This is a genomic window from Curtobacterium sp. UNCCL20, assembly GCF_900101675.1.
Taxonomy (GTDB): domain Bacteria; phylum Actinomycetota; class Actinomycetes; order Actinomycetales; family Microbacteriaceae; genus Curtobacterium.
Genome location: NZ_FNKG01000001.1, coordinates 623,556 through 665,367, shown reverse-complemented (window position 1 = coordinate 665,367; position 41,812 = coordinate 623,556). Strand labels below are relative to the sequence as shown.

33 protein-coding genes and 1 pseudogene (1 of these 34 running past the window's edge) are annotated in these 41,812 nt (G+C 71.9%); 13 read left to right on the top strand and 21 right to left on the bottom strand.

What is annotated here, in order from left to right; all coding sequences use genetic code 11:
* The 8 genes from BLT36_RS03285 to BLT36_RS03250 all read right to left on the bottom strand — a co-directional run.
* Positions 1-384 (bottom strand): triose-phosphate isomerase (locus BLT36_RS03285; RefSeq protein ID WP_139166420.1); only part of this gene is annotated, 384 nt, incomplete at its 3' end.
* The gene (locus tag BLT36_RS03280; protein WP_092091896.1) at positions 381-2,087 is read right to left on the bottom strand and encodes a dihydroxyacetone kinase family protein; all 1,707 of its coding nucleotides are present in this window, start codon (positions 2,085-2,087) and stop codon (positions 381-383) included. The genes BLT36_RS03280 and BLT36_RS03285, both read right to left, overlap by 4 nt.
* A complete protein-coding gene (locus tag BLT36_RS03275) occupies positions 2,084-3,466 on the bottom strand; it encodes an MFS transporter (protein ID WP_092091894.1) in 1,383 nt (460 codons plus the stop codon). Before BLT36_RS03275 ends, BLT36_RS03280 begins: the two co-directional genes overlap by 4 nt.
* 155 nt (positions 3,467-3,621) lie before the next feature.
* On the bottom strand, positions 3,622-4,383 hold the full coding sequence (locus BLT36_RS03270; protein WP_092091892.1) for an SDR family NAD(P)-dependent oxidoreductase: 762 nt from the start codon (positions 4,381-4,383) through the stop codon (positions 3,622-3,624).
* 34 nt (positions 4,384-4,417) lie between these two features.
* On the bottom strand, positions 4,418-5,371 hold the full coding sequence (locus BLT36_RS03265) for a 3-hydroxyacyl-CoA dehydrogenase family protein (protein ID WP_092091890.1): 954 nt from the start codon (positions 5,369-5,371) through the stop codon (positions 4,418-4,420).
* Positions 5,368-6,366 carry a sugar phosphate isomerase/epimerase family protein gene (locus tag BLT36_RS03260; protein WP_092091889.1) on the bottom strand — a complete coding sequence of 333 codons (999 nt, stop codon included), beginning with the start codon at positions 6,364-6,366 and terminating at the stop codon, positions 5,368-5,370. Before BLT36_RS03260 ends, BLT36_RS03265 begins: the two co-directional genes overlap by 4 nt.
* A gap of 91 nt (positions 6,367-6,457) precedes the next feature.
* A complete protein-coding gene (locus BLT36_RS03255) occupies positions 6,458-7,174 on the bottom strand; it encodes a GntR family transcriptional regulator (RefSeq protein ID WP_092091888.1) in 717 nt (238 codons plus the stop codon).
* A gap of 46 nt (positions 7,175-7,220) precedes the next feature.
* Positions 7,221-8,201 carry a matrixin family metalloprotease gene (locus tag BLT36_RS03250; RefSeq protein ID WP_139166340.1) on the bottom strand — a complete coding sequence of 327 codons (981 nt, stop codon included), beginning with the start codon at positions 8,199-8,201 and terminating at the stop codon, positions 7,221-7,223.
* A gap of 124 nt (positions 8,202-8,325) precedes the next feature.
* On the opposite strand from BLT36_RS03250, the gene BLT36_RS03245 reads away from it, so the two are divergent.
* Positions 8,326-9,435 (top strand): NAD(P)/FAD-dependent oxidoreductase, encoded by a 1,110-nt coding sequence (locus tag BLT36_RS03245; protein WP_092091886.1) that lies wholly within the window; start codon positions 8,326-8,328, stop codon positions 9,433-9,435.
* A 292-nt stretch (positions 9,436-9,727) separates the two neighbouring features.
* Here the strand turns inward: BLT36_RS03245 and BLT36_RS03240 are convergent, their stop codons facing one another.
* The 4 genes from BLT36_RS03240 to BLT36_RS03225 form a co-directional block, all read right to left on the bottom strand.
* Entirely contained in the window at positions 9,728-10,651 is a 924-nt protein-coding gene (locus BLT36_RS03240; protein WP_092091885.1) for a GNAT family N-acetyltransferase, read from the bottom strand.
* A 104-nt stretch (positions 10,652-10,755) separates the two neighbouring features.
* Positions 10,756-12,648, bottom strand: coding sequence for a S9 family peptidase (locus tag BLT36_RS03235; RefSeq protein WP_092091883.1), 1,893 nt, complete (start codon positions 12,646-12,648; stop codon positions 10,756-10,758).
* A gap of 23 nt (positions 12,649-12,671) precedes the next feature.
* Positions 12,672-14,504, bottom strand: a complete 1,833-nt coding sequence (locus tag BLT36_RS03230) for an N-acetylglutaminylglutamine amidotransferase (protein ID WP_092091881.1) — start codon at positions 14,502-14,504, stop codon at positions 12,672-12,674.
* Positions 14,504-17,053, bottom strand: a complete 2,550-nt coding sequence (locus tag BLT36_RS03225) for a carboxylate--amine ligase/circularly permuted type 2 ATP-grasp protein (RefSeq protein WP_092091879.1) — start codon at positions 17,051-17,053, stop codon at positions 14,504-14,506. Before BLT36_RS03225 ends, BLT36_RS03230 begins: the two co-directional genes overlap by 1 nt.
* 88 nt (positions 17,054-17,141) lie before the next feature.
* Between BLT36_RS03225 and BLT36_RS03220 the strand changes: the two genes are divergently transcribed.
* Positions 17,142-18,491 carry an alpha/beta fold hydrolase gene (locus tag BLT36_RS03220; RefSeq protein ID WP_092091878.1) on the top strand — a complete coding sequence of 450 codons (1,350 nt, stop codon included), beginning with the start codon at positions 17,142-17,144 and terminating at the stop codon, positions 18,489-18,491.
* Complete coding sequence (locus BLT36_RS03215; protein ID WP_092091876.1) at positions 18,488-20,074, top strand: GMC family oxidoreductase; 1,587 nt, start codon at positions 18,488-18,490, stop codon at positions 20,072-20,074. Before BLT36_RS03220 ends, BLT36_RS03215 begins: the two co-directional genes overlap by 4 nt.
* Before the next feature lie 425 nt (positions 20,075-20,499).
* Here the strand turns inward: BLT36_RS03215 and BLT36_RS03210 are convergent, their stop codons facing one another.
* The 5 genes from BLT36_RS03210 to BLT36_RS03190 are packed head-to-tail and all read right to left on the bottom strand — an operon-like array spanning position 20,500 to position 26,181.
* Positions 20,500-21,378 carry an ABC transporter permease gene (locus BLT36_RS03210; protein ID WP_092091871.1) on the bottom strand — a complete coding sequence of 293 codons (879 nt, stop codon included), beginning with the start codon at positions 21,376-21,378 and terminating at the stop codon, positions 20,500-20,502.
* Complete coding sequence (locus BLT36_RS03205; RefSeq protein WP_092091869.1) at positions 21,375-22,313, bottom strand: ABC transporter permease; 939 nt, start codon at positions 22,311-22,313, stop codon at positions 21,375-21,377. The genes BLT36_RS03210 and BLT36_RS03205 overlap by 4 nt, the downstream gene beginning before the upstream one ends.
* On the bottom strand, positions 22,310-23,530 hold the full coding sequence (locus tag BLT36_RS03200) for an ABC transporter substrate-binding protein (protein WP_092091867.1): 1,221 nt from the start codon (positions 23,528-23,530) through the stop codon (positions 22,310-22,312). The genes BLT36_RS03205 and BLT36_RS03200 overlap by 4 nt, the downstream gene beginning before the upstream one ends.
* A complete protein-coding gene (locus BLT36_RS03195; protein WP_092091864.1) occupies positions 23,527-24,714 on the bottom strand; it encodes an ABC transporter ATP-binding protein in 1,188 nt (395 codons plus the stop codon). Before BLT36_RS03195 ends, BLT36_RS03200 begins: the two co-directional genes overlap by 4 nt.
* 24 nt (positions 24,715-24,738) lie before the next feature.
* The gene (locus BLT36_RS03190; RefSeq protein ID WP_092091862.1) at positions 24,739-26,181 is read right to left on the bottom strand and encodes an aminobutyraldehyde dehydrogenase; all 1,443 of its coding nucleotides are present in this window, start codon (positions 26,179-26,181) and stop codon (positions 24,739-24,741) included.
* Between the two features lie 125 nt (positions 26,182-26,306).
* On the opposite strand from BLT36_RS03190, the gene BLT36_RS03185 reads away from it, so the two are divergent.
* The 7 genes from BLT36_RS03185 to BLT36_RS03155 all read left to right on the top strand — a co-directional run bounded on the left by BLT36_RS03185 (position 26,307) and on the right by BLT36_RS03155 (position 33,829).
* Positions 26,307-26,777: an Lrp/AsnC family transcriptional regulator gene (locus BLT36_RS03185; RefSeq protein ID WP_175529460.1), complete on the top strand. Its 471-nt coding sequence runs from the start codon at positions 26,307-26,309 to the stop codon at positions 26,775-26,777.
* 107 nt (positions 26,778-26,884) lie between these two features.
* Positions 26,885-28,216, top strand: a complete 1,332-nt coding sequence (locus tag BLT36_RS03180; protein WP_254787498.1) for an aspartate aminotransferase family protein — start codon at positions 26,885-26,887, stop codon at positions 28,214-28,216.
* A 2-nt stretch (positions 28,217-28,218) separates the two neighbouring features.
* A complete protein-coding gene (locus BLT36_RS03175; protein ID WP_092091856.1) occupies positions 28,219-29,583 on the top strand; it encodes an NAD(P)/FAD-dependent oxidoreductase in 1,365 nt (454 codons plus the stop codon).
* Positions 29,583-30,926, top strand: coding sequence for a flavin monoamine oxidase family protein (locus tag BLT36_RS03170; protein WP_092091854.1), 1,344 nt, complete (start codon positions 29,583-29,585; stop codon positions 30,924-30,926). The genes BLT36_RS03175 and BLT36_RS03170 overlap by 1 nt, the downstream gene beginning before the upstream one ends.
* Complete coding sequence (locus BLT36_RS03165) at positions 30,923-31,576, top strand: DUF1345 domain-containing protein (RefSeq protein WP_092091852.1); 654 nt, start codon at positions 30,923-30,925, stop codon at positions 31,574-31,576. The genes BLT36_RS03170 and BLT36_RS03165 overlap by 4 nt, the downstream gene beginning before the upstream one ends.
* Before the next feature lie 184 nt (positions 31,577-31,760).
* Positions 31,761-32,819 (top strand): nitrilase-related carbon-nitrogen hydrolase, encoded by a 1,059-nt coding sequence (locus BLT36_RS03160; protein ID WP_092091850.1) that lies wholly within the window; start codon positions 31,761-31,763, stop codon positions 32,817-32,819.
* Positions 32,816-33,829: an agmatine deiminase family protein gene (locus BLT36_RS03155; protein ID WP_092091849.1), complete on the top strand. Its 1,014-nt coding sequence runs from the start codon at positions 32,816-32,818 to the stop codon at positions 33,827-33,829. The genes BLT36_RS03160 and BLT36_RS03155 overlap by 4 nt, the downstream gene beginning before the upstream one ends.
* A gap of 6 nt (positions 33,830-33,835) precedes the next feature.
* Here the strand turns inward: BLT36_RS03155 and BLT36_RS18270 are convergent, their stop codons facing one another.
* Positions 33,836-34,972: an alpha/beta hydrolase gene (locus tag BLT36_RS18270; RefSeq protein WP_175529459.1), complete on the bottom strand. Its 1,137-nt coding sequence runs from the start codon at positions 34,970-34,972 to the stop codon at positions 33,836-33,838.
* Between the two features lie 298 nt (positions 34,973-35,270).
* Between BLT36_RS18270 and BLT36_RS03145 the strand changes: the two genes are divergently transcribed.
* The 3 genes from BLT36_RS03145 to BLT36_RS03135 are packed head-to-tail and all read left to right on the top strand — an operon-like array spanning position 35,271 to position 38,567.
* The gene (locus BLT36_RS03145) at positions 35,271-36,686 is read left to right on the top strand and encodes an APC family permease (RefSeq protein ID WP_092091847.1); all 1,416 of its coding nucleotides are present in this window, start codon (positions 35,271-35,273) and stop codon (positions 36,684-36,686) included.
* Positions 36,687-36,693: 7 nt separating this feature from the next.
* Positions 36,694-38,082, top strand: a complete 1,389-nt coding sequence (locus BLT36_RS03140; protein WP_092091845.1) for an NAD-dependent succinate-semialdehyde dehydrogenase — start codon at positions 36,694-36,696, stop codon at positions 38,080-38,082.
* Between the two features lie 29 nt (positions 38,083-38,111).
* On the top strand, positions 38,112-38,567 hold the full coding sequence (locus BLT36_RS03135; protein WP_092091843.1) for a hypothetical protein: 456 nt from the start codon (positions 38,112-38,114) through the stop codon (positions 38,565-38,567).
* Between the two features lie 24 nt (positions 38,568-38,591).
* Here the strand turns inward: BLT36_RS03135 and BLT36_RS18570 are convergent, their stop codons facing one another.
* From BLT36_RS18570 to BLT36_RS03125, 3 genes and pseudogenes are all read right to left on the bottom strand, one after another.
* Positions 38,592-38,750 (bottom strand): hypothetical protein, encoded by a 159-nt coding sequence (locus BLT36_RS18570; RefSeq protein ID WP_175529458.1) that lies wholly within the window; start codon positions 38,748-38,750, stop codon positions 38,592-38,594.
* A gap of 134 nt (positions 38,751-38,884) precedes the next feature.
* A pseudogene (locus tag BLT36_RS03130) lies at positions 38,885-40,261 on the bottom strand (flavin monoamine oxidase family protein); the annotation flags it as partial.
* Positions 40,249-41,812, bottom strand: partial view of an NAD-dependent succinate-semialdehyde dehydrogenase gene (locus BLT36_RS03125; protein ID WP_139166338.1) — the 3' portion only. 110 nt of this gene lie beyond the right edge of the window; only the last 1,564 of its 1,674 coding nucleotides appear in the window; its start codon lies off the right edge, out of view; it ends in the stop codon at positions 40,249-40,251. The gene BLT36_RS03125 and the pseudogene BLT36_RS03130, both read right to left, overlap by 13 nt.

Sequence of the window (41,812 nt, the reverse complement as noted above, 5' to 3'; positions counted from 1 at the left end):
CGGCCGCAGGTGGTTGCGGAACGCGGCGTGCACCTTCCCCGCGATCTCGTCGTCGGTCTCGTGGAACAGGGACCGCCGTTCGGCGTGGCCGATCTCGACGAGGTCGACCCCGATCTCACGGAGCTCACGCCCGGAGACCTCCCCGGTGAACGCGCCCTCGTCCGCCCACGCCAGGTCCTGCGCACCGAGGAGCACCGGGGCACCGCGCTCGTCGATGACCTGCCGCACCGGCACGAGCGCCGGGAAGGTCGGGACGACGAACAGCTCGGCGGCGCCGGACTGCACCGCGGGGTGCCGCCGAGCGATGTCCGCCACGTCCGCCGCCCACGAGAGCGTGCGCGCGTGCGAGAAGTACATCTTCAGCGACACCCCGACGGTGATCACGGTGCGACCGCCTCCACGATGAGCGCGAACGACACCGCTCCCGGGTCGGGCGTCCCGACCGCCTGCTCGGCGTGGGTCCTGGCGCGGCCCATCTTCGGCAGCAGCTCCGCGGTGCCGTCCGCGGCCTCCTTCGCCGCGGACACGGCGGCAGCCCACGCCTCGGCGAGCGGAGCGCCGGCGTCGACTCGGGTGCGGAGCACCGCACCGAACGGCACGAGCGCGTCGACCATCGTCTTGTCGCCGACCGTCGCGCCGAAGGCGAGCACCGCCTCGCTGGCCGCACCGACGGCGTCCGCGACGGTGGCACCCGTCGGAGCCTCGTCGTCCCCGAGGACGCGACCCAGTGCCTCCAGGGCGGCTCCCCAGATCGCACCGGACGTACCGCCGGCCTTGTCGGACCACGCGTCGGCCGCGATCCGCAGGACCGAGCCAGCGCCGGCTCCGCGCGACACAGCGTCCGACGCCGCGGCGTCGGCGGCGTGTGCTCCGCGCTGCATGCCGATGCCGTGGTCGCCGTCACCGGCGACCGAGTCGATGTGCCCGAGTTCGTCGGCGTGCTCGTCGATCACCGCGCGGACGGCCGCGAACCCCCGGGCGATCCGGGCCGCGACGTCACGCGACTCGTCGCTGGCCTCGCCGATCGCGTCCGGGGACGCTTCGGCCTCGACGACCGAGGGGTCCACCCGCTCCTGCGCGACCGCGCCGCCCTTGCGGTACGCGGGGGTGTCGGCGGGTGCTGCCCACAGTTCCTCGAGCTCGTCGTCGAGCCACAGCAGGGTGAGCGAGACGCCGGCCATGTCGAAGCTCGTGACGAGTTCCCCGACCTCCGGCTCGACGATGACGACGCCCGCGTCCGCGAGCAGCCGCTGCACCGAGCGGTAGACGACGAAGAGCTCCTCGTACTTGACCGAGCCGAGCCCGTTGAGGATGGGCACGACCCGCGCGCCGTCGGCCGTGACACCGGACGGCACCTCGTCGAGCAGCCGCGAGACGAGCAGCGTCGCGAGTCCGTCGGCGGTCGGCACGTCGGTCTCGTCGATGCCGCGCTCCCCGTGGATGCCCATGCCGACCGCCATGCGGCCCTCGGGCACCTCGAACAGCGGCTCCTCGGCGCCGGGCAGCGAGCACCCGGAGAACGCGACGCCGAACGACCGGGTCCGGTCGTTCGCGCGGTCCGCGACGGCGGTGACCGCCTCGAGGTCGTCGCCCCGTTCGGCGGCGGCGCCGGCGACCTTGAAGACGCAGAGGTCGCCCGCGATGCCGCGGCGCTTGGCTGCCTCGTCCGCCGGGGCCGACGTGACGTCGTCGGTGACCCGGACGGTGCGGACCGGGATGCCCTCGGCTTCGAGCGTGCGCGACGCGGCGTCGAAGTTGAGCACGTCACCCGCGTAGTTGCCGTAGCTGAGGAGCACCCCACCGCCGTGCGCGGCGGCGCGGGCGACCCCGGCCACCTGCTGGGCGGACGGGCTCGCGAACAGGTTGCCCATCGCCGCACCGGCCGCCAGACCGTGCCCGACGAGTCCACCGAACGCCGGGTAGTGCCCGGACCCGCCGCCGATCACGACGGCGACCGTGCCGTCGGGCGACGTCGTCGAGCGCGCCACCCCGCCGTGCACCTTGCGCACCCAGCGCTCGTTCGCCGCGACGAACCCGTCGGTGGCCTCGTCCGCGAAGTCCGCGGGGTCGTTGAACAGTCTGGTCATCGTTCGTCTCCCTGTGCCCGGACGTGCGTGGTGTCGAGGAGTTCGTCCGCCTTCGCGCCGCGGAAGAGCTTCGTGCAGAAGATCATCACCGCGGCCACGAACGCGAGCACCCCGAGCGACACGATGCCGAACGCTCCGCTCTCCGTCGGCACCACCTCGTTGATCGCGGTGCGCATGATCGGGGCCACGAACCCGCCGAGGTTGCCGAGCGAGTTGATGAGGCCGATGCCCGCGGCGGCCGCAGCACCGGTGAGGAACGCCGTCGGGTAGGCCCAGGTGATCGGCCCGACCGCCAGGAAGCTCGCGACGGCCAGCGTGATGAACAGGATGCCGAGGATCGGCTGCCCGTTCGCGCCCGCCCACGCCGAGCCGAGGATCGACAGGCCGGTCGTGATGTAGAACCAGGTGCCCCAGCGTCGACGACGACCGACGGTGTCCGCCCGCGAACCGACGAGGTAGCAGGCGACCAGGCCGACGAGCCACGGGATCGCGGCGACGAGGCCGACCTGCCAGCCGACGTCCTGGCCGAGGAGCGCCGACACCTGCTGCGGCAGGTAGAAGGTCGTGCCGTACACGGCGACCTGCAGGCAGAAGTAGATGATCGTGAAGTACCAGACGCGGCCGCTCGCCATCGCCTTCCAGATGCCCGTCGGACCGTCCTCGCTGCGGGCGGTGTCCTCGCGGGCCATCGCCGCCGTCAGCGAGTCCTTCTCACCGGGCTCGAGCCACTTCGCCTGCTGCGGGCTGTTCGTCAGGAACACGAGCGCCGCGATGCCGGCCAGCACGGCCAGGGCGCCCTCGCCGGCGAACATGACCTGCCAGCCGTGGAACGGGGTGGCCTTGTCGCCGAAGCTGATGAGCCCACCGGACAGCGGAGCGCCGATCATCTGCGAGAACGGCTGCGCCAGGTAGAAGATCGCGAACATCCGCACACGGACCTTGTTCGGGAACCACTCGGACAGGTACATGATCACGCCCGGGAACAGGCCCGCCTCGGTCACACCGAGGATGAACCGCAGGACGATGAACATGGTGTCGTTCGTCGTGAACGAGAACAGCGCGGCGACGATGCCCCACGTGATCGCGATGCGCGCGAGCCAGAACCGGGCACCGAACCGCTTGAGCAGCAGGTTCGACGGGATCTCGAAGATGGCGTAGCCGATGAAGAAGATGCCGGCGCCGAGGGCGAAGGCTGCGTCGGAGATGTTCCGGTCGACGCTGAGGGCTTCCTCGGCGAACCCGACGTTCGTGCGGTCGAGGAACGCGACGAAGTACAGGATGACGAGCATCGGCATGAGGTGCTTGGTCGCCTTGCCGATGGCGGACTTCAGGCCGGGGTCGTGGGTCGACCCGAGCGCGGGGGCGTTGGGGAGGGACACGGTTCGCTCCTTTGCGAGCACGGTGCGGTGCAGGTTTCGTGGTCCGTTCCGGATAGTGCGTTCCGGACTGGAGGCGCGGATCACGTGGCGAGGTCGTCGCGCGGTCCGCGGGCGGCGGGGCTGGTGCACGGGCGGGCCGCCGCGGCGGCTCGCCGTCAGTGCATGTACAGGCCGCCGTCGACGTTGAGCGTCTGGCCGGTGACGAACCCGGCGTCCTCGCCGACGAGGTAGGCGATCGCCGCGGCGATGTCCCGGGGCGTGCCGATCCGGGGCAGGACCCCGTCGGCGGCCATCTCGGCCTTGCGCTCCTCGGACAGCGTGCCGCCCATGATGTCGGTGTCGATGGGACCCGGCGCGATGGCGTTCACGGTGACGCCGAGCGGGCCGAGCTCACGGGCGAGCCCCCGGGTCAGTCCGATCACGCCCGCCTTGGCGACCGTGTACGGCGTCTTGCTGAAGGTGCCGCCGCCGCGCTGGGCGGAGACGGACGACAGGTTGACGATGCGGCCGTACCCGTTCCGCACCATCGACTCCGCCGCCCGGAGGCTCGCGAAGTGCACGCCGTCGAGGTTGATCGACAGCACGCGGTGCCACTCCCCCTCGGGCAGGTCGAGGTAGGCGTGCGCCGACGACACCCCGGCGAGGTTCACGAGGGCGGCGACGGGCGGCAGCTGCGACTCGAGCGTGTCGAACGCCGCGCGGACGGCGGCCTCGTCGGCGACGTTCGCCCCGGCGCCGGCGGCCTGCACGCCGTGCTGCTCGCGCACCTCGGCGGCGACGGCCTCGCTGGCCGCCTGGTCGAGGTCGATGATGCCGACGTTCCAGCCCGCCTCGGCGAGGTGGTGGGCGGTCGCCCGGCCGATGCCGCGCGGTGAGGCGGCACCGGTGAGGACGACGGTGTGGTCCTGGTTGCTCATGGTCGGGCTCCCCTGGTCCTTCTTCTCGTTCGTCTCAGTGGATCGGCGCGGGGCCGAGGTCGTCGAGGAGCTTCTGCATCGCGACGTAGGCCTTGTTCCGGTAGGCGACGAGCTCCGGCGTGCGGTCGGCCGGTACCTGGAGGTACCCGGCGCCGGACTTCGTGCCGAGCTCACCGGCGTCGACGTGCTGCTGCAGGGAGGCCGGGGTGGCGAAGCGCTCGGGCCAGCGGGTCTGGAGCGACTCGAAGCAGAACGCGTAGACGTCGAGCCCCGCCATGTCGGCGATGGCGAACGGACCGAAGAACGGCAGGCGGAAGCCGAACGTGGTGCGGACGATCGTGTCGATGTCGTCGGGGCTGGCGATGCCCTCGTCGGCGATCTTGGTGGCTTCCTCGAACAGCGCGTACTGCAGGCGATTGAGGACGAACCCGGTCGAGTCCTGCACGCGCGCCGACTGCTTGCCGGTGGCCGCGACGACCGTCTCGGCGACCGAGACGGCGTGGTCGTTCGTGGTGGGGTGCGGGATGAGTTCGACGCCGGGGATGAACGGCGCCGGGTTCGAGAAGTGCACCCCGAGGAACCGCTCCGGTCCGGTGACGGCTTCGGCGAGGGACTCGATGAGGATCGTCGACGTGTTCGACCCGATCACGGCGTCCGGACGCGCGGCCTCGCTGATGCGGCGGAGGGTCGCGTGCTTGATCTCGAGCTTCTCGGGGACGGCCTCCTCGATGAAGTCGGCGGTCGCGACGGCGGCCTCGATCGACTCGGCGGCGCTGAGGTGGGCACGGACCCGCTCGACGGCGTCCTGCGGGAACAGCCCGTCGGCGACGAACTGCTCGGTCTCCCCGATCAGCCGCTCGAGGTTCTGGTGCGCGATCTCCGCCGAGACGTCGGCGATGCGGACGGTGTGGCCGGCGAGGGCGAGGACCTGGGCGATCCCGCCGCCCATGTACCCGGACCCGACGACGGCGATGTCGAGGGTGCTCATCGAGTTGCTCCTTGCTTCGTCGCCCCGACCACCGAGGTGGCGAGGACGGAACGGATGTACTGCTGGTTGGTGGCGCAGACGCCGAGGCTGTCCCCGCCGTACTGCTCGGTCATGACGATGCCGCGGAACCCGTCGGCGACCGCGTCGCGGAGGACCTGGCGGTAGTTGATGAGGCCGGTCTCCATGGTGCTCGGCACGCTCGTCGCCCAGCTGCCGTCGCCGGCCTCGTCCCGCGTGTAGTTCTTCACGTGGAGGTAGTTCGTGTACGGGAGGGTCTTCGCGAAGAGCTCCTTCCAGTCCTCCACCGGGCGGTGCAGGCGGATGAGGTTCGCGACGTCGGCGTTCAGGCCGACGTTGTCGAGACCGATCTCCTCGACGAGGCGGACGGCACTGTCGGCAGTGCCGAGGTAGGTGTCCTCGTACAGCTCGAGGGCCATCGGCAGGCCGACGCTCGCGGCGTGCTCGCCGAGTTCACGGAGCCGCGAGACCGCCGCCTTCCAGACCTCCGGGTCGTCCGGGTCCTTCGGCCCCTGGGCCGTCCAGAACCAGAGGGCGCGCTTCTGGTCGTCGGTGAAGGGCTGGTGGAGGCCGGTCGAGAAGACCTGCATGCCCCACTCGGCGGCCGCGTCGATCGTGCGGTGCGCGTACGCGAGGTTGTCCTCCTCGTGCCCGGGCTGGATGACGCTCCGGCGCTGCAGGTGCACGGAGGGGATGCCGACGCCGTGGGCCTTCGCGATCGCGAACAGCTCGTCGCGGCGGGACCGCTCGAGGTCGGCGGGGCGGATGTGGCTGTCGGCGAGTTCGGCGAGCGAGAACCCGACGGCCTCGATCTGCGCGAAGACCTCGTCCCAGACCTCCGGGTCGGCGTCGTGCAGCGGGACGCCGTCGCGGGTGACCGGCGGGAACCCGTGCAGGCACGTGGCGATCGGCCACGTCTCGGCCGTCCACGTCTCGGGGTTCCAGTCCTGGCCGACCCAGTCCTGTGGTGTGCTCACGGAATGCTCCCTTGCATGTCTCGGTTCGGCGATGAACCTCTTTCCTATAGGAAAGATACTCGCACGGCGACCTAGCGCAACCCCGCCCGCGCTATCCGGTGTGGGAAGCGTCGGCCCGCGACCGCAGCCGGACCGCGTCGATGTGCACGCGCATCGCCGAGACCGCCGACGCCGGGTCCGCGGCCAGCGCCTCGAGGATCGCCCGGTGCTCGTGCACGGCACGGTCGGTGTCGTCCCCGCCGCCCTCGACGATCTGGCGCATCCGGTGCACGCGGGTCGTGATGATCTCGGACATCTCCTCGAGGAACGGGTTCCGCGTCGCGTCGAAGATGAGCTGGTGGAACTGCCAGTCGCTCCGGAAGAACCGGGCCATCAGTTCCTCCGACGCCGCCTCGACACCCACGGCCGCGACCTCCCGCGCGACCGCGGCCTGCTCGTCGAGTGCCACCTCCAGCCGAGCACGCAGTCCCTCCACGTCGCCGCGGGCCGCGAGCTCGACGGCTCCGCTCTCCACGATCAGCCGGGCGTCGAACAGCGCCTCGAGCTGGTCCCCGGCGAGCGGTGGCGAGACGCGGTACCCCTTGTTCGCCTCACGGGTGACGAGCCCGGTCCGCTCGAGCTGCACGAGCGCCTCGCGCACCGGCGTCGGGGACACCCCGAGGGTCCGGGCGAGGCCGTCGATCGAGAGCCGCATGCCCGGTTCGACGTCGTGCCCCATCAGGACCTCGAGCACCCGGTCGTAGACACGGTCCCGCAGTCCGAGCTGGGTGATCCGCTCCGTCCCGAAGCCCGGCATGGTCATCGACATGTGTCGATCCTAGAGAATCGACGATCGAGCCCGCTGGACTCCCGCTCTAGTACAGCGAGTCGATGCCGAGCACGTCACCGAGGCCGAGCGTGCGCTGCCCGGTGTCACACGTGGTCGACGCCGGCCGCATCACGAGTCCGCTGCTCTGCGCCGTGTGCCCGAGGCCGAACGCGTGGCCCCACTCGTGCGTCGCGACCCCGCGCAGGTCGAACCGGGGCCCCGAGCAGGTCGATGCGGTCGACCACTGCTGCGCCGTCGTGTAGCGCTGGTCCACCTCGACGGCGGCGCCGGACCGGGACCACACGCACGTCACCGCGAGCGTGTTCTTCGGCAGTGCACCCCAGCCGACGACGCTCGTCCCGCTCGACGCACCGCACCCACCGGCTGCGGTGACGCCGCTCGCCTGGGTGGTGTTCCCGACGAGGCGCTCCGCGGCGGTCGTGGTGATCTTCTTCGAGCAGGCAGCGATCCCGCCGGTCCATGCATCCGCACCCGCACGGATCGTGGACGCGCCGGATACCTTCTGCCCGGCCGGGTTGTAGCTCCAGCTCACCGGGACCCTCCACGTGAAGCCGAGCTTCGCGAAGGACTTGTTCGTGCAGCTCGAGGGCTTCGTGGCGGTCGTGGTCGTCGCGGCCTGCGGCGTGGCGGCCAGGCGGGAGCGCAGGGCGTCCCGTTCCTGGCGGACCGCGGCGGCCGAACCCTTCCAGACGTCGTCGACCCGGACCGCGAGCCCGGCGCGGCCGGCGTTCGTGATCGACACGTCCCCGGCGTCGCTCGTGCCCGCGGCCCCGAGCGGCAGCGCCGAGACGGTCACACCGGCGGCGGGCACGGCGAACCGGCGACCGTCCGGCAGGACGACGGTCCCGGTGGACACCGCGCACCCGCTCGCCAGGTCGGCGACGGTGATCCGATCGCCCCGACAGGTCGGCGCAGCCGCGGCGCTCCCGCTGCCGAGGGAAGTGACGACCGCGAGCAGCGCGATCCCGAGTGCGACCGCCCCGGCGGTCACGGACGACGTCCGCACGATGTGCTCCTCCTGGTCCCGGCACGGCGCTCCCCGGCACCGTCACCCTGACACGACGCCAGTCAGTGTGCGGAGGGGCGCTCGGGTGGGTCAACCCCCCGAAGGGGCAGGGGACAATCGAGGGATGGCATCACGTTCCACGCTCGTCATCGGCTCGGGCATCGCCGGTGCCAGCACGTTCTTCGCCCTCGCGCGACGCGGGGCTCCGGTCACCCTGGTGGACGACGGAGCCGCGGGGCAGGCCACCGCGGCGAGCGCCGGCATCCTGCAGCCGTGGTCGTCCGCGGTCGAGGGGCCCTTCGCCGACCGGTACGTCCGTGGGGCCGCCTTCTGGCCGGAACTGCTCGCGCGACTGGCCGAGGTCGGCGTCACCCGCACGGACCACCGGCGGAGCGGCGCGCTCGTGGTCAACGCGGACCCGGCGCAGGTGGACGCGGCCGAGGAGCGGGTCGAGCGGCGTCGGGCGGCCGAGCCGGAGGTCGTCGGCCGGGTCGAGCGGATCGGCGGGGACCGTGCGCGTGCACTGTTCCCGCCGCTGGCGTCCGGGCTCGATGCGCTCTGGATCGAGGGCGGCGGTCGGGTCGACGGGCGGACGGTCCGGGATGCGCTGCTGGACGCCGGTGAACGGCTCGGCGGTGTCCGACGCCGGGGACACGCGGTGCTGCTGGACGACCGCCGGGTGCGCGTCGACGACGACGTCCTGTCCGCCGACGCGGTGGTCGTGGCGGGCGGCGCCTGGACGAACGACCTGCTCGGCGCCCTGGGTCTGTCCGTGCCGGTGGCTCCGCAGCGCGGGCAGATCACGCACCTCACGCTCCCGGGCGTGGACACGACGCACTGGCCCTCGGTGCACCCGATGTCGCACCACTACCTGGTGGCCTTCGACGGGTCCCGGATCGCGGTGGGTGCCACGCGGGAGACCGGCAGCGGGTTCGATGCCCGCGTGACGGCGGCCGGGCAGCTCCAGGTGCTGCGGGACGCCCTGTCGATCGCACCCGGGCTCGCCGACGCCACGGTCCTCGAGACCCGGGTCGGCCTCCGTCCGCTGCCGGACGACGCGATGCCGATCGTCGGCGCGGTCCCCGGCCACGACGGCCTGTTCGTCGCGACGGGCTACGGCGCCGCCGGGCTCACCATGGGGCCGCTCCTCGGCGATGCGCTCGCCCGCGCGGTCCTCGGCGATCCCGCTCCGGAGCTCGACGGACTGCAGCCGTCGTCGTCCCCACGCGCCTGATCGGGCTCCTCCGGGACGGGTGCCGAACGCCTTCCGGCAGGGGTTCCCCGCCCGGTCCCCGTGAGGTGCCGCAATCGCCGACCAGCTGCACGGTCGTTCCACTCGACCCGCTCGACGTCGTCGCGCGAGACGTGCGGGCCGTCGTGGCCCGCGGGCAGCCCACACCCCCAGCGGTCGAACGTGCTGTCGCACCGGCGGTCTCCGGTGGCCGTGTCGGCGGTGTCGTGCTGGTGGTCCATGCATCCCTCGGTCGTCTGCCTTCACTGGACAGACGTACCGGGGACGCCGATCGTCACGGAATCCGCACGAACCGCGGCGCTCCACGGTCCCGCAGCCGGAACCCGAGGTGCCGGTACAGGCCGATCGCCCCGGTGTTGCCGGCCGCGGCGTGCATGAGCGGGACCTCGCCGCGCTCCCGGATGCCGTGCGCGACCGCGAGCACCAGACGCCGACCGAGTCCCTGCCCGCGGAATGCCTCGTCGGTGCACACGGCGCTGATCTCGGTCCATCCCGGCGGGTGCAGGCGCTCCCCGGCCATCGCGATGAGCCGCCCCTCGCGCCGGACGCCGATGTACCGCCCGAGTTCGATCGTGCGGGGTAGGAACGGTCCGGGCTTCGTCCGGGCGATGAGCTCGAGGATCTCGGGGACGTCGTCCGGGGTGAGCTCGATCGCCTCCGGGTCGGGAGCGCCCTCGATGGCCTCGCCGGTGAGCTGCACGCCGCCGGCTCCCGGGGCGGTGTTCCAGCCCGCGGGCACCACCGCCGAGGCGCCGACGCCGAAGACCGCCCCGGAGCCGAGCAACGCGCGGACGTCATCCCAGTCCTGGTCGGTCGGCCGCTCCGGGATCCCGGTCCACACCGACACGTCCGGCTGGTACCGCGCGATCTCGCCCCGGCGCTCGGCGAACCGGGCGTGCTCCCCGTTGAGCGAGGCGAGCGAGGGGTTGTCGAGCAGGCGAGTCGGCGTCCCGTCGTCGGCGATCGTGAGGTCGAGCGTCCGGACCGCCTCGCCGCGCGGGTCACCGCCGCGGAACCCGAGGTCCTCCAACCGGCGCCGTTCGCCGTCCGCCCAGCTCGTGGTGTCGGCGACGACGGCCGCAAGGTACCGGTTCCGTGCCCGGTCGACGACCTCGCGCACGTCGTCGACGTCCGTGGCTGACGTGAGGGCGACCTCGCCGGGTCGGACGAGGTCGGGAACCGGGGCACTGGTGGTCATGGTCCCATCCTGCGACCGCGGATCGACAGGACCCGCATCGTTGCCCTGCGTGACGCGACGTGGTGCGGTTCCGCCGCGACCTCGCACCGGACGGACCCGCCCGCTCAGCGCAGCCGGTCCGCCACGAACTCCACCATGCGCCGCACGAGCAGCGCGCGCGACGACGCCCGCCGGTACTCGTGCCCCTCGCCCGCGAGCTCGAGGTACTCGACGTCGTGCGATCGTTCCCGGAGCGCCGCCACCACCTGGTGCGCCTCACCGACCGGCACGTTCGTGTCGAGTTCCCCGTGCACGACGAGCAGCGGCGCCGTGACGTCGTCGACGGCGCGCATCGGCGACAGGGACGCGAGGAGCGCCGCGTCGTCGACGGGGTGGCCGTACTTCGTCGCGGCGGCCACGGCGATCCACGGCTCGGTGTCCCGGTAGAACGTCGCGAAGTCGCTCATCCCGCACACCGCGACACCCGCGGCGAACACGTCGGGCGTGAAGGCCAGCGATGCGAGGGTCGCGTACCCGCCGTACGAACGGCCCTCGACCGCGACCCGGGAGCGGTCCGCGTACCCGTTCGACACCAGGAACCGTGCGCTGTCGACGACGTCGGCGAGGGCGTTCCAGCGGAGCGCGAGGTCGTCGGCGTGCACGAACTCGCGTCCGTACCCGGAGGACCCGCGGATGTTCGGCGCGAACACCGTCACGCCGGCCGCGGCGAGCGCCTGGTGCTGCGGCGAGAAGGTCGGTCGTTCCTGCGACTCCGGTCCGCCGTGCAGGTGGACGAGTGCGCTGCGCGGGCCGGGAGGAACGGTGCCGGCCGCATCGTCGGCCGCCGGCTCGGGGGTGGCCCGGTCCACGGCCCGGTAGAGCCACCCGGTGATCTCCAGTCCGTCCCGTGCGGTGAACCGCTCGAGGGTCGGCTCGACGAGGGGCTCGTCCGGCAGCACCGGCACGTCCGTCACCCGGGTCCAGGTGAGCGCGTTCGTGTCGAGCCGCCAGAGCTCCCGCGGGCGGGTCGGTCCCTCGACGGCGAGGATGACGCTGCGCCCGTCGCGGCTGAGCACCGGGTCCGTGACGACGTCCCCGGGCAGGTCCGGCACCGCGGTGCGTGAGGCGTCGTGCGTGTTGATGAGGTCGAGTTCGCTCCGGCCGTCGACGTTCCAGCCGAGCAGCAGGGTCCGTCCAGCGTCGTCGGCGTCGAGCGACTCGAGCTCCGCGTCCGGGCGTTCGATGATCGAGCGGGGCTTGCCGCGCCAGCCGTGCGGTCCGACCGGCTGGGCGATGAGCCCGCGCCGGGGCATACCGGACTCGGTGGCGACGTAGGCGACGAGCGGGCTGGTCTCGCTCGCCGGTGCGGGCCGCAGGAAGGCGATCTCCGCCGAGCCGTCGGGCTGGTCGGACAGCAGGGCGTGGCTCTCGTCGGTGAGCCGGTCGACGGCGACGACGAACTCCTGGCCGCGCTGTCCGTCGCGGAGCACCACGAGCCGTTCCTCGACGGAGAGGTCGAGGATGTGGATGAGCTCCCCGACCGCCAGGTCGTCGCGGTCGCCGGTGACCGGGTCGACCAGGTACGCGCGGGCCGGCTGGTCGGGCTCGGTCGACGGCAGCGTGATGACGACGCGGTGTCCGCTGCGGCTCCACGGGCCGAGCTCGGCGTGCTGGTACCGGGACCCGGCGATCTGCGCGGCGTCCGTGCCGTCGGGTCGGACCACCCACACCTGCTGCTTGACGCCGCCGTCGGTGGCGATCGCCACGGCGAGCCACTCGCCGTCGGACGACCACGTCACCCGGATCACCGGGTCCTCGGACAGCCGGATCCGCACCGGCTCCGGCAGCGCCCCCTCCACGACGACGTCCTGCACGAACACCTCGGGGGTGCCGTGCCGGTCGCTGACGAACGCCACCCGCCGGGCGTTCCGGGTCATCGTCGGGCCCCACGATCCCCAGGCGGCGCTGAGCCGCTCGCCCAGGCCGGCCGCGCGCTCGACGCCGGCCGACGACGTCACGCGATCCGTTCCTCCAGGCCGTGTCACCGGATCCCCTGGTGCTGCAGCCACATCTCGATCAGGCCGAGCTGCCAGAGCGCGTTCGCACCGATCTCGGTGCGGGTGCTGTTGGGGTCCTGCAGCATCCGCTCGACGGTGGCCGGGTCGAAGAGCCCGCGCTCCCGCGCCTCGGGTGCGTGCAGCGCGTCCCGCACCCGCTCGAGGTACGGCCCCTCGAGCTGCCGGATCGCCGGCACCGGGAACGATCCCTTGGACCGGTCGATGACGGAGTCCGGCACGATCCCGCGGGACGCGCGCTTCATGACGCCCTTGCCGCCGTCGGTGAGCTTCAGCCCGGGCGGGATCGCCGCGGCGAGCTCGACGAACTCGTGGTCGAGGAACGGCACCCGCGCCTCGAGGCCCCACGCCATCGTCATGTTGTCGACCCGCTTCACCGGGTCGTCGACGAGCATGATCGTGGTGTCGCTCCGCAGCGCGGCGTCGACGCTCGTCTCCGCTCCCGGCATCGCGAACAGCCGGTCCACGAACGCCGACGGGGTGTCGTCGTCGCTCCGCCACCGCTCCCCGAGGATGCCCTGCAGTGCCGGCCAGCGCCGGTCCATGAACACCGATCGGTACGCCTCGGCGGCCCCGTCGCGCGGGACGTCCGCGAGCGGCGGGTACCAGTCGTACCCGGCGAGCACCTCGTCCGCGCCCTGCCCGGACTGCACCACCTTGACGTGCTGCGAGACCTCCTGCGAGAGGAGGTAGAACGCGACGCAGTCGTGACTGACCATCGGTTCGCTCATCGCGGCGACCGCACCGTCGATGCCGTCGAGCAGCCGCGACGACGGGATGTGGATCCGGTGGTGGTCGGTCCCGAAGTGCCGGGCGACCTCGTCCGAGTACTCGAACTCGTCGCCGGACTCCCCACCGGCCGCGTCGAAGCCGATGCTGAACGTCGCCAGGTCCCGCTGCCCGGCCTCGGCGAGCAGCCCGACGACGAGGGACGAGTCGATGCCGCCGGAGAGCAGCACGCCGACCGGGACGTCGGCGACCATGCGGCGCTGGACAGCGGTGCGGAGGGAGGCGATGAAGGCCTGCTGCCAGTCCTCGTCGCTCCAGACGGCCTTGTCCGGGTCGCGCTCGAACCGGGGCTGCCAGTAGACGGTGTCGTGCTCGCGGCCGTCCGGTTCGATGACCCGGACGGTGGCGGGCGGGAGCTTGCCGACACCGGAGAGGATCGTGCGGGGTGCCGGGACGATCGAGTGGAAGGTCATGTAGGACGCGAAGGCGACCGGGTCGATGGAGGTGTCGACGGTGCCGCCGGGGTTGGTCCCGGTGCCTGTGCCGCCGTTGCCGGTGCCGCCGTTCCCGGCGAGGATCGCGGGCAGGGAACTCGCGAACCGGACCCCGCCCGGCACGTGCGCGACGTACAGCGGCTTGATGCCGAGCCGGTCGCGGGCGAGCACGAGCCGACCGCTGGCGTGCTCCCAGATCGCGATCGCGAACATGCCGATCAGGTGCTCGACGAACGCGGTGCCCCACTCGGCGTAGGCGGCCACGATCACCTCGGTGTCCGAGGTCGAGAAGAACTCGTGGCCCTTGCCGCGCAGCTCGTCGCGGAGCTGCACGTAGTTGTAGACCATGCCGTTGTAGGCGATCGTCAGACCCTGACGGGGCAGCACCATCGGCTGCGCACCCGCCGTCGACAGGTCGACGATCGACAGCCGGCGGTGCCCCAGCGCCACCGGACCGCGCGCCCACAGCCCGTCGCCGTCCGGCCCGCGGTGCACCATGCACCCGGTCATCCGCGCGACCGCGCCCACGTCCGGTGCCCTGCCGTCGAACCGGATCTCGCCCGCGAGTCCACACATCAGCGTTCCCCTGCCGTTCCGATGATCCAGGTGTCCTTGGCGCCGCCGCCCCGCGAGGAGTTCACGACCATGCTGCCCTCCGGAGCGACGCGGGTGAGCGCGACGTCCGCCAGGTGCGTGTCCTCCGGTCCGGTGCCCGTGACGTACACGAACGCCCGCAGGTCGACGTGCCGCGGGTCGAGTCCGGCGGGGCCGATCGTGGGGTGCGAGGAGAGCATGACGACCTCTTGTCCGACCCACCGTGCCGGGTCGCGGGCGATGTCCCGCCGGCGCTCGGCGACCTCGGGGGCGCTGGCGCTCGGGCCGATGAGGACGTCCCGCCCGCCCTCGCCGTCCACGGGCTTCGTCACGAGTTCTCCGACGCGGTCGAGCACGGAGAGCCGCTCCCCCTCGATGCTCGTCCGGTAGGTCGGCACCGACTCGAGCAGGGGCTTCTCGTCGAGGTAGTACCAGATGAGGTCGGGCACGTTGACGTACATCGCCTTGTCGTCGACGAGCGCGTTGCCGGGGGCGTTCGCCAGGGACACCCGCCCCGCCTCGGCCACGTCGAGGACGCGGGCGCCCAGGTCCGGCAGGTCGGCTCCGCCCAGGTCGCGGACGTCGCGGTCGATCCGCAGGTACAGCCCGTCGAGGACCTCGCCGGTCGCGGCGACGACGACACGGCCGTCGCGGACGTCCAGGTCCGATCCGGCCAGGAGGCGCAGCCCGGCCCCGTCGGCCAGCCGGCGGTGCTCGAACCACGCGCCGGCGGCGGGGCCGTCGCTGATCAGCGCGACCACCGGGTCCGGGTTGCCCGTGACCGCGGTCGCGTTGGTGCGGAGCGTCTCACGCAGTCGTGCGGTGACGGTGCGCGGGTCTCGCAGGTGCTCCGGACGCGGAGCATCCGGCACCACCTCGTCCATCAGGTCTCGGAGCGCCATGCCGTAGGCGACGCCCGAGGGCGACCGCACGTTGTCCTCGAGCACGCGCCAGCCGCCGAACTCGTTCCGGACCAGGTCGAAGCCCATCACCGGGGCACGGACCGCGTGCGCCGGCAGCCGTGCGGCGTCCGGGTCCCACCCGTTCGCACCGACGAACTCGTGCTCGTCCATGGCGCCGTCGCTGACGATCCGCCGCTCGCCGTACGCGTCGCGGAGGAACAGCTCGATGGCCCGGGCGCGCTGCCCCAGGCCCGCCGCGAGCTGGCTCCACTCGTAGGCGCTGACGGTGCGGGGCACGAGGTCGCAGCCGAACTCCTGCACGCCCCCGTCCACCACGAACCCCACCTCGTGCTCACGGGTCCAGACGTCACGGGCGGCGCAGCGCTCGATCGTCGTGTCGGCGTCCCAGCCGCGGAAGAACGCCGCCAGGTCACGGAAGGCCGGACGCGGACGGGCACCGGGGCCGACGGCTTCGTCCCCGGCGCGGACGCGGTACGAGGGGATCGCGACGACCGGGTCCGGGTCGCGGCCGGAGGGTGTCCCCGCGGTGTCCTCGACCACGAGCGCCACGACGTCGTCGAGCTCACCGCGCTCGGCGTACGCGGTGCGCTGCCGGTCGGCCGAGTTGCCGCGCGCCAGGGTGTCCTCGACGAGGTCCGCGACGGTGCTCCAGTCGCCGAGCTCCTCGAGCTCCGGACGCAGACGGTCGAGGAGCTGGCGCACCGCGATCTCCGCCGGCAGCCGCTCCGGGTGGCGGCCGAGCCCGAGCAGGTCTCCGTTCAGTCCGCTGCGCGCCGCCTGCCACATCGCGGCGCGGTGCAGCGGTTCGCTGCGGGGCTGCCACTCGGCGCCCGACTCGACCGACTTCTCGGCCTTCCGCACCGCGGCGCGGAACAGGCCCGCGATGAGCACGGCATCGTCCACCACGGGCGTGGCGTCGCAGACCCGGAGCTCGAGCGTGGGGGCGTGCGAGGACGGCCGGACGTCGAAGTACGCCATCTTCTTGTCGGCGATGACCCCGGAGGCGATGAGGTCCTCGAGCATCGCGTCGTACTCGGCAGCGCTCTGCACGCGGCCGAAGCTGCCGGCGGACGGCCAGCGCTGCCAGATGATGCTCCGGAACGACGAGTAGCCGGTGTCCTGCCCGTTCCAGAACGGGCTCGACGCGCTGAGTGCCAGCAGCACCGGCAGCGCGGTCGCGACCCGCTGGGCGATCTGCACCGCCAGGTCGCGGTCGCTCACACCGACGTGCACCTGCAGGCCGCAGATGAGCTGTTCGTCGACGAGCATCCGGTACTGCTCCTGCATGCGGCCGTAGCGGCCGCCGGAGGTCAGTTCGAAGTCGGCGTACTCCGACCGCGGTGCGGTGCCGGCCGCGGCGATGCCGACGCCGACGGGGGCGATCGCCGTGCTCAGCTCGCTGCGCAGGTCGACGATCACCCGCCGGAGGTCGTCGAGGGTCCGGACGACGGGGGTGTTCGTCTCGATGGTCGTGCGCTGGAGTTCAGCGCCGAACCGGTGGGCGGGCAGTTTGGGCAGAAGGCGCGGGGCCTTCGCGGAAAGTCGGCCGGACTCGAGGTCGATGAGGTGCAGCTCTTCCTCGGCGCCGAGCGTCAGCTCTGCACTCATGGGTGGAACCTACCCGTGTGGTCTGTCCAGCGCCCGACGGGGTACACCCCGCTGTGAGCCAGATCGCGCGGGCACGTAGGAACGAGGGGTGTCGACCACCGTGTTCTGCCTCCACGCCCTCGGGTCGAGCTCCGAGGAGTTCGCCGGGCTGCGCGCACGGCTCGCCGGCACCCTCGACCTGATCGGCATCGACCTACCCGGCCACGGCCGCTCGTCGTCGGTCACCGGCACCACGGTCGAGGAGATGACCCAGCTCGTCGAACGGGCCATCGGCCGGAGCGGCGCCACCGAGTGGGCCCTCGTCGGGCACTCGATGGGTGGGAAGGTCGCCTCGGTCGTGGCCGCCCGGACCGTCGACGGCTCGAACGGACTGTTCGGCCTCCGCGCCGTCGTCCTGCTCGCCGCGTCCCCGCTGTCACCCGAGCCGATGGACGACGAGCGACGCCGGTCCATGCTGGCCTGGGCGGCCGACGGCGAGATCGGTCCGGACGAGGCCGACGAGTTCGTGGACGCGAACACCGACGCCCGGCTCCCACCCGAACAGCACCTGCAGGCCGTCCACGACGTCGAGCGGACCGCACCGCAGGCGTGGACGGACTGGCTCGTCCGCGGCAGCCGCGAGGACTGGTCGTCCGAGTTCCCGCCGAACCCCGTGCCCGCGCTCGTCCTCGCCGGGGCCGCCGACGGCGACCTCGGCCCCGATGCGCAGCGTGCGCTGAACCTGCCGCACTGGTCGGCCGGCGAGTTCGCCGTCGTCACCGGTGCCGCACACCTGCTGCCGTGGGAGCGTCCGGACGACGTCGCCGACCGCATCCGCGACTTCTGGCGCCGCCGGGTCGACCACGGCCCCGCCGTCCCCGCGGCCACCGCCCGGGTCATCGCCTCGCCGCGGGTCAGCGCCCGGATGCGGGGGCTCCTCGCCGTGCGGGCGCTCCCGGACGACCCCGACCGGGAACCCCGCGTGCTGCGCCCCGAGCAGCTCGACACGCTCCGCGCCGTCGCCCGGGTCGTCGTGCCGCAGTCCGGCGACCGACCGATCGACCTCGCGCTCCGCGTCGACGCGCAGCTCGCCGACGGCCTCGGCGACGGCTGGCGACCCGACGGCCTCCCCACCGACGTCGACGCCTACCGCGCCGGTCTCGACGCACTCCGTGCCGAGTCCGCGCACGGCGACGAGCACCTCGCCACCGTGCTCGACGCCGTGACCGCCGGCTCGTACACCCCCGCCGTGGGGACGCTCGACGCGGCGCAGCTGCAGGCGTGGGTCGAGGACGCCGCGGTCGACCTCGCCAAGCAGTGGGTCGCACACCCGGCGACGATGGCGGAGCTCGACTACGACGGGTTCGCCAACGGCGGCGACGGCGTCCGGAAACAGGGCTTCCTGCTCCTCGGGGCCGGACAGCGAGAAGCGTGGGAACCGGCGGGAGACGGACGATGAACCTCAGCGAGCAGCGCCGGTACGACGAGGACGAGGTCGTCGACGTGGTCGTCGTCGGCACCGGAGCGGGAGGGGCGCCATTGCTCGCGACCCTGGCCCGCCGGGGCCTGCGGGTCGTCGCGCTCGAGGCCGGCCCCAACACCGAGCCCGGCGACCACGTCCCCGACGAGGTCGAGGCGCCCGGCGACATCAACTGGATGGACGAGCGGATCAGCGGCGGCAGCGCTCCGACGGCGTTCGGTCCGAACAACAGCGGCACCGGCGTCGGCGGGTCGACCCTGCACTGGGGTGCGTTCACGCCGCGGCCGAACGCGCACGACATCCACCTCCGCACCGACAGCGGGCAGGGCGAGGACTGGCCGATCGAGCACGCCGAGCTCACGCGGTGGATCGAACAGGTCGAGTACGACGTCGGCGTCGCCGGTCCCGAGCACTACCCGTGGGACCCCGCCCGCCGCTACCGGATGGGACCGCCGCCGCGGAACGCCTCGTCGGACATGATGATCCGGGGTGCGGCCGAGGTCGGGATCACCGCGACGGACGCCCCCGTCGGCCTCACCACCGAGGACCGGCACCAGGAGCACCACGGCCTGCGGCACGCCTGCGTCTCCTGCGGTTCGTGCCACCAGGGCTGCCGGAACGGCGCGAAGGTGTCGATGGACACCACGTACCTGCCCGCCGCCGTCGCGTCCGGGGCCGAGATCCGCGCCGAGGCGTTCGTGCACGGCATCGAGCTGGACGCGCGGGGCGAGGTCGAAGCCGTCGTGTACCGGCAGGGCGGCCGCGACCACCGGCAGCGGTGCCGAGCCCTCGTGCTGGCAGCCGGCGGGATCGAGACACCCCGACTCCTGCTCCACACCGGGTTGGCGAACAGCAGCGACCAGGTCGGCCGGAACTTCACCGCACACGGGGCGACCCAGGTGTGGGCGACGTTCGACGAGTCGATGCGCTCGTACCGCGGCTACCCGTCGTCGATCATCACCGAGGACTTCGTCCGGCCGGCCGGCGCCGACTTCGCCGGTGGGTACCTCGTCCAGAGCCTCGGCGTGCAGCCCCTCACCCTCGCGACCTCGCTCGTCCGCGGCGGCGGGCTGCGCGGCGCCGCCCTGGTCCGGGCGCTCCGCGACTACCCGCGGATGGCCGGCGTCGGGATCAACGCCGAGTGCCTGCCGTACGACGACAACCGGCTCGTGCTGAGCGACGAGGTGGACGCGAACGGGGTCCCGAAGGCCCGCGTCACGTTCTCCCCCGGGTCGAACGAGGCCGCCATCACCGAGCACGCCGTCCGCACGATGACCGCGATCGTCGAGGCCGCGGGCGGGACGGACGTCCGGGTGCTCGACCGCACGGCGCACACCGTCGGCACCGCGCGGATGGGCACCGACCCGTCCCGCTCCGTCGTCGACGCTGCCGGCCGCTCGTGGGACGTCCCGAACCTCTGGATCGTCGACAACTCGGTGTTCCCGAGCTCCCTCATCGCGAACCCGGCGCTGACGATCATGGCGCTCTCGCTCCGGACCGCCGACCGCTTCCTGCGTGACGACGCCCGCGCCGACCGAGCGGCCGCGGCCGCCGTCGCCTGACGAACCGACCTACTGGAATACGACGTAGGCTGGTGTGGTGGGGTGCCGCACCGCCGGGTCGCACCCCTGGGGCATGTGTGAAGCCCACCACCGGTAGGACGGTGATGGGCTTCAGGTGCTCTCCGAGTGGAAAGCCGAGGACGGACGTACCCGTCCCCGAGTCACAACGCTCGGGTCCAGTGTAATCGGACCCCGGTCCGATTACACGTCCGTCCCGGCCGTTCGCTCCTCGTGTCCGCCGGCGCCGACACCCGGAGGTGGTCTCGATGTCGGAAGACAACGGGTCCAAGCCCAGGCGTCAGGTTCCCTGGCTGGGGATCGCGAGTTTGCTCGTGACCGTGGTCAGACTCCTGCACGACCTGGGGCGGAAGGACTGAGACACGGGCGCCCCGCAACGGTTCCGACCGGAGCGGGGCGCCTCGACCTCAGCCGCGCGTGCGCGCCAACCGCCGGTTGAGCGCCCCGTTCAGCAGCGCGACGAGCAGTCCGACGGCGAACACCAGCGTGCCGAAGCAGAGCACCTGCGGCGGCATCCCGGCCTTCGCGGCGCCGTAGACGAACAGCGGGAACGTGACCGACGGCCCGGCGACGAACGACGTGATGACGTAGTCGTCGATCGACATCGCGAGCGCCAGCAGCCCCGCTGCGAGCATGCCCGGCGCGAGGAGCGGCAGTGTCACGAGCCGGAACGCCTGGAACGGCGTCGCCCCGAGGTCGCTCGCGGCCTCCTCGAGCACCCTCGACGTGCCGGAGATCCGCGCCCGCAGCACCACCACGACGTACGCCACGTCGAACGCCACGTGCGTGATGAGCACGGTCAGGAACCCGGTGCCGAGCCCGATCGACAGGAAGAACGACAGTGACGCGGACCCGACCACGATGGACGGCGCCGCGATGTCCGCGAACACGACGGCGTTCACGGCGCCGCGCCCTGGGAACCGGTACCGCTCGAGCGCCAGGGCCAGCGGCAGCCCGATCGCCACCGAGATGATCGCGGCGAGGAACGCGACCACGACCGAGGTGACGAACGCGGCCCCGAGCCCGGAGACGTTCACGAGGTTCGCGTACCAGTAGGTCGTGAACCCGTTCCACGCGAACGACAGCCGGTTCGTCGGTGCGTCGTTGAACGAGTACACGATCATGTAGACGATCGGCACGAGGGTGATCGCGATGACGACCCAGTACACGATGGCGAGCCACGGCCCGCGGCGGTTCACCCCGTGGCGGCCGGGGCGGCGGGCGGTGGAGCCGGTGACCGGGGAGGTCGGGGCGGTGGCGCTGCGGGGCGGTGCGACGGCGGTCATACGAGGTCCTCGAGGTCGTCGGTGCCGGACACACGGGCGTAGATGAACAGGATGATGCCGAGCACGACCATGAGCACGGTCGAGAGCGCGGCGGCGACGTTGTACTGCTGGTTGCCGGAGTAGGCGTCCTGGATCGCCTGGCCGATCGTGTACGTGTTCGTGCCGCCGAGGAGCGAGGAGTTCACCGGGTCCCCCACGCAGTCGATGAACACCAGGAGCACCCCGGCGAAGATGCCGGAGCGGGACAGCGGCAGGGTGGTGTGCCAGAACGCGCGGAACTTCCCGGCGTACAGGTCGTTCGCCGCCTCGCCGAGCCGCGGGTCGATGCGTTCGAGCGCGGCGTAGATCGGCAGCACCATGAAGGCCAGGTCGTTGTACGCGTCCCCGAAGATCACCGCCCCGGACGTGCCGAGGATGTGGAAGTCCTTCCCGGCGAGCCCGATGCCCTGCAGCACGGTGACGACGGGTCCCTGCGACGCGAGCACGAAGGCCCACATGTCGGTCCGGATGATGAACGACACGAGGAAGCTCACGAACACGAGCATGAGGAGCGGGTTCTTCCACCGCGGCGAGACCCGGAAGGCGATGAAGTACGCGACCGGGTACCCGACGATGATCGTGACGATCGTGGCCGCGGCGCCGTACCAGAGCGACCGGAGCAGGAACGTCAGGTACGGCACCTGCGGGTCGACGAACAGCGACGAGTAGATGCCGAAGTTCCACGTGAAGGTGTAGCCGTCGTCCGGGTTGCCGGACATCAGCGAGACGATGAGCCCGGACAGCAGCGGGATGACGAAGAACACGCAGAGGTACGCGGTGCCGACCAGCGCGAGCAGGAACGGCGTGCTGCGTCGACGACCCCGACGGACGGGCGCGGGACCGGCATCCGGCCCGGCGCCCGAACCGGTGACCCCGGCGATCCCCACGGCGGTCACGACTGCACCACCGCGTTGAAGATGCTGTTCCACTCGGAGTACTCGTCGTAGTTCTTGAAGACCCGGAACTCGTGCGACTTCTCGAGGACCTCGTCCGACGGGAACACCAGCGGACTGTCCGCCACCGTCGGGTCGTCGAGCTCGTCCCGCACGTAGTCCTCGGCGCCCGGCACCGGGCAGACGTAGTTGACGTAGTCCTCGACGATGCCGGCGGCCTTGGGCGTGTAGTAGAAGTTCATCCACTCGAGCGCGGACACCGGGTTCGCCGCCTGCCGTGGGATGAGCATGTTGTCGTGCCAGGTCATCTGCCCCTCCTCCGGCGTGACGAACTCGAGGTGTGGGAACCCGGACTGCTGCGCCTGGAACACGTCGCCGGACCACGCCTGGGTGATCCAGGTGTCGCCGTTCTCGAGCCGGTTGATGTAGCTCTGGTCGTAGAAGCCGGTGACGTTCGGGCGGAGCTTCCGGAGCCATTCCTGGGCCTTCCGCCAGTCGGCGGTGGTCGAGGTCTCCGGGTCGATGCCGAGCGCGAGCAGGGCCAGGGAGCCGAGTTCGGTGTTGTCGCTCATCAGGCCGATGCGCCCGGCGAACGCGGGGTCGAGCAGGTCCTGGAACGACGTGATCTTCCGGCCGGTGTACTTCGGGTTGTACGCGAGCCCGGTGAACCCGGTCTGCCAGACGACGGAGTGCTTGTTCCCCGGGTCGTAGATCGGGTCCTTGACCGACTTCGACGCGTTCGCCGCGAAGTTCGGCAGTCGCGAGTGGTCGAGTTCGCAGACGAACCCGTTCTTGATCATCTCGGTGAGCTCGTACCCGTTCGTCATCACGACGAGGTCGTAGCCGGTCGATCCGTGCGCGCGCAGGATCGGTGAGACGGTGGCGTAGAAGGTCGCGTTGTCCTGGATGACGGCCTGGTAGTCCACGGCGATCCCGGTCTCCCGCTTGAACAGCGCGAGCGACTCGGACTTGCCGTGGTCGGAGTCGATGTAGAGCGGCCAGTTCGCGAACTTCAGCTGCTTGGTCGCCTTCTGGTCCTTCCAGAACCGGGTCCAGTCCACGCTGTCGTCGGCGGAGGCCGCGGATCCCTTGATGCTGCAACCGGCGAGCAGCGCGGCGACCGCGGCGGCCCCGCCGCCGGCGAGGAGGCCGCGTCGGCTGACGCGCGCCGACGTGAGGCCGCGGAGCAGGTCCGGACCCGGCTCCGGCACCGGGCTCACGCGACCGCTCCTGCGGGGGCCGGCGCGGACTGGAGGCGCGGGTCGGCTCCGGCGGTGACGGGCGCGTCGGACGCGGGGTGCGCCTCAAGGCCGAAACCGTGGTCGACGCCCCACGTGAGCCAGACCTCGGTGGCGGTCGCGATCCGCGGCCCGCCCTTCGAGTTCTGCGCGAAGACCGAGACGCGTCCGGCGCCGGGCACGTCCACCAGGTACTGGGTGCTGACGCCGGAGAAGGAGACGTCGACGACGCGTCCCGGTCCGAGGATGTTGCGGCCCGCTTCCGGGGTGGGCTCGGCGGTCCGGATCTTGAGCTTCTCCGGTCGGACGCCGACGACGACCCGGCCGGTCGTGGCGACCGCACGCGCTGCCGGGACGGCGAGCGTGCCGGCGCCGGTCACGACGACGAGCAGCTCGCCCTCGGTTCCGCGCACCTCGCCCTCGAGCAGGTTCGACTGTCCGAGGAAGTTCGCGACGAACGCGGTGCGGGGCAGCTCGTACAGGTCCTGCGGGCTGCCCATCTGCTCGATCCGACCGCCGTTCATGACGGCGACCGTGTCGGCCATCGTCATCGCTTCCTCCTGGTCGTGCGTGACGTGCAGGAAGGTGAGCCCGACCTCGGCCTGGATGGTCTTCAGCTCGAGCTGCATCTGGTGGCGGAGCTTGAGGTCGAGGGCACCGAGCGGTTCGTCGAGGAGCAGCAGCGCCGGCCGGTTCACGATCGCCCGGGCGAGGGCGACCCGCTGCTGCATGCCGCCGGAGAGCTGTGCGGGACGCTTCGAGGCGGACCCCTCGAGTTCGACGAGCCGGAGCGCCTCCTTCGCCTTCGCCATCGGGTCCGGGATGCGTCGGCGCTTCAGCCCGAACGCGACGTTGTCGAGCACGCTCATGTGCGGGAAGAGCGCGTAGTTCTGGAAGACCGTGTTGACCGGCCGCTGGTACGGCTTCGTCTCGGTGACGTCCTGGCCGCCGATGGTGATCGTGCCGCTCGTCGGTTCCTCGAGCCCGGCGACGAGCCGGAGCGTGGTCGTCTTGCCACAGCCGGAGGGGCCGAGCAGGGCGAAGAACGAGCCGGCCGGCACCGTCAGGTCGAGGGAGTCCACCGCGGTGTGGCCGGGGAACGACTTGGTGATCTGCTCGAGCCGGAGATCGGCTCCCGATTCGGCGAACGTGCCGGTCATTGCCATGGTGCCTCCAGGGGGTGGTCGGCCTCAGCCGATGTAGGACATGACGTGCTTGATGCGGGTGTAGTCGTCGAACCCGTACTGGGACAGGTCCTTGCCGTAGCCGGAGTGCTTGAAGCCACCGTGCGGCATCTCGGCGACGATCGGGATGTGCGTGTTGATCCACACGCAGCCGAAGTCGAGGTCGCGGGCGAAGCGCATCGCCCGCGCGTGGTCGGTCGTCCACACCGAGCCGGCGAGGCCGTACTCGACGCCGTTCGCCCACCGGAGGGCCTCGTCCTCGGTGGTGAACCGCTGGACGGTCTGCACCGGACCGAAGACCTCCTGCTGGACGATGCGGTCCTCCTGCCGGAGCCCGGCGACGATCGTGGCCTGGTGGTGGTAGCCGCGGTCGCCGATGCGGTGCCCGCCGAGGGCGATCGTGGCGTGGTCGGGGAGCGTGCCGAGGAAGTCCTGCACCTGCGCCAGCTGGTTCGCGTTGTTGACCGGGCCGAAGTACGGATGGGGTGCGGCCGGGCCGGTCTGCGCGTTCGCCTGGGCTTCCGCGGCGAGCGCCGCGACGAACTCGTCGTGGATGCCGTCCTGCACGAGCAGCCGGGTGGCCGCGGTGCAGTCCTGCCCGGCGTTGAAGAACCCGGCGGCGACGATCCCGGCGACCGCGGCGGGGATGTCGGCGTCGTCGAACACGATCACGGGTGCCTTGCCGCCGAGTTCGAGGTGGGTGCGCTTGAGGTCGCCGGCGGCCGCGCGGGCGACCTCCGTGCCGGCGCGGACCGACCCGGTGATGGAGACGAGCTGCGGTGTCGGGTGGTCGATCATCGCGGCACCGGTGGTGCGGTCGCCGACGACGACGTTGAGGACGCCCGGCGGCAGGAACTCGGCGGCGACCTCGGCGAGCAGCAGGGTCGACAGGGGCGTGGTGTCGCTCGGCTTGAGGACCGTGGTGTTGCCCGCGGCGAGCGCCGGGGCGAACTTCCACACCGCCATGTTGAGCGGGTAGTTCCACGGGGTGACCTGGGCGACCACGCCGATCGGCTCGCGGCGGACGAACGAGGTGTGGTCGGTCATGTACTCGCCGGCGCTGCGGCCCTCGAGGTTGCGGGCGGCCCCGGCGAAGAAGCGGATCTGGTCGACGGAGAGCAGGATCTCGTCCTCGACGAGGGTGGCCCGGGGCTTCCCGGTGTCGCGGGACTCGAGGTCGGCGAACTCCTCGGCCCGCTGCTCCACCGCGTCGGCGATCCGGAAGAGTGCGAGCTGGCGCTCCCCCGGCGTCGTGCGGCGCCAGGTCTCGAACGCGGTGCTCGCGGCGGCGAAGGCGGCGTCGACGTCGGCCGCGGTGGAGACGGGGGATGTGCCGTAGACGTGCTCGTCGGTCGGGTCGACCAGGTCGAACTCGGTGTCGGTCCGCGCGTCGACGGCGGCACCACCGATGAAGTTGCGGATCTCACCCGTCGTCGTGCGCTCCAGCATGGCGGCGATACTTGCACGGAAACCGGCGGTTCGGAAGACTTGTAACAACGGAAATCGTCGTGAAACACGTTGTTCACAACGGAATCCCTTGCTTTTGTCGGGACGGCGCTGCCATGCTGTCCGCCATGGCGGCAGCACCACGACGTCCGGGACCGATCGACGACACCTCGAAGCGGATCATCGAACAGCTCCAGGCGGACGGGCGCCGTCCGTACGGCGAGATCGGCAAGGCGGTCGGTCTCAGCGAGGCGGCGGTCCGGCAACGAGTGCAGAAGCTCACCGAGACCGGCGTCATGCAGATCGTCGCGGTCACCGACCCCATGCAGCTCGGGTTCCACCGGCAGGCGATGATCGGCATCCGCGTGGGCGGCGACACCCGGAGCGTCGCCGACGAACTCGAGAAGCTCGCCGCGGTCGACTACCTCGTGATGACCGCCGGCAGCTTCGACCTCATGGTGGAGGTCGTCTGCGAGGACGACGACGACCTCATCGAACTGCTCAACGGCACGATCCGCGCCATCCCGGGCGTGACCGCGACCGAGACCTTCGTCTACCTGCAACTCCGCAAACAGCTCTACGACTGGGGAACGCGATGACCATCTCAGACCAGACGACCGGCCTGCCCACCCGACTGCACTCGTACGACCCGTTCGCCCCGGTCGACGACGCGGCACTGCAGCAGAAGTCCCGCGACCACCTGTGGATGCACTTCGCCCGGCACGGTGCGAACCAGGCCGGCGCGGACGTCCCGATCATGGTGCGCGGCGAAGGGCACCACGTCTACGACAGCCACGGCAAGGGCTACATCGACGGGCTGTCCGGCCTCTTCGTCGTCGCCGCCGGCCACGGGCGGAAGCGCCTGGCCGAGATGGCCGCGAAGCAGGCGGAGACGCTGAGCTTCTTCCCGATCTGGTCGTACGCGCACCCCGCCGCGATCGAGCTCGCCGACCGCCTGGCTGACCACGCCCCCGGCGACCTCAACAAGGTGTTCTTCTCGACCGGCGGTGGCGAGGCCGTCGAGACCGCGTTCAAGCTCGCGAAGTACTACTGGAAGCTCCGCGGCAAGCCGATGAAGCACAAGGTGATCTCCCGCGCGGTCGCCTACCACGGGACCCCGCAGGGAGCGCTCGCGATCACCGGCATCCCGGCGATGAAGGAGATGTTCGAGCCCCTCACCCCCGGTGGCTTCCGGGTGCCGAACACGAACTACTACCGCGCGGACGAGATGGGCTTCTCCGGGCAGACGGAGGAGGAGTTCGGCTTCTGGGCCGCGGAGCGCATCCGCGAGATGATCGAGTACGAGGGCCCCGACACCGTCGCCGCGGTCTTCCTCGAACCCGTCCAGAACTCCGGCGGCTGCTTCACCCCGCCTCCCGGGTACTTCCAGCGTGTGCGTGAGATCTGCGACGAGTACGACGTGCTGCTCGTCTCGGACGAGGTCATCTGCGCGTTCGGTCGCATCGGCACGATGTTCGCCTGCGACACGTACGACTTCGTGCCGGACATGATCACCTGCGCGAAGGCCATGACCTCCGGCTACTCCCCGATCGGCGCGACGATCATCAGCGACAAGCTGTTCGAGCCGTTCTCGAAGGGCGACACGACCTTCTACCACGGGTACACGTTCGGCGGGCACCCGGTCTCCGCCGCCGTCGCGATGGAGAACCTCGACATCTTCGAGGAGGAGGGCCTGCTGCAGAACGTGCAGCAGAACGCTCCGCTCTTCAAGGCCGAGCTCGACACCCTGCTCGACCTGCCCATCGTCGGCGACGTCCGCGGTGCCGGGTACTTCTACGGCATCGAGCTCGTGAAGGACAAGGCGACGAAGACGACGTTCGACGACGACGAGTCCGAGCGGCTCCTGCGCGGGTTCCTGTCCAAGGCCCTGTTCGACGCGGGGCTGTACTGCCGCGCCGACGACCGTGGCGACCCCGTCGTGCAGCTCGCACCGCCGCTCACCATCGGGCAGCCCGAGTTCCGCGAGATCACCTCGATCCTGCGGAGCGTCCTGTCCGAGGCCGCGTCGAAGATCTGACCGTGAGCGGCTACCGGGGCGTCTCGTTCTGGCTCGACGCCCTCGTGTCCACCGGACGCGACGACCTGACGCCCCGGCCGCCGCTCGACGGTGACACCACGGCGGACGTCTGCATCGTCGGGGGTGGACTGACGGGTCTCTGGACCGCGTGGTACCTGCACCAGGCCGACCCGCGCCTCCAGATCGTCGTCGTGGAACGCGAGATCGCCGGTTTCGGTGCCTCCGGACGGAACGGCGGATGGTGCTCCGCACTGTTCCCGCGGTCCGCCGCGTCCATCGCCGAGGAGCACGGGAAGGAGGCCGCCCTCGCCCTGCGTGCCGCGATGCGCGACACCGTCGACGAGGTCGGCCGTGCCGCAGCCGAGGCGGAGGTCGACTGCGACTACGTCAAGGGCGGGACCGTCCTGTACGCACGCTCCGCCGTGCAGGAGCGCGCCGCCCACGACGAGGTCGCCGCGTCCGCCGCCTGGGGCGACGCGATGACCTGGCGGTCGGCCCGTCCCGGGGACGCCGCCGGATCGGCGGGGGTCGCGTGGACACCCGACTGCGCGCGGGTCCAGCCCGCAGCGCTGGTCCGCGGCCTGGCGGCGGCCCTGGAGGCGCGTGGCGTCCGGATCGCGGAGCACACGCCCGCCGTGTCGTGGGCTCCAGGGCAGGTGGTCACCGCGCACGGGACCGTCTCGGCAGGCGCCGTGGTGATCGCGGTCGAGGGGTACGGCGCGCAGCTCGAGCAGACGAAGCGACGGATCCTGCCGCTCTACTCGCTGATGATCGCGACCGCACCGCTCCCCGCCAGCACGTGGGACCGCATCGGACTCGAGCACGGGCAGACGTTCTCCGACTACCGGCACCTGCTCGTCTACGGCCAGCGCACGGCCGACGACCGCCTGGCGTTCGGCGGCCGCGGAGCCCGGTACCACTGGGGGTCCTCGATCACGCCCGGGTACGACCGGGTGCCGCGGGTGTTCGCCCACCTGCGGTCGGCGCTCGTCGACCTGTTCCCCGCCGTGGCCGACGCACCGATCACGCACACCTGGGGCGGTCCGCTCGGTGTGCCCCGCGACTGGTGCGCCTCGGTGACCTGGGACGGACACGTCGGGTCCGCCGGCGGCTACGTCGGGGACGGGCTCTCGACGACCAACCTGGCGGGACGGACTCTCGCCGACCTCGTCCGCGGAGAGTCGTCGCCACTGACCGCGCTGCCGTGGGTGAACCACCGGTCGCCGGACTGGGAGCCGGAGCCGCTCCGCTTCCTCGGGGCGAACGCCGGGCTCGTCGCGACCGACCTGGCCGATCGCGAGGAAGCACTCACCGGACGACCGAGCCTCGCCGCGCGGCTGATGGCCCCGCTGACGGGAGGGCACTGATGGCCGAACTCGATGCCGACGTCATCGTCGTGGGCGCCGGTGTCTCGGGGCTCGCCGCGGCCCGGGCGCTCGCGCTCGGCGGTGCGTCCGTCGTCGTGCTCGAGGCCCGCGACCGCATCGGCGGGCGCACCTGGACGGACAGCGCGATCGGCGTCCCGGTCGACCTCGGCGCCTCGTGGATCCACGGCATCGACGGCAACCCGCTCTGGTCGCTGGCGGCGGCGTTCGGCATCGACACCGTCGAGTTCACCGTCGGCAGCTTCCAGTTCGACGGGCGCCCGATCGCCTGGCACGGTCCCTCCGGGGCCCGGCTGTCCCCGGACGCCGCCGCGTCGTTCGTCGCCGACCTGCACACCGTCGACGCGGCCCTGGCGCACGTGGTCGCCTCCGCCCCACCGCCGTCGACGTACGCCGCCGCGATCGACACCGTCCTCCGCTCCCTCGGGTGGGCTGGCGACCGCGCCGCGCGGATCCGCGAGTACGCCGCGCACCGATCCGAGGACCTCTGCGGGGCGCCCGTGACCGTCCTCGACGCCCACGGCCTCGACGAGGAGCACGTCCCCGGTGACGAGGTCGTCTTCCCCGGTGGCTACGGGCAGTACGCCGCGGCGTTGGCCGACGGACTCGACATCCGGCTCTCGTCGGTCGTGCGCTCCGTGACGCAGTCGGAGGCCGGTGTCGAGGTCGGACTGGCGGACGGGTCGACCCACACCGCAGGGAACGTCGTCGTGACCGTCCCGCTCGGGGTGCTGCAGGCCGGGGACGTCACCTTCACGCCACCGCTCGACGCTCCGGTCGCGGGAGCGATGGGACGGCTCGGGATGGGTGTCTACGACAAGGTGTTCCTGCGGTTCCCCGACCGGTTCTGGGGCGACGACTGGGTGATCCGGCAGCAGGGGTCCGCCGGGGTCGACTGGCACTCCTGGTACGACATGTCCCGCGTGACCGGCGAACCCGTGCTCGCCGCGCTCGTCGGCGGCGCCGGGGCCCGGCGACTCGAGACGCTGCCCGACGCGATGGTCGTCGACGAGGGCCTCGCCGCGCTCCGACGGATGTTCGGCCCGACGGTGCCGGCGCCCGAGGGGTGCCGGATCACCCGGTGGGCCGCCGACCCCTTCGCCCGCGGGTCGTACTCGTACCTGCACGTCCGGGCGTCCACCCACGACCACGACCTGCTCGGGACGCCGTCCGGCCGCGTGCAGCTCGCCGGCGAGGCCACCTGGGGTGACGACCCCGCCACGGTGCACGGGGCGCTGCTGTCCGGGCTCCGTGCAGCGTCGCGCTTGCTCGGGCACGAGGTCCAGCCGGACGTCCTCAGCGCGCCCTCTACACTCGGCGCGTGAGCACCCGGCGAGACCGTCCCCGACACGAACACCGCGCGCCGGTCGCCGTCGCCGTCCTGGTGAACCTGGCGCTCAGCCTGTTCCTCCCCGACGAGGTCCTGTTCTTCCCGTCGTGGGTCGTCCCCCTGCTCGGGGTCCTGCTCCTCACCCCGCTCATCGTCTTCAACCCGAGGCGCCTGACCCGCGAGACGACGTGGTCCCGGTGGGTGTCGACCGCGCTCGCGCTCCTGCTCATCCTGGCGAACCAGGTCACCGTCGTCCGGACCGTCATGGAGCTCCTCGGCGGCCACGCGAACGGCGGGGCCGTGCTGCTCACGGCGCTCCAGGTGTGGGTGAGCAGCATCATCGCGTTCGGGCTCGTCTACTGGGAGCTCGATCGTGGCGGCCCGGTCGCACGGCGTCGTCCCGGGTTGTGGGACACCGCCGAGGCCGACTTCCAGTTCCCACAGGAGACCGACCCGAAGTACAGCGCGTGGCGTCCCGGGTACCTGGACTACCTCTACGTGGCGCTGACGAACATGATGGCCTTCAGCCCGACCGACACGATGCCGATGACCACCCGCGTGAAGATGATCATGGCGTACCAGTCGGTCGGCGGGTTCATCCTGCTCGCCCTGGTGATCTCCCGCGCGGTGAACATCATCGCCTGACGGTCGCGCCCCCGGTCTCCCCCCTTGGCGGCGAGATCGCGCTTCGTCGGTGCGCCCCGGTCTCTCCCTGTGGGCGAGATCGCACTTCGTCGGTCGGGGATGGCGTCGTCGCGCGCGAAAGTGCGATCTCGGCCGGGGGTAGGGGGGGGTTGCGGCTGTTGATCGGGTGGTCAACAATGGCGGGATGGACGTCATCACCGCCATCCCCCAGGCATCGCCGCTGCGCCAGGACACCGGCGGTCCCCGCCGCTCGGTCCGGGTGGCACTCGTGCAGACCCGCTGGCTCGAGGACCCCGAGTCGCACCGCCGCCAGCTCGCCGACGGCATCGCGACCGCGGCGGCGAACGGTGCCACGGCGGTGTTCCTCCAGGAGCTCACGCTGCTCCGCTACCCGGGAGACACCCCGGCGAGCGGTGTCCCGAAGGACCTCGCCGAGTCGCTCGACGACGGACCCACCGTCACGTTCGCCCGCTCGCAGGCGATCGAGCACGGCGTGTTCGTGCACGCGTCGCTGTACGAGCGGCCCGCCGAGGACGACCGGCCCGAGGACCCGCGCGGCTACAACACCGCCGTGCTCGTCGCCCCGGACGGCACGCTGGTCGGCCGGACGCGCAAGACGCACATCCCGATCAGCGCCGGCTACTACGAGGACACCTACTTCCGCCCGGGTGCCGACGCCGATGCCTTCCCGGTGTACGAGCCGGCCGGACTCGGCGCCCGCGTGGGGCTACCGACGTGCTGGGACGAGTGGTTCCCCGAGGTCGCCCGCGCGTACGGCATCGCCGGGTCCGAGGTCCTCGTGTACCCGACCGCGATCGGTTCGGAGCCGACCTTCCCGGACTTCGACACCGCCCCGATCTGGCGGCAGGTGATCGTGGCGAACGGCATCACCGCCGGGCAGTTCATGGTCGTGCCGAACCGGTGGGGCGACGAGGGCGACATCACCTTCTACGGGTCGTCCTTCATCTCCGACCCGTTCGGGCGCGTGCTCGTCGAGGCTCCACGGGACGCCGACGCCGTGCTGGTCGCGGACCTCGACCTCGACGCCCGCGCCGAGTGGCTGCGGCTCTTCCCCTTCTACCTGACGAGGCGACCCGACCTGTACGACGGCCTGGTGCAGGATGTCGACCCCGTCCGCGACGGCCACGGCGCGCTCGAGGCGATCCGGGCCTCCATGGCGGATCTCCCGACCGACCGCCAGCCGACCGACCGCGCACCAGCCGACCAGGCGGCGCGCTCGTGACCTGGCGGATGCCGGCGGAGACGGCGCCGCAGGAGCGGACGTGGATGGCGTTCCCCCGACCCGGCGGCACCCTGGGGGACGACCCGGCGAGCGCCGAGGCAGCCCGCACCGCCTGGGCGACGACCGCGAACACGATCAGCGAGTACCAGCCGGTCGCCGTCGTCGTGGACCCCGTCGCACGCGCCGACGCCGACCGCCTGCTCTCCGGCGGCATCGACGTGCTCGAGGCGCCGCTCGACGACTTCTGGACGCGGGACATCGGCCCCACCTTCGTGGTGGACGACGAGACCGGCGAGCGCGGCGCCGTGGACTGGGTGTTCAACGGCTGGGGCGCGAACTCGTGGTCGACGTGGACGCGCGACGCCGAGATGGCACGCACGATCGCGGAGACCGCGGGCGTCCAGCGGATCCCGTCACTGCTGGTCAACGAGGGCGGGGCGATCCACGTCGACGGCCGCGGCAGCGTCCTCGTCACCGAGACCGTGCAGCTCGACCCACGCCGGAACCCGTACGCCGACCGCCGTCGCGTCGAGGAGGAGTTGGCGCGCACGATCGGCGCGACGGACGTGATCTGGCTCCCCCGCGGACTGACGCGCGACTACGACGGCCTCGGGACCCGCGGACACGTCGACATGGTGGCGACCTTCACCGAGCCGGGCGTCGTCCTGCTGCACGCGCAGCCGGACGCCGGACACCCGGACCACCTGGTGATGCCGCAGATCCGGCGGGCGATCGAGGACGCGGTCGACGCCACGATCATTGAGATCCCGGCACCGGCGACCCTGACGGACGAGGGCGGTCCGGTGGACTGGAACTACGTCAACCACGTCGTGGTGAACGGCGCCGTGATCGCGTGCGGGTTCGGCGAGGAGTCCGCGGACGACCGGGCCCGGGGCATCCTCGCGGACGCCTACCCGGGGCGCGAGGTGCGCACGGTCGACGCCCGCGAGGTGTTCGCACGGGGCGGCGGGCTCCACTGCATCACGCAGCAGGAGCCTGCGGAGCGGTAAAGATCACTACGGGGCCTCGGGCGCCCCGAGCCCGATCCGCGGCTGCAGCCAGTCGAGCCCCGCGGCGAGCGCTGCCCGCGCGGTGATCCAGCTGTGCCGCGCGCCGGGGACCACCCACGTGGCGACGTGCATCCCCGCGGTCCGGGCGCGCTCCGCCATCACGGGCATCACGGCGCCGTAGGTGTGGTCGAGCGCACCGACCGCGAAGAAGGCGTTCGTCGCCCGGAACGGTGCACCGGCACGGAGCAGTGCGGCTGGCTGCGCCGCGGCCCAGGCAGCTCGGTCACCCGCGAAGCCCTGCGTGATGGTCTGCGTCGTACTGCCGATCGACGGGCCCTCCTCGCCGGAGACGTCGATGAGGTTGCCGAACCGCGACGGGTCCCCGGCACCGAGCTGGATGGCGCAGGTGCCGCCCTGTGAGAACCCGCCGATGGTCCACGCCGACGCCGCGGTCTGCACCTTCAGGTGCCTCGTGATCCACGACGGGACGTCCTCGGTGAGGTAGGTCCGGCTGTTGCCGAGTCGACCGTCGACGCACATCGGGTTCGCGGACTGCGGGCCGAGCTGGTCCGGCACGACGACGATCGGCGCGAGCCCTCGGTCGACGGTGGCGAGCGCGTCGAGGGTCTGTTCCACGTGTCCCGCGTTCTGCACGTCGTCGGGTCCCGCGCCGCGCGATTGTCCGGAGAGGAGCACGTCGACGGGCAGCGCCGGCGGGTCGGCGGTCAGCGCGGCGGGCGGCAGGTAGAGCAGCGCCTGTCGGGCGGTGAAGTGCGAGCGGGTGGCGGGGATCGTCACGCGCAGCAGTCGCCCCTGTGCGGGCATGGTGTCGGGTGCCGTCCAGGTGGCCGCCAGGTCGAGGCTCGACGGAGCGGAGTCGGCACCGGCGCTGGGCGCCTCCGCCATCGGGATCCCGCCCGGTACGGTCGGGGCCGGGGTCCGCGGTGCCGGGGTCGCCGACGCGCGCGGTGTCGACGAAGCCGACGCCGAGACGACGGCGCCGGCACGCACACCCCCAGCCCGTCCCGCGCCCACGCCACCGGCCAAGGCCCATCCCCCGGCCGACCCGAGTGCGAGCCCCAGCACCAGCCCGGCGGCGAGGAGCCCAGCGGAAGCGGCCCGGGGACGTGTGGTGCGTGTCATCGGGCGAGCGTAGGGAGCGGCGCCGGGAACGAACCCGTGACGTCCCCGCTCCGGCTGAGGGTCCTCCCCGCCCGGTCCCAGCGATCGTCGAGCACGGGACCGGTCGCTGACCGTCCCCCGCAAACGGACGGCAAGCGCCACCGAGTACAGCCACCCACCGCAGGGTGTACTCCGTGGCGGGCCTGCAGCACGCGGCGTCGTCGGTATCGTTCCCGGATCGGTCCACCCCGAGACGGTCCGCGCACCGACGCACGGACCCCGGCCCCGCGGCACCCACCGCGAGCAGGAGGGAACTCCCATGGCATCACCCATCGCGGTCACCGCGCCGGCCGCACCGGCGCGCGGCGGCTCGCTCAAGCGGAGCCTCGGACTCTGGGCGATCGTCGGTCTCGGGCTCGGCTACATGACGCCGACCGTGGTGTTCGACACCTTCGGCATCGTCTCCGGGCAGACGAACGGCGCCGTCCCGAGCGCGTACCTCATCGCCCTCGTGATCATGCTCCTGACCGCGGTGAGCTACGGGAAGATGGTCCGCGTCTACCCGGCGGCCGGTTCGGCGTACACGTACGTGCGGGAGTCGATCCACCCGAACGCCGGGTTCATGGTCGGGTGGGCGTCGCTCCTCGACTACCTGCTGCTCCCGATGGTGAACGCGCTCATCATCCGGCTCTACCTCGAGCAGGTCTTCCCGGCTCTGCCCGCCTGGGTGACCGTCGTCGTCTACACGCTGTTCGTCACGACCGTGATCTGCCTGTCGATGCGCGGCACGTCGAACCTCAACATGGTGCTCCTCATCGGCGCGATCCTGGCGATGATCGCGTTCGTGGTCTTCGCCGTGATCGAGCTGGTCCGCGGTGCCGGCGCGGGGACGGTCATCAGCACGGAGCCCTTCGTGCACGACGGCGTGACGATGTCGGCACTCCTCACCGGGGCCACCGTCGTGTGCTTCTCGTTCATCGGGTTCGACGCCGTGACGATGTACACGGAGGAGGCGAAGTCGATCCGGATCATGCCGAAGGCGATCCTGATGACCGTGCTCATCGGCGGCCTGATCTTCCTCGTGTCCGCGTACTTCGCGCAGCTCCGCTTCCCGACGAACGCCCCGTTCGGCGAGTTCACCGACGACCCGCTCCCCCAGATCGGTCTGCTGGTCGGCGGGAAGGTCTTCCAGGCGATCCTCGTCGCCGCGGGGTTCATCGCCGCGCTGGCGTCCGGCCTGGCCTCGCACGCCAGCGTCGCCCGCATGCTCCTCGTGATGGGCCGGAACAACGTCCTGCCGAAGAAGGTGTTCGGCTACGTCAGCCCCCGCACCCGCACGCCCATCCCGAACGTCGTCATCGTCGGTGCCGTGACGCTCCTCGCGATGACGTTCTCGCTCGACACGATCTCGTCCTACATCAACTTCGGCGCGCTCATCGCGTTCACGTTCGTCAACCTGACGGTGATCGTGCACTTCGCCTGGCGCGAGGGCCGGCGCCACACCACGCGCGACCGGTTCACCTTCGTGGTGATGCCCGGCGTCGCGATGCTGCTCACCGGTGTTCTCTGGTCGCAGCTGCACGCCGACGCGCTCATCGCCGGCGGGGTGTGGGCGGCCATCGGGTTCGTGTACCTGCTGGTCATCACCAAGGGGTTCCGGATCCAGCCGAAGGGCTTCGATGAGAACCAGCCCGTCACGGGCGTGAACAAGCAGCTGACCGACGAGCAGGCCTAGGAGCACCATGACCGACACCGCCACCACCTCGACCGTGTACGCCGTCACCGACCCGGCATCGGGCGAGGTCCTCCGCACCTTCCCGACCATCACCGACGACGAGCTCCGTGCCGCGATCGACACCGCGGACCGGGTGCACGCGTCGGACACGAACACGGTCGCCGACCGGGCAGCGCTGCTGCGGCGCGTCGCCGAGCTGTACCGCGAACGGCGCGACGACCTCGCCGCGACGATCGTCCGCGAGATGGCGAAGCCGATCGACCAGGCCGTCGGCGAGGTGGACTTCTGCGCCGACATCTACGACTACTACGCCGACCACGCCGAGGAGTTCCTCGCCGACCAGCCGATCACCCTCGCCGAGGGCAGCGCGGGCAGCGCGTTCATCCGAAAGGACTCCATCGGTGTGGTGCTCGGCATCATGCCGTGGAACTTCCCCGCCTACCAGATCGCCCGGTTCGCCGGTCCGAACCTGCTCATCGGCAACACGGTGCTGCTCAAGCACGCCCCGCAGTGCCCCGAGTCGGCGCTCGCGATCGAGGCGGTGTTCGCCGACGCCGGCTTCCCTGCGGGCGCGTACACGAACGTCTTCGCGACGAACGACCAGGTCGCGGACGTCATCGCGGACCCGCGCGTCCAGGGCGTCTCCCTGACCGGGTCGGCCCGCGCCGGTGCCGCCGTCGCGGAGATCGCCGGCCGGAACCTGACGAAGGTCGTCCTCGAGCTCGGCGGCTCGGACCCGTTCATCCTGCTGTCCACCGACGACCTCGACGCCGTCGTGGAGTCCGCCGTGGCCACCCGCCTCGAGGGCAACGGCCAGGTGTGCAACGCGGCGAAGCGCTTCCTCGTCGCCGACCACCTGTACGACGACTTCCTGACCCGGTTCACGGCGGCGATGTCCGTCGTCGCGCCGACCGACCCGACGACGCCGGGCAGCGAGCTCGGGCCGCTGTCGTCGCCGGCTGCCGCCGACCGGCTCGAGGAGCAGCTGTCGTCCGCCGTGGCGCAGGGCGCGACGGTGGTCACCGGCGGCGAGCGACAGGGGAACGCCTTCACACCGACCGTGCTGACGGACGTCACGCCCGACAACGACGCGTACCGCGAGGAGTTCTTCGGCCCGGTCGCAGCCGTCTACCGGGTGCGTGACGAGGACGACGCCGTCCGGCTCGCGAACGACACCCCGTACGGCCTCGGCTCGTACCTGTTCACGACGGACGCCGACCAGGCGCTCCGGGTCGCGGACCGGATCGCGGCCGGCATGGTCTACGTGAACATCGTCGGTGCGGACAGCCCCGAGCTGCCGTTCGGCGGGGTCAAGGCGAGCGGGTTCGGCCGGGAGCTCGGCCCGCTCGGCGCGGAGGAGTTCGTCAACAAGAAGCTCATCCGCATCGGCGCGTGAGCCGGCCGGGGCGGCCCTAGGATCGGCTCGTGACCACCGGTGCCGCTCCACGCTCCCGACCCGTCCTCGTGACCACCGCCGTCGTGCTCTGGCTGGTCGCCCTCGTGGTCCAGCTCGTGGCGACGCTCGCCCAGACGATCCGGAACGTGCAGACCGACGGAGCCTGGGCGATCGGCCCGATGGTGATCGGACTGGCCATCTGGGGATGGTTCCTGTTCGGGGCACTCCGGATGGGCCGCGGATCGGGTCGGGCCCGGTTCTGGATGGCGGTGCTCGGCGCGCTCGGGTTCCTGGGCGCCTGCGTCCCGCCGTACGGCACCACCACCGTCACGGGCGTGGCTGGTGGCGTCGCAGCTGTCCTGCCGTACCTGCCGGCAGCTCGCGGGTACTTCCCACCCCGACCACCGCGCACGCCGAAGGCGCCCGCTCCACGTGTCGTGGGCTGGGATCCCGAGACCGGGGAACCGATCCGCGCGACCGACTGACGGCCGCGCGGACCGGACGTCCCGCTACTCGGGGTCGGCCGGCTCACCGCCGGCGTCGACGTCGCTGTCCTGGTCGGGGTCCTCGGTCGCGTTGCCACTGACCGACCCGTCCGGGAGGTCCTCGGTGTACTCGCGCTCGTCGTCGGTGGGGCCGGTGGAACCGTTCGCTGCCGTGTCGCTCATGGCCGGGACGCTACGCGTCCACGTCGGGACGGCGGCCCAGGCGCCGGACGCACGCGAGGCTCTGGACGCACCACGGACCGACTGGAGGCGCGGCGCCAGCGGGCACCGCGCCTCCAGTCCGTTGATCGTGCCGTCTACCGCGCCACCGGCTGCGGCAGTGCGCTGAGGATCTCGACGGCCGCTTCGCGGCCCATCCGGACCGCCCCGTCCACGTGCTGGTACCCGTGTCCGGCGAGGTCGCTCGACGCGAACCGGATCGGACCGACGGCCGCACGCTGATCCGCGCCGTAGCGGACGAGGCCGCCCAGGTCGAAGCTCGCGGCGTAGGCGCCCCGGGTCCACTCCTCGGTGCCCCAGTCGCTCTCGTAGTAGACGACCGGACGGCGTGCCTCGTCGCCGTAGTAGTGCGCGAGCGAGGCGAGGACGCGGGCCTTGCGCTCCTCGGCGGACAGCGCGAAGACGTCGTCGGCGTGCACGTCGGAGACGAACCCGACGAGCGTGCCCTGCTCCTCGCCGTACGCGGTGTTGTCGTACGCCTCGTGCACGAGTTCGTAGGGGCTGAACGCCGTGCCGGACAGACCGGCCCCGCGCCAGAACGGCCGGTCGTAGACCGCGTGCACCTTGATGACGAAGCCCATCGACAGGTGCTGGTGCAGCTGGTGCTGGCGACGCGGCAGCGGCGGCTCGTACGAGATCCGCGAGTACAGGGGCGGCGGCACGGCCACGAGCGCCTGCCGGGCGCGGACCTCGATGCCGCCGTCGGCCAGCGCGGTGACGCCTTCGTCGTCCCAGCGCAGGGTGCGCACCGGAGCGTTCAGGTGCACGTCTCCACCGAGTCGCGCGGCAAGACGCTCGGAGACCTGCTGCATCCCACCGACCACGCGCTTGTCGAGGATGAAGTCGGCGTCCACGAGGTTCGTGAAGCTGCCAGCCGATGCCGCCATGAGCAGGGCCTGCAGCGCCGAGAAGGCGTGCGCCGGCTTCGTGAGCATCGCGCCGGCGATGAAGAGCTCGACGTTGTCGGTCGCGACCCGGTCCGCGCTGAGGTCGTGCAGCCAGGCGCGGAAGGACGTCTCGTCGAGTGTGGCGGCGCCGGGGGTCTCCCACGGACGAGCCGGGTCGACCTTCGCGACGTACTCGTCGACGACGGACACGAGCCGCTCGATCTCGGCGGCGGTCGCCTCGGGCAGCGGGAAGATGTCACCCGTGTACTCGGTGCGGGTGCCGTGCTCGTCGACGTAGACGCTCGAGCCCTCGCGGTAGCGGTCGTACGTCTCGAGGCCGAGCTCGTCGAGCGTCTCGAGCAGCGCGGTCTGGTCCGGGGAGACCCACTGGCCACCGATCTCGAGCGTGACGCCCTCGATGTCGTTCGTCCACGTACGGCCACCGACGCGGTCGCGAGCCTCGAGCACGGCGACGGTCCTGCCCTCGGCGACCAGGCGGTTCGCGGCCGTCAGACCCGTCACGCCGGCGCCGATGATGACGACGTCTCTCTCGATCATCGTGCTGCTCCTGTCGTCGTGGTGCTGGTACCGCTGGTGGTGGTGCTCGGCCGCTCCCGGAACGGGTCCGGGGTGAGCGTGTACATGGTCTCGAGGTACTCGGCGATGCCCTCGCCGCCGCCCTCGCGGCCGAGGCCGGACTGCTTGACGCCGCCGAACGGTGCCGAGGCGTTCGAGACGACGCCGGTGTTGAGCCCCAGCATGCCCGTCTCGAGGCGTTCCATCAGGCGCTGGCCGCGCGCCGGGTCATCGGTGAACGCGTACCCGACCAGACCGTACTCGGTGTCGTTCGCCGCGGCGACGGCCTCGTCCTCGGTCCGGAAGGTCCCGATGGCGAGCACCGGCCCGAAGATCTCGTCGCGGAGCAGGGCGCTGCCCGGCTGCACGTCCGTCAGGACCGTGGGCGCGTAGAAGGTGCCCGGTCCGTCGACGGGGTGGCCGCCGGTCCGCAGCACCGCGCCGCGCTCGACCGCGTCGGTCACGAGGCGGTGCGCCTTGTCGACCGCACGATCGTCGATGAGCGGCCCGATCGCGACGCCGTCCTCGGTGCCGCGGCCGACGCGCATGGCCTCGACCCGCTCGGTGACGCGTCGGGTGAACTCCTCGGCGACGTCCTCGTGCACCAGGAACCGGTTCGCGGCGGTGCAGGCCTGGCCGGTGTTCCGGAACTTGGCGAGCAGGGCACCCTCGACGGCGAGGTCGAGGTCGGCGTCCTCGAACACGAGGAACGGGGCGTTGCCGCCGAGCTCCATGCTCGTCCGGAGGACCGTGCCCGCGGCCTGCTGCAGGAGCGTCCGACCGACCGGGGTCGACCCGGTGAACGAGAGCTTCCGGAGCCGGGGATCGGCGATCACCGGACCGGAGACCGCAGCCGCGTGCGTCGTCGGGACCACGTTGACGACACCGGCGGGGACCCCGGCCTCGAGCAGCAGGTCCGCGAACAGCAGGGTCGTCAGCGGGGTGAGCTCTGCGGGCTTCACGACGACGGTGCAGCCGGCGGCGAGCGCCGGGGCGATCTTGCGGGTCGCCATCGCCAGCGGGAAGTTCCACGGGGTGATCAGGAACGCCGGGCCGACGGGCTTGTGGGTGACGATCGCGCGGCCGGTGCCCTCGGGGTTCGTGCTGTACGAGCCGCCGATGCGGACGGCCTCCTCGGAGAACCAGCGGAGGAACTCGCCGCCGTAGGTGACCTCGCCGCGGGCCTCGGCGAGCGGCTTGCCCATCTCGAGCGTCATCAGGAGCGCGAACTCCTCGCGGCGCTCCTGCAGCAGGTCGAAGGCGCGGCGGAGGACCTCGGCACGCTGCCGCGGCGGCGTGGCCGCCCAGGCGGCGCGGGCCGCGTGTGCGGCGTCGAGCGCCCGTCGTCCGTCGTCGGCGGTCGCGTCGGCGATCCGCAGGAGCGTCTCGCCGGTGGACGGGTCGACGACCGGGAACGTCGCGCCGTCGGCCGCCTGCTGCCAGGAGCCGTCGACCAGGAGGCCCGTGGGGACCCGGTCGAGGACGGCCTGTTCCGCAGCGGGTCCGGTGGCGTCGGGGACGGCCGGCCACCCGCTGGCGGCA

What these genes read in the sequence shown, in the direction of transcription:
- BLT36_RS03255 (WP_092091888.1), bottom strand. Translation starts at nt 7,174, where the DNA reads ATGTCGATGACCATGCCGGGCTTCGGGACGGAGCGGATCACCCAGCTC.
- BLT36_RS18570 (WP_175529458.1), bottom strand. Translation starts at nt 38,750, where the DNA reads ATGAGCGACACGGCAGCGAACGGTTCCACCGGCCCCACCGACGACGAG.
- BLT36_RS03225 (WP_092091879.1), bottom strand. Translation starts at nt 17,053, where the DNA reads ATGAGTGCAGAGCTGACGCTCGGCGCCGAGGAAGAGCTGCACCTCATC.
- BLT36_RS03240 (WP_092091885.1), bottom strand. Translation starts at nt 10,651, where the DNA reads ATGACCACCAGTGCCCCGGTTCCCGACCTCGTCCGACCCGGCGAGGTC.
- BLT36_RS18270 (WP_175529459.1), bottom strand. Translation starts at nt 34,972, where the DNA reads ATGACACGCACCACACGTCCCCGGGCCGCTTCCGCTGGGCTCCTCGCC.
- BLT36_RS03215 (WP_092091876.1), top strand. Translation starts at nt 18,488, where the DNA reads ATGAACCTCAGCGAGCAGCGCCGGTACGACGAGGACGAGGTCGTCGAC.
- BLT36_RS03265 (WP_092091890.1), bottom strand. Translation starts at nt 5,371, where the DNA reads ATGAGCACCCTCGACATCGCCGTCGTCGGGTCCGGGTACATGGGCGGC.
- BLT36_RS03270 (WP_092091892.1), bottom strand. Translation starts at nt 4,383, where the DNA reads ATGAGCAACCAGGACCACACCGTCGTCCTCACCGGTGCCGCCTCACCG.
- BLT36_RS03195 (WP_092091864.1), bottom strand. Translation starts at nt 24,714, where the DNA reads ATGGCAATGACCGGCACGTTCGCCGAATCGGGAGCCGATCTCCGGCTC.
- BLT36_RS03245 (WP_092091886.1), top strand. Translation starts at nt 8,326, where the DNA reads ATGGCATCACGTTCCACGCTCGTCATCGGCTCGGGCATCGCCGGTGCC.
- BLT36_RS03190 (WP_092091862.1), bottom strand. Translation starts at nt 26,181, where the DNA reads ATGCTGGAGCGCACGACGACGGGTGAGATCCGCAACTTCATCGGTGGT.
- BLT36_RS03180 (WP_254787498.1), top strand. Translation starts at nt 26,885, where the DNA reads ATGCACTTCGCCCGGCACGGTGCGAACCAGGCCGGCGCGGACGTCCCG.
- BLT36_RS03210 (WP_092091871.1), bottom strand. Translation starts at nt 21,378, where the DNA reads ATGACCGCCGTCGCACCGCCCCGCAGCGCCACCGCCCCGACCTCCCCG.
- BLT36_RS03170 (WP_092091854.1), top strand. Translation starts at nt 29,583, where the DNA reads ATGGCCGAACTCGATGCCGACGTCATCGTCGTGGGCGCCGGTGTCTCG.
- BLT36_RS03140 (WP_092091845.1), top strand. Translation starts at nt 36,694, where the DNA reads ATGACCGACACCGCCACCACCTCGACCGTGTACGCCGTCACCGACCCG.
- BLT36_RS03185 (WP_175529460.1), top strand. Translation starts at nt 26,307, where the DNA reads ATGGCGGCAGCACCACGACGTCCGGGACCGATCGACGACACCTCGAAG.
- BLT36_RS03145 (WP_092091847.1), top strand. Translation starts at nt 35,271, where the DNA reads ATGGCATCACCCATCGCGGTCACCGCGCCGGCCGCACCGGCGCGCGGC.
- BLT36_RS03230 (WP_092091881.1), bottom strand. Translation starts at nt 14,504, where the DNA reads ATGTGTGGACTCGCGGGCGAGATCCGGTTCGACGGCAGGGCACCGGAC.
- BLT36_RS03280 (WP_092091896.1), bottom strand. Translation starts at nt 2,087, where the DNA reads ATGACCAGACTGTTCAACGACCCCGCGGACTTCGCGGACGAGGCCACC.
- BLT36_RS03160 (WP_092091850.1), top strand. Translation starts at nt 31,761, where the DNA reads ATGGACGTCATCACCGCCATCCCCCAGGCATCGCCGCTGCGCCAGGAC.